The organism is Hyphomonas chukchiensis, from assembly GCF_000682695.1.
Lineage (GTDB): Bacteria > Pseudomonadota > Alphaproteobacteria > Caulobacterales > Hyphomonadaceae > Hyphomonas > Hyphomonas chukchiensis.
This window is the reverse complement of record NZ_AWFG01000015.1, coordinates 1-56,251: the sequence shown is the minus strand read 5'-3', so window position 1 is coordinate 56,251 and position 56,251 is coordinate 1. Positions and strand designations below refer to the sequence as shown.

The window sequence follows — 56,251 nt, the reverse complement described above, 5'->3', positions numbered from 1 at the left end:
GCTCATGCAGGTGATTATAGTTGTCGGCCACGGAACGGACATTAGGGGGCATGCGATCCCCGTAGGTGCCCGGATGCCGGGCAGCGTCAGGATCGATCTGAGCCTTTTGCATCGCCGGAATGCGCGTCGCATACATCCACAGCCACATCACCAGCGTCCAGCAGATCAGGGCCAGAACAGGCAATAGAAGTTCAACAATTACAGACATTTACAGCTCCCTTAGCTTTCGTTTTAAGGGAGACTAGGGGTCAATTCGCGATTTGAACAGCAGTTTCAGGAGGCGCCGCCTTCTCTAAATGCGCTGCCAGAAAGGTCGTGAAGGCGTCGATATCCTTGGGCACGATGCTGTGTCCGCCTGGGCGCAGCCAATAAGCGAGGTCCGATTCGGGATCAAACGCACGCATGCCCGAGTCTGAAAGGCCACCCGCCCCATCCGCATCGTAGACAGCAGACGCCGCCTCAGCGGCGCGATATGTGGAATTTGGGTCCGACCAGACATCCCGTCTGCCATTGCCCAGCAGAACCGGCGTGGGCGCCAGAAGGGCCAGCAACTCGTGTTGATCCACAGGCAGGCTGGCCAGGTCCGTCAGATAGGCTTGCACATTTGGTGACAGCCAGTGGGGATACGATTTCGCCATGCGCACAAGTCCCTCACCCGTTTCAGACCGCGACAGAGCCGCCCCTGCAAAACCGGACTGGTGAGCGATCACGGCCGCGACGCGTCGGTCCCAGACACCCGCAATCAGCGCGGACTTGCCGTGCCGGGAATGGCCCATCACGGCCATGCGTTGGCTATCAATGCGCGGATCTGCCTCCAACGCGTCCAGCGCCGCCGAGAACCCATAGGACCATGCCATCAGCGCACTCGTCGGATTGATGGGACCGCCCATTCTGGCCATCACGGCCTGCGCCTCGCCATTCTTGTCCGGCACGAGTTCACTGGCATAAAAGCTGGCATAGGCCAGTCCCAGATCGAAATAGCGCGAGACCGGCACCTCAGCTATGTAGCGGCCGAAAATCTGGGTCACTACCTTTCCCATGACGCCATCCATTTCCGAGCCGTCACACACAGACATATCAGCAGCAGTGACGGGCTCTCCGGGAAATGAGGCGCAGTTGGTCGAGAATGTCTGGCTGACGACGACAGGCGAGGACCGGTCTGACTTTGGAAAGGCCGCCACAAGATGGAAGAGGCGCGCGCCCTCGCCCGAGCCAATTGTAATTTCCGACTCCTCAAGCGTGCCACGGCCATCCAGATAATCAGGATCGACAACATGCCATTGGCTGAAGGTGACAGGCATGCCTTTGGGCCACGGACCGTAAAGTGTGTCCTCGAAGGCCTGCTTGAGCTCATCGCGGGTCGCTGAACTGCCAGTGATTGCCTGGACATCAAGCGGCGGTTGGGGGAGCGCCTTGTTGCCTGTCTCCAGGCTCGCATAATTCATGCCCAGCATGGTGCAATTGGACATCACCAGAACCGTTATCCCCAACACAATAAGCAGCGGCATCCGTTTCAGGAACCAGATCATGCGGGCAAACCTCTTATGCTGAAGACACGTTGCGCGCACTCATACCGTCATTTGTCGATTTGGGCAGGCCCTTCACGAAAACGTGGCTGTCTCATGATCGTCTTTCAACGAAGTCGCTGTGCTGATCGGCTCGCAATAAATTTCGCGCTTGCAGGGTCAAGCTCGGTCTGTACCATCACCTTATGAAATGGATTGCCCTTGTTATAGGTTGTGTTTTCGGCCTCGCTGCAGGCACGGGGTCTGCGCTCGCTGCGGCAGGCATAGTCGGCCCAGGAATGCGCTTGGGCGGCGTTATCGACGCCGATGGCTGGCTGAGCGACTGGACCGTCGGGTCTCCCAGCGCCAATCCCTGGACACGAGCCTATATTGCCCGCCGCGGCCTCCTCGCCCTTACCAAGGAAGAAGCCGTCTATTTCACCCGCGCAAAGGACGACACCGGCAAACCCCTTGTGGAAGATTGCACCTATCGTGTCAGCGGCGACGCGATGCCCGCTCTCTGGTGGTCCGTCACACTCTATGATGCGACGAACTACCTGCCCAAGAACACCGATCAGGCGCTCTCCTATGATCTGACGAAAGCCAATGATGCCGGTCAGGCCGCGCATTGGTCCTTCATCGTTGCACCGGAGCGCCCTTCCGAAGGCAATTGGGTATCCAGTCGTTCCGCTGGCAGTTTCGACCTGACCTTACGTCTCTACAAACCCGATGCTGCGCTGATAGATAATCCAGAATCCGTGTTGCCGCCGCCATCCATCGAACGCCTTTCGTGCCGGAGCCAATCCTGATGCGCGGCTTTCTTGTTGGCCTCGGCGCTTTTGTCGTCACCTTTGCGCTGGCACACTTTGTCGTGCTGCATGCCGTTCCCGGCAAAATCATGTCCAAGGTACGTGAGCGGATGATGGCGAACGGCCTGCCTATGCAACAATGGCAGATGACTCCGCGTGTCTCGCCGGAAAACCAACGTGTCGTTCGCCCCGCGCCGGACCTCGCCTACGCCATCTGCATGATTGACCTGTCGGGCGGCCCGGTCGAGCTGGAGGCTCCAGCTTGGGATTCCTATGGCTCACTATCCGTATTTTCAGCGCAGACCGACAATGTCTATGCAGGTTCGCTCGACGCGCGTGCGCCAAGAACACCCCATATACGACGCGTCATTGTGGCAACAAGCAACCAGGACGTTTCTACGGCAGGGGACGCTGAAATCGTGCGGGTTGAGCAACCTGAGGCCCTCGCGCTCATTCGGCGGCTCGCTCCAACGCAGGAGGCTTACGACGCAGCCGCCGCCCTCATTCCCGAAAGCCTGTGCAAACCGCTCTAGGGCGCTACTCGGCCGCTACTTCGGCCTGCTCGCGCTCGGCACGCAGGCGTTCGGCTTTCTGCTCAACGAGGCCGACGATGTGCTCGATCATGTCGGCGTTCGACACGTTGTGATCTGCACGGCCCGCAACAAACATCTTGCCGCTTTCCTTGCCGCCGCCCGTAAAGCCGAGATCCGTCATCGCCGCTTCACCAGGGCCGTTGACCACACAGCCGATAATGGAAAGCGAGATTGGCTCTGAAATGTGGGCCAGACGCTTCTCGAGCGTCTCGACAGTGGAGATCACGTCAAAACCCTGCCGTGCGCAGGAAGGGCACGCGATGATGTTGACGCCGCGTGTGCGCAGGCCGAGCGACTTTAGCATCTCGAAGCCGACTTTGACTTCCTCAACAGGGTCTGCCGACAGCGAAACGCGGATCGTGTCGCCGATACCGGCCCAGAGCAGGTTGCCCATGCCGATGGACGACTTCACCGTGCCTGTACGCAGACCGCCAGCTTCGGTGATTCCGAGATGGAGCGGCGCATCGGTTGCTTCCGCCAGCTGGTGGTAGGCGGCAGCGGTCATGAACATGTCCGATGCCTTCACGCTGATCTTGTACTCGTGGAAACCCAGGTCATCGAGAATGCGCGCATGGTCCAGCGCGCTCTCGACCATCGCATCGGGGCAAGGCTCGCCATACTTTTCAAGAAGGTGACGCTCCAGCGAGCCACCATTGACGCCAATCCGGATGGAACAGCCATTGGCGCGCGCCGCGTTGACGACTTCCTTCACACGCGCCTGCGACCCGATATTGCCCGGATTGATACGCAGGCAGGCCGCGCCGGCGTCAGCGGCCTCGATGGCACGCTTGTAGTGAAAATGGATGTCGGCAACGATCGGCACAGGCGAGGCCTTGCAGATCGCCTTCATGGCCGCCGTCGCGTCTTCCGTCGGGCAGGACACGCGCACGATATCGGCGCCAGCCTCGGCCGCGCGTTCGATTTGCGCGATGGTGGCAGCCGCATCTTCAGTCGGCGTATTCGTCATTGTCTGGACAGCAATCGGGGCGTCACCGCCCACTTCGACCGATCCAACGCGGATCTTTCGCGAGACGCGCCGGTCGATATTGCGCCATGGCCGGATCGGATTGTGGCTCATGAGACTTGGGTCTCCCTGCGGCTGATTGCTGGGCCTGATGTGGCGCTTGCAGGCCCTTGCGTAAAGGCCTCACCGCACATTGTTGCGCTAACGGGTCGCTTTGCCGGCGCCATTCGAAGCGACAGTCGGCGCAGCCATTTCAGCGGCTTCAGCCAGTTTCTGATCGACACTGACCGAAAACACAGCCGCTCCCTCAGGACCAAGAGGACCAATGACCACGTCACCGACGCGCCACTGGAAGGCACCGCCATCCTTGGCCGAGACAGTCCAGCCCGCATCAAGGCGCGGGAAATAGTTCTCCCCGGCAGCCATGACGCGGCTGCGGAAAATTGTGCCGTCAGCACCGCGAATTTCGAGCCAGCCCTGACGAACGGCCACGAGTTCAAGCTGAATATTGGTCGGTAATGGCCGTTCGGCCTCGCTCATGTCTTCAAAAAGGCTGTGACGGGCACCGTTGACCGCAACAATGGCTGGGGCGGGGGCCAGTTCTGGGGCTGGCTTCACGATCTGTGTCACACCGATGGCAGCCCCGGCAAAGAGGGTCATCACGGCCGCAGTCGCGACCATCAGCGGCCATTTCGGCTTGGGCGGCGCGATGTCGCCAATCTTGGGTACAGGCGCTGAATGTTTCACTTCCGACACAGCGCCGCATTCAAGCGTGTATTGGGCAATCACTTCACTGTCCGGCAGGCCCAGCTCCACGCAATAGGCGCGCAGATAGGGTGTCAGGTAGCCTTTGGGGATCTGACCGATCTCCATGCGCTCAATCCACATAAGGAAATCCTGACGCAGGAGGGACTTCCGCGAAACGTCTGCGATTTCCAGGCCGAGCGTCTCGCGCACACGGCGCAGAACCTGCCCCATCCGCAGGCTCTCGCCATTGAACTTGCGGCTCTTGAAAATAGCCATGGCCCGCTCGCGCGGAGTCATCTCCGGGATTGGCTCGGAGACTGATTCAGACACAGGCGAATCCTCAATGGAACGGTCCGTTCCGCTGTCAGCGGAGCGCACATCATCCAGAGATTCTGGGCCTTGTGTGTTGAAGGTTTCGTCGTGTCCCATATTCTTCCAATCCAGCCGTCCGTCGGGATGTTCGCCAAAAGACGAGCAAGTTCTGGTCCAGAAACATGGTGATTTTTGGACCAGCGGCTTTAACCCTCGGACAATTCCACCCCATGATCGGCCGCCAAGGCTAATACTTGGTTACGGAACGCATCGTCCGGTAGATCCAGCACCTTCAGAAAGTCCTCCCGGAACGCCTCAAGGTTAACAGACCTTACCATGCGTTTCACCGGGCCGATAGCACCGGCGGGCATGGAAAGGGCGTGGAATCCCAATGATATAAAGCAAAGTGCGGAGAGGGGAGACGCCGTCGCCTCGCCGCAAGCCGACATCCGGATCGAATGATTGGTACAGGTCTCCGACACCTGCCTGAGGAAACGCATGGCTGCCGGGCTCACCAGATCATACCGATCCGATACAGATGGCGTCATGCGGTCAGCCGCAAAGAAGAACTGCATCAGGTCATTCGTGCCGACCGACAGGAAATCGGCCTCACCGGCAAGTTCCGACAGGCTGAAGGCAAGTGCTGGCGTCTCAAGCATCACGCCCACTTCAAGCTTGGACGGCTTCTTGCCCGTTTGCTCTTCACTCCAGACTACTTCCTTCATCAGCAGGTCGCGTGCCTCGAAGAATTCACTGGGGACCGTGACCATAGGAAACATGACCGTCAGGGGATTGGTACCGGCTGCCCGGACAAGCGCCCGCAACTGGCGCCGGAAGAGGCCCTTGTGATCAAGCGCGAAACGGATCGAGCGCCAGCCGAGCGCCGGGTTTTCCTCGCGCTTCAGATTGAGCGCAGGCAACACCTTGTCGCCGCCAAGATCGACCGTGCGGAAAATAACGCGTTTGCCATCGGCCTTTTCCAGAACGCGCTTGTAGAGCGCGACCTGATCATTGAGGCGCGGCAGCGTTTCCGAAACGAGGAACTGGAATTCGGTACGGAACAGCCCGACCCCGTCGGCGCCGGCCTGATCCAGCATATCGAGATCGAGATCCAGACCGGCGTTCAGATAGAGCGATACGTGCGTTCCGTCCTTGGTCTTTGCCGGCAGCCCTCGCAACGCGGCATAGGTCGCCTGACGCTCGGACCGCAGGGCCACGCGCCCCTTATAGGCATCATAGAGCGTATCATCCGGGCGGATGTGGAGAATGCCCTTTTCAGCATCCACGATCACCCAGTCACCCTGGTCGACCCGTGTCGTCAGCCCTTCAATCCCGCCCAGCGTCGGAATGCCCAGCGCCCGCGCCACGATCGCGGCATGCGATGATACAGCGGCCTCTTCCATCAGGATGGCGCGCAGCCCCGCATTCGCATAGTCGAGCAATTCCGCCGGACCCAAGCGCCGCGCAACCAGTACGCTGCGTTCTTCACTGATCTGCGGCTTGCCATCGTCCCCCGCCAGAACGCGCAGCAGGCGGTTATCAAGGTCTTCAAGATCGTTCAGCCGTTCGCGCAGATAGGGGTCACGCGCACTTTGCAGCCGAGCCCTGTGCTCACGGCGCGCGCGGTCAACGGAAGCTTCGGCTGAAAGGCCTGACCGGACACCTTCACGCAGCTTTTCGGCCCAGGACGGATCATGCGCGAGAAGCCGATAGGTCTCCATCACATCGCGCGGGTCATCTCCCAGTGCGGCGCCATCCAGTGCCATCATCTGGTCGATGGATTCCTTCAGGCCCTGAAGGGCATCTTTCAGGCGCTGGGCTTCCATATTCTGGTCTGCCGCGAAGAATTTCGCAGCCGGAACCACGGGATCGTGCAGCACGGCACGGCCATAGCCAAGGCCTTCACAGAGGACGCGGCCGTTGAGCGAAGCAAGGTTGCGCTCGCGCTTGGTGCCATCGCCATTGGTCAAGTGTTCCGGGTCCATCCGGTCGACAATCTCCGCCAGCACCATGGCAATGGTCTGAAGCGTGTCGATCTCGTCATCGCCATAGGCCCGCTCGGTCCGGTTCTGCACCGTCAGCACGCCCAGAACACGGCCGCCACGCAGAATGGGCATGCCGAGGAAGGCGTGGAAGGGATCTTCGCCGGTTTCCGGGCGGTAGGAGAACGAGGGATGGCGTGGCGCATCCTGGATGGCCATGGGCTCAGCCCGACGCGCAACGAGGCCGACAAGGCCCTCATTCGAGCCTAGGCGTGTAGCCGAAACGGCTTCAGGCTTCAGCCCCTCCGTCGCGATCAGCAGCAAGGCCCCGTCTGTCAGGCGCAGATAGATAGAGCAGACGTCCGCCACCATTGTGGACGCAATGATGCGCACCACCTGATCCAGCCGGAAACGCGTATCGCCGTCTTCCGCCATCACCTGGCGGAGGCGGTTCATCAGGAGACGCGTGGCCGGCAGATTATAGGGCATGGTTCTCCTGAGTTTCGCAGTCGGGTTTACACTGCGTCAAGTCCGAACGCCGTGTGGAGGGCACGAACAGCCAATTCGGTATAAGGTGCAGCAATCAGAACCGAAATCTTGATCTCGGAAGTAGAAATGACATCAATGTTGATGCCCTTCTCATAGAGCGCCGTGAACATGGTTTCGGCAACACCGGTGTGGCTTTTCATGCCGACGCCAATGATCGAGATCTTGGATACGTCACGCGTCACTTCAAGCTGCTCATACCCGATATCTGCCGCCATGCTCTCAAGCGTCTGCTTGGCGATAGGGCTGTCGCGGTCGGTACAGGTGAACACCATGTTGGCCCGCTCTGGGCCACGCGCATTGGCCTGGACGATCATGTCGACATTGACGCCCGCGCGCGCCAGTGCCGAGAAGATCTTGGCGGAAACGCCGGGCTTGTCGGCCACCCCATACAATGTGACTTTTGCTTCGTCCCGCGAATAGGCAACGCCGCTAACAACCTGTTTTTCCACGATTTCTTCCTCTGAGCAGACAAGGGTTCCGGGGTTCGGCTCACCTGGTTTCAGGAAGCTGGAGAGCACGCGCACCGGCACATTATGGTTCATCGCGAGTTCCACAGACCGCGTCTGCAGGACTTTCGCGCCGAGGGACGCCATTTCAAGCATCTCCTCATACGAGATCTTGGGTATCCGCCGGGCCTTGGGCACCATGCGCGGATCGGTAGTATAGACGCCATCAACATCCGTGTAGATGTCACAGACGGTAGCATTGAGGGCCGCAGCCACGGCGACGGCGCTTGTGTCGGACCCGCCACGGCCAAGCGTGGCGACCCGGTCATCATCCGTCACGCCCTGAAAACCCGCGACAACGGCAATCTCGCCCCCATCAACGGAATCCGGCAGGCCGCTATTCTCAAAACCAAGGATACGGGCGCGCCCATGGGCCTCATCCGTCTTCAGGCGCAATTGCCAACCGAGCCAGCTGCGGGCCTTGAGCCCGCGCCGTCGCAGCGCCAGTGCCAGAAGGCCGGCGGTCACCTGCTCGCCGGAGGCGACGATCACGTCATACTCGTCATGGAAGAGGTCGCGTCCCAGATCCTGCCCGGCGGCGCCTTCCGCCAGCGCAACCAGCTTGTTGGTTTCGCCCGCCATGGCCGACACAACGACGGCCATCAATTCGCCGCGCGCTGCACGATCCGCAACGATGTCCGCCACATTGGCAATACGATCGAGGTCGCCAACTGACGTCCCGCCGAATTTGAGAACTGTACGCGCCATTTCGCCCCATATCCTGTGAAGTGAAGGGTTTGCCCTTTATATGCGCCCTCATAGGGTTAAGTTCGACGCTGATCAAACGGGAACGCCACAAGATGGTAAAAACAATCGAAGGTTCGCGCGCCGCGCCCCGTACTCCCAGCATTGATGCGGATGAGGTGGCCAAGTTTTCGGCCATGGCCGCAGATTGGTGGAACCCAACCGGCAAGTTCAAACCGCTCCACCGGTTCAACCCGGTTCGCCTGAAATTCATTCGTGAGACGGCGGAACGCCATTTCGGCATAGCGCCGGGCGCTCTGAAGCCCCTCGAAGGTCTGCGCCTGCTCGACATAGGCTGCGGCGGCGGCCTCGTGAGTGAGCCCATGGCCCGACTTGGCGCCAGTGTTACAGGCGTCGACGCGTCAGAAGCCAACATCAAGACGGCGCTGACCCATGCCGCCGAACAGGGCCTCGATATCGATTATCGCGCCGGAACAGCTGAAGGCCTGATCGACGCCAGCGAGACGCCCTTCGACATAGTGCTGAACCTGGAAGTGGTTGAGCATGTCGCGGACGCCCACCAGTTCCTGAAGGATACGGCAAGCCTCGTGCGGCCGGGCGGCCTGATGATCGTCGCCAGCCTCAACCGGACAGCGAAGGCCCTCGCAACGGCCGTTATCGGCGCCGAATACGTGCTCGGCTGGCTACCCCGCGGCACCCATGACTGGTCCAAGTTCGTGACGCCGGATGAGGTTCGTACCGCTTTGCTGGCCGCGGGCATGGCCCCCGAACCTGCAACGGGCGTCGTCTTCAAGCCCCTGTCGGGCGCCTGGGTCCTTTCAGACGATACCGCCGTCAATTTCATGGTCGTTGCCCGGAGACCTGAAGCATGAGCGCACTGCCCACCCCAAAAGACATTCTCGACTTCTGGATCGGCGATGCCAGCCAGTCCGGCGAGGCGGCGGGCCAGAAGAACAAGATGTGGTTTGCCAAGTCGCCAGACCTCGATGCCGAAATTCGCGAGCGCTTCCTGATCCTGCTGGAAACCCTCGCCGCCGGACCAATGGCGCAGGAATGGGCCGAGAAGGGACCGCGCGATCGGCTGGCGGCCATCATCGTGCTGGACCAGTTCAGCCGGAACATTTTCCGGGGCAGCCCGCGATCCTTCTCTCAGGACATGCTGGCCCTGCGCCTCTGCAAGGAAGGCCTCGCCCTGCGCGAAGATCTTTCCCTGAGCGAGGCCGAGCGGATGTTCTTCTACCTGCCACTCGAGCACTCGGAAGACGTGGGCGACCAGTCGCGCTCGGTTGAAATGTTCACCGCCCTGCGCCGTGACGCACGTGAAGACTTCCAGAAGCTGACCGAAAGTGTCCTGGAATACGCCTACGCACACCAGTCGGTGATCGACCGGTTTGGCCATTTCCCACACCGCAATGACGTGGTTGGGCGTCAGTCCACGCCCGAGGAAGAAGCCTATCTGGCCAAGCCTGGTAGCGGCTTCTAGTCGAGCGTTTGCGGCCCTCGCGGATCAAGACTGCGCGCAACATCCTGCTGCATGGCACGCGAAAGAGGATAGGTCCAGGACGCGAATGACGCCCCAAGATACAGCGCGCCCGGAAGCAGGCAGAAGATCATCAGCAGGCCGTTCACCGCCTCTGGCGAATTGACCTCGCCCGGATGGAATCCGGCCAGTTGGCCCACCATCAGGTAGCCCACACCGAATGCGAGGCTTGAGCCGATCTTGTAGGCGCTTGTCAGGAGCGAATAGTAGATGCCAGCGCGGCTCTCGCCCGTCTTGGCAGCATGCCACTCCACGACATCGGCCGTCATCGAACGTGTCAGAACAATAGGCGCGCTGAATGCAGTCCCGTTTATGACCGCGCCAATGAACAGGGGCCAAAAGCCCCCCATCTGCCCGAAAAAATAATAGAGGATGTAGCTGCCGGCCGCCAAAAGCGTGGAGAGGCGGAACGCAATGTTCTTTTCAGTGCGCGCCGCGAGCCATAGCCAGAGGGGCATCGCCGCAGCCGCGACCATGAAGAAGACCATGAGAATGAGGCTGGACTCCGTATCGCTGAGGCCGAAGGCATATTCAGCCACGAAGAGATAATTCGATGCCGTCACCGCGATCGCTGTGCCTGCCAGTAATTCCATGATGAGGATACGGCCAAGCATCTGGTTCTTCACCGCGCCCCAGAGCGGCTTCAACTCGAACTTCATCACCGCGCCCTTGTCGCCGGGAACGGGCCGATCCGGGACAAAGAAGAATGCCAGCGCGCCTGCGAGTGGCAGCGATATCAGAAGCATGCCTCCCATCACCGCCACCTGACCGAACCGGTCGAGATCGAACCCGAACAACGGCAGCAGTGCCGGAAGCGCCAGCAAGGTCAGCATGGACAGGATGCTCACGATTTCCGGCCATAGAAAAAGGCGCGACCGCTCGTCATAACTGTCAGCAATCGCAGGTACCCAGGCAGAACGCGAGGTCTGCAGCAGCGTGAAGCCGACATAGAACAGCAGCATCCAGCCGACAAAATAGGCCGGGCCAACGCCCGTTCGCGGCGGCATGTAGACAAAATAGGTTGCAACCGCGAGGAGCGGCACACTTAGCAGGATCCAGTGCCGGACACGCCCGAGCGGGCTGCGATAGCGGTCGACCAGGTAACCCATGACGGGATCTGTGAAGATGTCCCAGAATCTCAGCAGCATGAAAAGGAGACCGGTCAGCTCAAGCCCCAGCCCCACTTCATGGGCGTAAAGTGGCGACAGGTAGACTGCCAGCGGCAGGCCTACCCCGGCGAGCGGAATGCTGAGCGTCGAGAACGCGAGAACGCGCGGCAGGGAAAGGCGTTTAGCGGGCGTTGATGTCATTTACGCAGACTGCGCATGCAATTCGTGACGGCCAAGTCATTTTTATGCTGCAGTGCGGCTTGACGCTGGGACCTTTAGTCGTGAGTTTCCGGCCAAATTGAAAGTAAGGGCTGACCGATAATGCTGAAAAAACTGATGCTTGGCGTGCTGGGACTCGTCATCCTGGTCGTCGGAATCATACTCGTGCGAACCTTCACTTATGGCGGCTCGCCCGTGGGTGGCCGTGTGGACCTGCCTGCCGCGCCCGATATTTCCGCAGAATCAGCCGCACAGCATCTCGCCGAAGCCATCCGGTTCAAAACGGTCACGCTATCCGGCGGAGACCCGCGCCCCGGCCAGGAAGGCGCATGGCTGGCCCTGCAGGACTGGCTCGTCGAAACCTATCCCGCCGCACACGCCGCTATGACCCGTGAAACCGTGCCCGGCACGCTGACCTTGCTCTACACATGGCAAGGCAGCGACCCGTCCCTGAAGCCGCTCCTCCTGATGGCGCATCAGGACGTTGTCCCGGTAAATATCGGGACCGAGGGCGACTGGACCGGCGCGCCTTTCGCTGGCGAAATCATCGACGGCTATGTCTACGGACGTGGCGCAATTGACGACAAGGGCAACCTGATCGGCCTGATGGAAGCTGCCGAAGGGCTCGCCGCGTCGGGCTTTCAGCCCAAGCGGACCGTGATGTTCATGTTCGGCCATGACGAGGAAGTCCTCGGGTCGGGTGCACAGGCTGGCATCGCCCTGCTGAAGTCGCGCGGCGTTGAACCGGAAATGGCCCTTGACGAAGGCTTCATGGTGATCGATCCGTCGCCGATCACGGGCAAGTCGATGGCCTTTGTCGGCGTCTCCGAGAAAGGCTATATCACGCTCAAGCTGACCGTCGTCGCCGCAGGCGGGCACTCTTCGCAACCGCCACGCAACTCCGCGGACGTGGCTCTTGCGCGCGCCATTGTCGCTCTTGATGAAAACCAGATGCCGGCCGATTTCTCCAGGCCGCCGGTCTCCGAACTCTTCCTCGCCTCTGGCCAGGACATGCCGTTTATGCAGCGCATGGCTCTGGCGAACCTCTGGCTGTTCCAGGGCGCTGTAGAGTCCTCGATGGCCAAAGTGCCGGCAGGCAATGCCATGATCCGCACCACGACCGCGCCGACCATGCTGAGCGGTTCGGCCAAGGAAAACGTCCTGCCACAACGGGCCATGGCCATGGTCAATTTCCGGATCCACCCGAATGATACGCCGGAATCTGTCATGGCGCACGTCAAAGACGTGACGAAGGACATTGAAGGCCTTGAGATCGAAATCGGCGGCGACGGCATCAGCAGCCCGGCCTCGCCGGTCTCGCCAACGGACAACCGCGCCTATGCAGTACTCGCAAGCGTGGCCGCTGAAGTCGGCAATGGCGCACCTGTTGCCCCGGCGCTCGTCATCGGCGCGACGGATTCCCGCTACGCAGCGGCGATCACGCAAAACATCTATCGCTTTGCTCCGGCACTGATGTCACCGGAAGACCTGACAGGCTTTCACGGCACGAACGAGCGCATCTCGGTGGAGAACATGGCGCGTCTCTCAAAAGGCTATGCGCAGGTCATTCTCGGCATGGACGGCCCCGATTCCTGAGGCCTGATTTCCAAAATCATAGCTTTGAAGTCCCGGCCGCTCCCTTAAAGGAGCGGCCGGATTGATTCTGGCCTAGCTGACCGGGTCGGTCACCTGTTCGATCGGGATCGAATAGTGCCGGGCGCAGAACTGGCAATCGATCGCCAGCGTGCCATCGGGCTCGACCATTTCGCGCAGGGCATTGTCGGGCATGCCCTTCAGCGTATCGACGAGACGCTCTTCGTTGCAGGTACAGCTGTCGAGCAGGCCAACCCGGTCTTCCATCCGCACGCCCTGTTCGTGGAACAGGCGGAACAGGAGGTCCGGAACGGCAAGATCGGGATCCACCAGCTCGGCATCGCTCAGCGTTCCAAACAGGGCCTCGGCCTCACGCCAGACTTCCGTCGTGTCACCGCGATTTTCGTCGCCCGCGATCCGCTGCACCATCATGCCACCGGACACCCAGATTGGCTTCTCACCTTTGCGGTCAAGTTCAGCGACGGCCAGCTTGATACGGCTCGGCACCTGCTCGGACTGGGCGAAATACTCCTCCGCACATTCCGACAGCGTGCCCTTCTCGAGCGGCACGATGCCCTGATAAGGCGCAATCGAGGGATCGTCCTGTATAAGGATCAGGGCGAGGCGGCCGGTTGGGCCGAAGAGTTGCGGCATGTGCGGAGCAGCGCCCTTGTTCACCTTCTCGAGATGGGCCCAGCGGTCGGCATCGAACTTGGCATAGCCGCGCACGCCGCCATCGGTGCGGTATTCACCAACGAGCATGGAGACCGGGCCGTCGCCCTCGGCCTGGACCAGGATACGCCCTTCAAACTTGAGCGAGGCACCGACCATGGCAGCAAGCGTCACGGCCTCACCCAGGATACGGGCCAGATGGCGCGGATAGTCATGGCGCTGCAGGATCGGCGACAGGCTGGCGGCGCCCATGCGCACGGCACGGCCGCGCACGGGACGCTGGTCGATCTGGAAATTGACGACAAAGTCGCTGTCTGGACGGGCAATATCGGTCATGGGACACGCTTTCAGGCGGGGCGGATGGATGCCCCCATGTGGCAGCGCGGGCCCCCTGCGGCAAGGGGGCGCCCCGTCAGGCTGAGCAGCTGCCTCCGCCGAGGACGCAGAAACTGGCGCACCAGGCATGATTCAGGCGCACGGGTTCGGCGGTCGCTTCGCCCAGCGTGGTACCCAGTTCAAAGGCCGGATCGTCGACCAGCAAGGTGCACGCCGTAACCGTCGCGCTCCCGGCGCCCTTGCGGCGGATCACCATGCGCTGGTTGGCACACATGATATCGGCGGGATCCTTCGACAGGATCTGCCAGCAGGCCGTGGTGATTTCCGGCGGATCGTCGCGCGCGATCATTTCCGGAAAGAGAACCAGCTGCGATGTGTTGGCAGGGTCAAGCTTCAGCCCGAGCCGGGCGGCCAGTTCGCCATAGGCGGCCCGCGCCGAAGCATCATCCTCATTGAGCGCCTGACGCCCGGCGAGCGCCACCTGAATGCCCTGTTCGGCCAGCCATACGAGCCCCTTGCAGGCCTCGGCAAAAGCGCCTTCGCCGCGCTCGGCGTTATGGGCCGCCTCATCGTGGGAATCGAGCGACACGCGCAAGGTCAGTCGCTCGCCGAAACGCGTATGGAGGTCCTGCAGGCCCGCCTGAACACGGGGACGCATCATCGGGCGCATCGCATTTGTCAGCAGCAGCAGGCGGTGTCCGCGCTGCAGGGCGCTCTCCATGATGGGCAGGATCTCTGGGCACATGAAGGGCTCACCGCCGGTAATGCCGATCTCTTTCGGGCCTTCTCCCAGCGTATCGATCTCGTCCAGGAATGGCGTCACATCCGCCAGCGTCAGGTAGACCAGCCGGTCATTGGTGGGCGAACTCAGGATATAGCAATTGGCGCATTCAATATTGCAGAGCGTGCCTGTGTTCAGCCACAGGGTTTTCAGGCCACGCCAGTCGACGCTCGCCCGGGTCTCGCCCTTGGCTGTGATGTGCGGGTTCGAGAATTTCTCGCGCGGGAAAATAGTATGAGCCATCGCATACCTCTAACAAGATGCACCGGCCGGGCGCCAGCGCCTTCTCGCAGACGTGATGGCGCGTGAAGAAAGCGGCAGGCATTGCCGCTCAGCCTGACTCGTATAGATCGTTCTCTATGGCACGCGAAACACATGACCTGATCTTCCAGATGTTGACATCGGGCGACGATGGCCGCGTCTGCAAGGATATTCCCGAAGACGCCTGCCATATGGAAGCGCGCAGCTTCACGACCCACGTCATGGCCCTGTCGACCAGCAAGATTGCTGACGGGCTGATCGACCCGAAACTGGTGCTGAGCTGGCTGCTGGCGACGCTCGGCGCACCCACACTGTTCATCGGGCTGCTGGTGCCGGTGCGCGAAGCAGGTTCACTGCTGCCCCAACTGTTCACGGCGGGCGCGCTACGACTGCTGCCACAACGCAAATGGGCATGGGCGGGCGGCGCACTTGTGCAGGGCCTTGCGGCGTTGGCGATTGCGGTTTCAGCTTTCACGCTCGAAGGTGAAGCGGCGGGCATCGCCATCATCTGTGCGCTTGCCGTTCTGGCCGTGGCGCGCTCCGTCTGCTCGGTGACGTACAAGGATGTGCTCGGCAAGACCGTGTCAAAGTCACGGCGCGGTTCGGCAACCGGCGCGGCCACAACTGTCGGTGCGGCCGCCGTGCTGGCTTATGGTGCCCTGCTGACGTCCGGCCTCTTGCCGCGCATGGATATTGTCGAGGCAGGCCTGATCGGTGCAGGCGTGTTCTGGATCGCCGGAGCCGCAGTCTTCCTCCAGCTGCGTGAGGTGCCGGGGGCCACCGAAGGCGGAGCCAGCCCGATCAGTGCCGTATTTGAGAATTTCGGTCTGCTGCGCAGCGACGCGCAGCTCCGTCGGTTTATCGCCGTGCGGGGACTGCTCGTATCAACGGCGCTGGCCCCGCCCTTCATGGTGGCATTGGCATCGCGCGAGCATGGCCCGGACGGCAGTGACGGTTTTGGCGGCCTCGGCCTGCTCGTGATCGCTTCGGCTGGCGCGGGCCTCCTTAGCTCCTATGTCTGGGGACGTCTCGCCGACAAATCGAGCCGGAAAGTCCTGATTCTGACATCGGCTTCAGCGACGATCGCCCTCTGCGCCACGCTTGGCCTAAACGCTGCCGGACTGCTCGGCGCTGTCTGGGCGCTGCCGCTCGTCCTGTTCGCATTGATGATTGCCTATCAGGGCGTACGACTTGGCCGTTCAACCCATCTGGTTGACATGGCAACGCAGGAAACACGCGCCGCCTATACGGCTCTGTCGAACACGATCATTGGCGCGCTGCTTTTGCTTGGTGGCGGTTTCAGTCTCGTCGCGCAGTTTGCAGGCGAGGCTGTCGTCATTGGCTTGCTCGCTGTCATGAGCGCGCTGGCCCTGCCCGTCGCGCTTGGCCTCGAAGAAGTTCAGGCGAAAGACTGAACTCTATTTATCGAGGCACCAGCGCAGGATGGCCTTCTGTGCGTGGAGACGATTCTCGGCCTCATCCCAGATCAGCGAATTCGGCCCGTCAATGACTTCCGCGTCCACTTCCTCGCCCCGGTGTGCGGGCAGACAGTGCAGGAATTTCGCGCCGCCCGCCGCCAGTTCCATCAGCTCTTCGGTCACCGCGTAGGGCTCGAGAATTTCGAGACGCCGTTCGGCATCCTTGTCCCCCATCGAAACAAACGTGTCGGCAATCACCACATCGGCGCCGGCGACGGCTTCCTCAGCAGTCTCATAGAGATCGACGCGGCCCTGCAATTCGCGGGCAATCTCGACGTCCTCGTCATCCGGCGCGAACCTGTGCGGCGTGCCAACGGCCAGCGAGAAACCGAACTTGGCGGCCGCGTGCATGAAGCTTGCGCAGACATTATTGCCGTCGCCCACCCAGGCGAGGCGCGCGCCACGGAGCGTCAGGCCGCTCTCTTCCAGCGTCTGCAGGTCGGCCATGATCTGGCAGGGATGCGAACGGTCCGTCAGGCCGTTGATGACCGGCACGCTGGAGAACTCGGCAAATGTCTCAACATCGCTGTGATCGTTCGCGCGGATCATTACCGCATCGACATAGCGGCTTAGCACGCGGGCTGTATCTTCGACCGTCTCGCCGCGTCCGAGCTGCATGTCATTGCTGGTCGCGGTGATCGAGCTGCCGCCGAGCTGGCGCATGCCCATGTCGAAGGAAAAGCGTGTGCGTGTCGACGACTTCTCGAAAATCATCGCGAGCGTGTGGCCTTCCAGAGGCGCGCCCGTGTCGACGCGGCCCTTGGGCCAGCCCTGGCGCGCCTTTTTGGCCCGGTGAGCTTCGTCCAGGATCGCGCGCAGGTCAGCCGACTCAAGGTGCCAGATGTCGAGGAAATGGCGTGGGGCTGAAGGCGTTGTCATGGTCGGGCGCTCCCGTTGAAAAAGGAAGCGCGGGGGATAGCGCGTTTCACGCTGCGGCGCCAGTCGTGCGATAAAAGCAATCCGGCGGGCCTGATCGCGCGTAAACCATGAGATCACCCAAGGATGCTGAACATGAGCCTCAAGACAGTCGCCCTCTGCTGCGCTTCCTCCCTCCTCCTGATGGCCTGCGCCACGACTCCAGCGCCCGCAGGAGACTGGTTATCCTTCGCGACGCTTGAGCCTGGATTGCCGACAAACCGCGCCCTCGCCTGCGATCCGGACATTTGCCTCGCGGCAGACGCCTCGCGCCCCACCGCGACTTATGACGTGTCGGCCAAGGCCGTTGCCGCAGCGCTTTTGAAGCTTGAACCTTCCGCCGACTTCCGCACCGAAGCCAATGGCGACATCCGCGCGCGCTATGTCGATACGACCGCCATACTTCGCTTCCGCGACGATGTGGACGTGCTGATCCGCCCAGTGACTGACACGTCGGCCAAGGTCGCGATCTATTCCCGTTCCCGCGTCGGCCTCTCCGATCTCGGCAAGAATGGCGCGCGCATCGAAGCGCTGGAGAAGGACCTCGTAACCGAATTCGCGGGCTGATCGGACAAATTTCCGATCGTGGCAAAAAAGTAATTGAGAATGACTTGCAAACAGCACGCGGTCGTGGCACGTTTTGAGAATGGTTCGCAATATGGTGGACCACCGAAACGGAGGTCCTTCCCGATGTGCTTACCCATGGATGATGTGGCGATGGTCTGCTGGCTGAAGCAGCAGGTACGCGTGATTGAAGTCTGGCGCGAAGAGCTCGCCTGCCGCCCTGAAATCGAAATCGCAATGGTGACGCGCCTTGAGCGTCACTATGCGTGGCTGACATCGGAGATCATGCGGCTCGAAGCGCCTCGTCGCGCCGCTTGATGTTAGCCCGTGCCGCGGCGCGGGAACGGGACGTGCGTTTCCTCCCAGACGCCTTGTCCCGCGCTGCGGCACCTTTAAGCGATCGCCTCAAGCGCGCTTGAGAACCCGAACGACGAGCAGAAGCAGCACCGCGCCAATCGTGGCGTGAATGATCGCACCAACGATGCCGGCACCCAGGCTCACATTGAGGGCGGGGAAGAGGTATCCGGCAATGAAGGCGCCGACGATGCCGACCACGATATTGCCGACGATGCCGAAGCCGAACCCCTTGACGATGAGTCCGGCAAGCCAGCCGGCGACAGCGCCGATCAGCAGAAAAATGATAAGGCTTTCGAGGGTCATTTTGCGTTTCCTTATTATTATCAGGCCGCACATGCGGCCCTCTTCTTATGGAGCCTGTCACCCTAGGCGCGTTTCGCCCCGGACGCCAACATGACCGCTTCAAGCCCGCCTTGCCGCTCTCCGCGCTGCAACACCCGTCTCATCTCTCCACTGGCGAAGGCCCGCGCTTTGCCCTATGTGACGGGCAAGCCCACCGGCCCCTCTAATCTCAGGAGAGACAGGACTAATGGACACCGTACTCATCATCGGCGCTGGCGCCGCCGGCTCCGTCGTCGCGCAGAAATGCGCCATGGACCGCGACACGTTCAAGCATATCACACTGGCCTCGCGCCGCATCGAAAGCTGCGAGAAAGTCGCCAAGATGTGCAAGACGCCGATCGAGATCGCGCAGGTCGATGCTGACAATGTCGCCGAGGTCGTCGCGCTCATCAACAAGGTGAAGCCGGACCTGCTGATCAACATGGCCCTGCCCTATCAGGACCTGCCGATCATGGACGCCTGCGTCGAGACCGGCACGAACTACATGGACACCGCAAACTACGAACCGCGCGAAATCGCCAAGTTCGAATACAGCTGGCAGTGGGCCTATCAGGATAAGTTCGTCGAGAAAGGCATCACCGCCATTCTCGGCTGCGGCTTTGATCCGGGTGTGTCGAACATCTGGTGCGCCTATGCGCAGGAACACCTGTTCGACGAGATCGAATATATCGACATTGTCGACTGCAATGCTGGCGACCACGGCAAGACATTCGCGACCAACTTCAACCCGGAAATCAACATCCGCGAAGTGACGCAGGACGGCAAATACTGGAAAGACGGTGAGTGGATCGAAATCCCTGCCCTCTCCATCCGCTGCGATATCGACTATCCGGAAGTCGGCCCCAAAGCCTCCTACCTCATCTATCACGAGGAAGAGGAAAGCCTTGTAAAGAACATCAAGGGCCTGAAGCAGATCCGCTTCTGGATGACCTTTGGCGAGCAGTACATCAAGCACCTCGAAGTGTTCAAATCCATCGGCCTGATCGGCCTCGAACCGATCAAGCACAAGGGCATGGACATTATCCCGATGGAATTCCTGAAGGACCTGCTGCCCGTGCCGTCATCCCTTGCGGAAGGCTACACCGGCAAGACGTCGATTGGCGTGATCGTCCGTGGAAAGAAGGATGGCAAGCCGCTCACCAAGATGCTCTACAACGTGTCCGACCATGCCGAAACGAACAGGGAAGTCAGCGCGCAGGCCGTGTCCTACACGACCGGCGTACCGCCCGTTTCCGGCGCGGCCATGTTCTTCAAGGGTATCTGGAGCGGCAAGGGCGTGTTCAACGTCGAGCAGTTCCCGTCAGCCCCCTTCCTCGAAGACGTCGCCAAGCGCGGCCTGCCGACAACCATCGTCGACCTCGCGCCCGGCGCGCAGGATGAATTGTTCGCTGTGGAGACCTGATGCCAGAGCAAAGGGCGCCTGCATCGATTGGAACAATCGTCACACGGTCGTTCCTGTTTTCCTTGTGGCTCGCCGGTGGCTTGCTCTTGGTACCGGCCGCTATCAGCGTACTGACATACGGAATCCCAGAAACATTACGCCACCTGCAGAACGCGATATTCTTTATCGCACTGCTGGTACCCCTACTGACGCTGGCATGCTCGCTTTGGTATGTCGTCTTCCAGCACATCGGCTCCAGACAAGACAATGACTCTCTCTGACCAAATCCAAACCCCCGCCTTCGTCCTCGACGTTGCTCGCCTCCGGACCAACCTGGAGACCGCCAAGCGCGTGCGCGAGGAGGCTGACTGCAAAGTGTTGCTCGCTACAAAAGCGTTCGCCATGCCGGCCGTCTTCCCGATGATGCGCGACTATCTCGATGGCACGACCGCCAGCGGCGAGCATGAGGCCATCATGGGCGCCGAGGAATTCGGCAAGGAAGTGCACGTCTATTCGCCAGCCTACACGGAAGACGAAGTGACGCGCCTCACCAGGATCGCCCAGCACATCTATTTCAATTCGGCCGAACAGCTGGCCCGCTTCGGCGCCATAGCGCGCGATGCCGGCTGCAAGGTCGGCCTGCGGGTGAACCCCGGCTATTCCAACGCCACGCTCGGCGGCGACCTCTATAACCCCACAGCCCCCGGCAGCCGCTTTGGCGAAGTGCCCGGCCTGCTGGACAGCGTCGACTGGTCCGGCGTCGACATCTTCCACGTCCATGCCCTCTGCGAGAGCCTTGCCGAAGGCTCCGTCGGCCTCATCGAATTCGTCGCCGACAATTTCGGAAAATACATCGAACAGGTCTCGGCGGTAAATTTCGGCGGTGGCCACTTCCTCAACAAGCCGGGCTATGATGTCGACGCGCTGATCGCGGCCATCAAGGCCTTCAAGGCGAAGTTCAATGTCGAGGTCTTGCTGGAGCCGGGCGCAGGCCTCGTCGTCAACACGGGCGAACTCTACGCCACCGTGCTGGCGCTGCACAGGAACGAGCTGGACCTCGCCATCCTCGACGCTTCGGCCTCGACCCATATGCCCGACGTGCTCGAAGTGCCCTACCGCCCCGAAATTATCGGCGCGGGCGATCCCGGCGAACTCGCGCACACCTACCGCCTCGGCGGCAAGACGTGCATGACCGGAGATGTGCTCGGTGACTATTCCTTCCCCGAACCGCTCGCGCCCGGCCAGCAGCTGATCTTTACCGACCAGATGCACTACAGCTTCGTCAAGACGAACACGTTCAACGGCACACCACTCGCCAACCTCGCCGTGCGCTGGGAAGACGGCGTGATCGAACCGCTCTCGAATTTCGGCTACGAGGAATTCCGTCGCCGTCTGGGCCGCTAGGCGCCGGGCCTTGGCAGGCACATCAATTGCGACGTGCCACTGACAAGCAATCGACTATCAAGGTCGTGGATTTCACCGTCGGTTGACATCAGGCCGCCCTCTGCGATGCCTGCCCTGATACGCATGTGCAGCCACTCCGCTTTGGTCGTCGGGCGATGGAAGCGATAATGGTAATCCATATTCGGCGCGATCCAGGGCGACGGATCATCTTGGGGGTGCGCCGGGTATTGCGCCATCCAGCCATAGGTATCGAGCAGGATCATTGCCCGCGCCGCATCAACAAACGTATTCTCCGCCCGCGCCCTTGGCCGGAACTTGTAGAGCCCCGTCAACTCCGGGTCGCGCGCGCCATCCCCGGCCTCCGGCATGCCCTTGATCGGGCGCTCCTCGAAACGTTGCAGGAATAGAGGCGCCGGCCTGTCCGGGTGCAGCTCTTCATAACTCTTGAGCGACTCCGGAGTCGGCATGTTCTGAAGGCGTGACGCATCATGCACCAGCCCCGGTGTCTCATCCTGCACAGCCCAGACATGGCACATCAAAAGAACCTTGCCCTCCTGAACCAGCTCCATCCTGACAAGTTCACTGCGACGGCCTGACTTCAGAATTTCCGCACGCAATTCGGCGGGGCCGTACTTGCCCATGCGGAGGAAATGACAGGTCATACTGGCCGGGCGCGGCGACCGCGTCGCTTCACCAGCCGCCCGCAAGGCGAGCGCAGAGATAAACCCGCCCGCCGGGCTCCACAGACCCCAATCCGCGCGAAGGTCTACCGCCCAGCGCTGTTCGTCCAGACGCTCAAGCCGCGTCGCCTCCTCAAAGTCATCAACGCGGTCCATCGCATCCCTCCCCAGTGAACAGTCTGATTTTATGGCTGGACACTAGCAACCCACCCGAGAAACAAAAGCGATGAAGCCGAGCAAATCAGCCGCTCGGCTGGGGCGTTGATTGACACGCCCTATAGGCGACCCTAGATCGGAAAAACGATAGAGGACTTCCAGAGCGATGAACTAGCGGCACCGGACTTTCAGGAAACGATCAAAGCCAACGGGCGCACTGCGCCTGCCGTTCACGACAACTGGAAATACACATCATGCAACGACTAGAGAACAAGACCGCCCTCATCACGGGCGCGGCCAGCGGCATTGGCAAGGCCATAGCCAAGGCCTTTGCCAATGAAGGCGCCAACGTCATCGTCACCGACATTGACGATGCGCAGGGCAAGGACACCGCCGACTCCATCGGCGCCCGCTACGAACACCTCGACGTATCAGACGAGGCAGACTGGCTGCGCATTGCCGCCGCCATCCCTGCTCTCGACGTGCTCGTCAACAATGCCGGCATCACCGGCTTCGAAAGCGGCGAGATGGTCCACGACCCCGAGAACGCTTCGCTGTCTGCCTGGCGCGCGGTCCATGCCGTCAATCTCGACGGCACCTTCTTGGGCTGCCGCTATGCCATCGGCGCGATGAAGCAGAAGGGCGCGGGCAGCATCATCAACATCTCGTCGCGCTCCGGCCTCGTCGGCATTCCAGGCGCTGCGGCCTATGCCTCGTCAAAAGCCGCGATCCGGAATCATTCGAAATCGGTGGCCCTCTATTGCGCCCAGAATGGCTGGAACATTCGGTGCAACTCGGTTCACCCGGCCGCCATCCTGACACCCATCTGGGAACCCATGCTGGGTGACGGGCCGGACCGGGACACGCGCATGGCAGCCCTCGTCGCCGACACGCCGATGAAACGGTTCGGAATGCCGGAAGAAGTGGCCGCTATCTGTGTCATGCTGGCCGGCGATGAGGCCGCCTATATGACGGGCGCCGAACTCACGCTGGATGGCGGACTTCTCGCGGGCTCTGCCGCGTCGCCCGGCAGCTAGACGGTAACCGACCTAAAAGCTCTGGTTGTTACCCAGCGAAGGGATACGAGCGCGCGCCTTGTCGACTTCATCTAGATCAAGATCGGCCCAGATCACGCCCGGCTCATCGCCGTCCGCTTCGGCCAGAATTTCGCCCCAAGGCGAGATGATCAGTGAGTGACCGTAAGTCTCGCGGCCATCTTCGTGCTTGCCGCCTTGCGTCGGCGCGACGACGAAACAGCCCGTCTCAATGGCCCGTGCGCGCAGCAGCACATGCCAGTGCGCCTCGCCCGTCACACGCGTGAAGGCCGCTGGCACCGTGAGTATCTGCGCGCCGGCCTGAGCCAGCGACCGGTAAAGAGCCGGGAAGCGCAGGTCATAGCAGATGGTCATGCCCACCCGCCCGATGCCGGCATTGGCAAGCGCCGTGGACGTACCCGGCCGATAGGTGCGCGACTCCCGATAGGTCTGGCCATCGCCGACCTCGACGTCGAACATGTGGATCTTGTCGTAGTGCGCGACCACGTCGCCATCCGGCGCAATCAGGAAGGATCGGTTAGCGAGCCGGTCCTCGCCTTCCGCCGTGACGGCTATCGAACCAAGCAGGAGCCATACGCCAAGCTCAACCGCCAGCGCCCGGAATGCCACCAATGTCGCATCGTCTTCCTGCGCGACAATCTTCGGCCGCGCCATGCCGGGACGGATGTCGAGCAGGTTCGTCATCTCCGGCGTGGCGATGAAAACCGCCCCTGCCTCCGCCGCCTGCCGCACCAGTGCGCTGGCTGCGGCAATGTTCTCCGCCACTGCCGTGGTAGAGCGCATCTGCACACAGGCGGCGCGGATCACCGTCATGTCTCGCGAGGCCCTGACCAGGCATCACGTGCCCCGGCGGATTTGACCGTCATGGTTTTTCCCTCGGCGGCGCGCACCGGCAGGGACGAGGCATCGAAGCCTGCGAGGCAATTGACATTGATGCCATAATGATCCGGGCTCGTGCGCTTCTTGTGGAACGGATAGATTCCGCATGTGGAGCAAAAAAAGTGACGGGCGACGCCTGTGTTCCAGTTATATTCGCTCAGCCTGTCCTCGCCGCCGAGCAGCGTGAACCTGTCCTCATGAACAGTCGTCATGACGGCATTTTTCATGTGGCACAGCGAACAGTCGCAGCGATAGAGATCGGTGATCTCCGTCGCAATGCTGAACGTCACGGCACCACAATGACAGCTACCCTGATAGTTGGTCATGGCTTCAGGCCGGTTCCCACTCCGTAAGCGCCGCATCCATGATGCCTGTCGCCTCCCGCACATGCTCGTCGCTGATGATCAGCGGCGGCGCAAGACGCAGCACATTTGCACCGGCCACACCGACGAGCAGGTTCTTGTCGCGGCAAAGACCCTGCAGGCTCTTCGGATCGGCCTTCATCTTCAGACCGGTCAGCAGGCCCTTGCCCGTCACGCCTTCCACCTTGTCCGGGTGGCTGTCGGCAAGGCTCTTCAGGCCCTGCGCCAGCGTGCCGGAAACGCGGCGCACTTCGGCAAGGAAGTCATCATTCGCAATCATGTCCCAGATCACATTGCCCACGGCCATGGCCAGCGGGTTGCCGCCATAGGTGGAGCCGTGGCTGCCGGGCTGCATATGCTCGCCGCAGGCCTCGGTCGTCAGGCAGGCGCCGAACGGGAAGCCGCCCCCGATGCCCTTCGCCGCGCAGAGGATGTCAGGCTCGGCGCCCTCCACCCAGTCATGCGCGAACAGCTTGCCGGTCCGGCCCATGCCGCACTGCACTTCGTCAAAGATCAGCACGAGGCCATGCTCGTCGCACAGCTTGCGCAGGCCGATCAGGCACTGGTCCGGCATGGCGCGCACGCCGCCTTCACCCTGCACGGGCTCAACAAGGACAGCCGCCGCCGTCGGGCGGGCTGCCGCTTCCTTCAGCGCCTCATGGTCACCCCATTCAAGATGCACGAAGCCGGGCAGCGCCGGGCCAAAGCCTTCAAGGTATTTCGGATTGCCGCCCGCATTGATCGCGCCCAGCGAGCGGCCGTGGAAGGCCCCGGTGAACGTGATGATGTCGATGCGCTCTTCACGGCCATTCGCCCAGTGATACTTGCGCGCGGATTTGATTGCGCACTCGATCGCCTCGGTGCCGGAGTTCGTGAAGAATACCCGGTCGGCAAACGTGTCACGGCAGATCTTGTCTGCCAGTTCCTCGGCGCCGCGCACGCGGAACATGTTGGACGTGTGCCACAGCTTGCCCGCCTGGTCGCGCAGCGCATCGACCATGGCCGGATGCGCATGGCCAAGCGCATTCACTGCGATGCCGGCGATGAAGTCGAGATAGCGTGTGCCGTCTTCCGTGAAGAGGTACGGGCCCTGGCCTTCGACGAAAACCTCTTCCGGTGGCCGGTAGACGGGCATGATGTGCTGGCGCGGATCGCTCATGATTTCTCCTGCGATTGGCAAGTATGATAAAGTTGCGGGTACGCTTGGCGAGACGCTGACCGTAAGTCAACAGCCTGGCCACTCCCGGCCCGCATGACGGCGTCACACGGTTGCAATGCTGTGGCTTTAGAACATGGGTTTTGTCACATGCGGTGGAGGTCGCGATGATCAGGACATGCCTTGTGGGAGCCATGCTGCTCATCGCCTCGCCGCAGGTCTTCGCCCAAGGGATAGACGGCTCCGGAGAGGTCGTGACGGACACGACCGAGACCGTTTCTGTTACCGCCAACAATCAGCCCGTCATCAACAAACGCATCGTCCGCACAGGACGCGACGGGCGCAAGACGGAGACGGAATCCCTGACATCACCCCTGGATGCTGCAAGCGATTCCGAGGTCCTGCCCGCAGTGTCCACACTTAGAACGATCGTTCACAACCGCGATGCGGAACTCGACCTTCTCGAGATCGTCGCGCGCGCCCACACAATCACGGAAACCGCGACGCCAGATGGCACCACACGGATCATCCGCATTGTTCCGGAAGGCGGCCAGGGCGCCACGCTCATCACGATTACAAAAGATTAATTGAAAAACGATAATTATACTTGACGATTATCGATAATAAGATATTGCTAATCGGGAAGACGAGGCGGATCGGACCGATGTCCAAAACGCCCCCTACCTCACCTGAGCCGTCGTTTCGGTTCGTCTCGGCCTTCTCAAATCTGCGTGTTCCCCTGGCATGCGGAGGACTTCAATACCTCAACACATCTCCAAAACGGAAAGAGGCGCAAGACCTGAAACCGGGTCTCGCGCCTCTCCACCGTTTGCAGCGTTTCCTCCCAGAAACTTGCCTGCTCATACGCCACCAGTTTCACACATGTGTCAAGAATGTGTTCAACAAATTTTTTGCATTCGGGCTTGCATTGGGTTCAAGCCGTTCCAAAAGCCTGAGGCACGAGGCCTGCGCCTCGTCGCTCCAGTCCGCCGCCGGAGACAAGGCCAGCGAGGCTTGGCTTTTCAGGATCACCCCATCGTCAAGGATCTTCAGGCCATTGGCCTTCAGGGTTGCGCCTGTCGACGTGATGTCAACAATCACGTCGGCCGCGCCTGTGGTCGGCGCCGCTTCGGTTGCACCCGCGCTCTCCACCAGCCTGTACTCACCGACTGACTTCGCCGCAAAGAACCGACGCGTCAGGCGCATGTATTTGGTGGCCACGCGCAGACGGCGATGATGCAGCTTGCGGAACGCGGCCCCTGCCGCTTCAAGGTCGGCCATCGTGTCCACGTCGAGCCAGGCCTGCGGCACGGCCACGATCACATCCGCGCCGCCGAACCCGAGCTGGCGCACAATGCGGAATTCGGATGCGCCATCGGGCGCGAAGTCATGCAACAGGTCTTCCCCTGTCACGCCGATATGCAGGCTGCCCTCGATCAGGCCGCGCGCAATCTCGCTGGCCGACAGCAGCCGCATTTCCACGTCGCCCAGCCCTGCAATCTCTGCCTGATAGCCCCGTTCTCCGCCAATCTGGCTGACGGGAAAACCGAGCTCCGCGAGCCATTGCTCGGTCTGCTCCTTGAGGCGCCCCTTGGACGGTATGGCGAAAGACAGCTTGCTCATGCCACATTCTCCCGTGCACGGATTACCCGGTCAGGCCTCACGACGCCGCCAATGCCGGATGCCCGCGCGCGTCCGCCTGAAAGCCCGGCAATCAAGCCGTCATAGCGCCCGCCCGCCGCGATAGGCTGACGCTCGCTGAGTGCACCCGCAAAGATCTCGAAGACAAAGCCATCATAGTAGGTGAAACGCCGGCCGAAGCCCGAACGGAACTTGCCAGCCTCTGCAACACGCGGAACAGCAGCGATGATCGCCTCCACCCGTCGCGCCACGCGTTGGATCACACTGTCCAGGCCAGTCAGGCCATGCCCGCGCGCAATGCCCAACAGAGCCTCTGCCGTTTCAGCAGCACTGCAATTCACGGCGGCGAGGGCGGCAAGCACCTTTCGGGCATCCTCTGGCACGCCGCCCGCATCAGCCGCTGCGGCCTTCGCCTTCAGGCCCGCAATGATCTCGGCAACGGAGCGCGTCCCGATCATTGGAATTGACCGCTCGCGCAGGGCGTCGAGGAATGCAGGTGCAGCCGCTTCCGGCGCAGACGCCGACAATTGATGCGCTAGCTCCACCTCAGGCGCAGATGGCGCTCCGGCGAGCAATTCAGCCACACCGCCCTCCTGACGAAAGGCACGCTTCAGCAGGCTGGCAGTGACGCCATGCAGGCCAAGCGCATCCACAAAAGCCGGAAACACGGAAAGGTCGCCCATCACCATGCGCCAATCATTAATCCCGCAGGCCGCGACAGCCTCCTGAACAAGGGCAAACGCATCCGCATCCTCGTCCGGGCTGGACTCGCGGCCGAACCGCTCAAACCCGACTTGCGTGAATTCCATAGGATCGTTCGGCGAGGCCGGCAGGCGGAAGGCACGCGCCGCATAGGTGTAGGCCTCAGGTCCATTGCGACCGGACGCCAAGCGATCCGCCTCCATGCCTGCGACAGGCAGCGTCAGGTCGGGCCGCATGACCATCTCGTTCCCGCGATGATCGGTGAAAACGCAGAGGCGCGCCCGCACGGCTTCGCCCGACAATTCCAAGGGAATGTCAGACGCCAGCACATAAGCCGGGTCCACCGGCCGCGCGCCTGTCTGCGCGAAGACCGCGCTCGCCGCTTCGACAATCTGTTCCGGCGTCATCCCTGCGCCTCGACAATCCGCCGTACCGCTTCCACCATTTGATCGCGCGGCACTTCAATCTGTCCCGGGCGCGCTTCGCGGTATTCCTCGTTGGACTGGATCGCCTTGGCTTTCATGGCGCCCATTTCGAGATCCTTGATTGTCACGGTTCCCGCTTCGATTTCATTGCTGCCCACCATGACCACGGCCGGTGCGCCGCGACGGTCGGCATATTTCATCTGCCCCTTCATGCCGGAGCCGCCCATATAGGCCTCCGCGCGCAGGCCTGCCCGGCGCAGCATGGTCGCGATTTCCAGCGCCACGGCCGGGCTGTCCTTGTCGAGGTTCAGCACGACAACCGGACCATCCAGTTTCACCGTCTCGCCCATGATCGCCAGCGCAGAGGCCAGCCGCGAAATGCCAACCGAGAAACCCGTCGCCGGCACCGTCTCACCGGTAAACCGCGCGACGAGATCATCATAACGTCCGCCGCCGCCGATCGAACCGATGCGATAGGTCTTGCCATCCTCGCCCGTCACTTCGCGCAGCAGTTCGGCCTCATAGACAGGCCCGGTATAATATTCGAGACCGCGCACGACCGACGGGTCAATCACGACATCGCCTTCCGGCGCGCCGAGCGCTTCCAGCGCCACGGCTATGGCCTCCAGCTCGGCAAGCCCCGCCTTGCCTTCCTCGCTATTACCTGCGGCCTTGGACAGGTTCGCCAGCGTCTCGGCCCGCGTTTTGGCGCCCGCTTCAGCAAACGCCAGAACGGCCTTCACCTCGGCATCGCCAAGGCCTGCGCCCTTGGTAAAGTCGCCGCTATCATCCAGCCGGCCCTTGCCGAGCAGATCGGCCACACCGGAGGCTCCGAGCCGGTCCAGCTTGTCCAGCGCACGCAGGATAGCGAGGCGCGTGTCCGCCGACGCAGCGCCCACACTCTCAAGTACGCCATTCAACAAGCGCCGCGTGTTCACGCGGATCACGAACTCGCCCGTCTCCATGCCAACCGCGCGCAGCGCTTCGGCGCCCATGGCGATCATCTCGGCATCGGCATGGAAGCCGGGTGCGCCAACCGTATCGGCGTCGCACTGCCAGAATTCACGGAAGCGGCCGGGGCCGGGCTTCTCGTTGCGCCACACAGGCCCCGCAGCATACCTGCGGAACGGTCTGCCAACGGTCTGGCCGGCCTCAGCGATGAACCGCGCAAGCGGCGCTGTCAGGTCATAGCGCAGCGACATCCACTGCTCATCATCGTCCTGGATGGCGAACACGCCGGCATTCGGCCGGTCATCATCCGGCAGGAACTTGCCGAGCGCATCGGCATATTCGAACGCGCCCGTTTCCAGCGCCTCAAAGCCCCATTTGCGATAGATTCCGGTGACCGTTTCCACCAGTTTCGCCTGCGCATGGATGAGGCCCTCGCGCTTGTCGGGAAAGCCGCGTGGCTTGCGGGCAAGATCCTTGCCGGTGAGAGGCTGGGTGTCCTTGTCGCTCATATCTATCAGGTCCTGTTTGCCGCCGCGCTCCGCATAGACGGAGACGGTCTGGATGGGAAGGCAACACGTTGCAGAAGCGTGGGCCTGTCGCAGCTCGCCTCATCTGATCTGGTTCTGGGAGATGAACACTTGCAGGAGGCGCAGCCGGACCGGTTCGCGCCTCATTGGCGCGTCACACGTGATGGTGATGGTGGTGCAGTGCAGTGTTCATTGGGGAGGCGGATACTGACGGCCCGGCTGAAAGTCAACCTGTTAGCCACGCCCCGGTGCGCCATCCCGACGGGGGATCAGCTTGAAAATGCCGGTGCCCCGCATCAACAGCTTGTCGCCGGTCCAGATACGGCCCTCGACCGTGATAATGTCATCTGCCACGCCGACAACCTCGCCCCTGCCCTCAATAAAGCTGCCAAGGTTTGCGCCAGACAGGAAGTCACACATCAGGCGGATGGTGACCCACCACGTGTCCTCATCCTTCTCGACAGCCCCGCCCCAGGCCATGTCGGCAAAGGTCATGAGCATACCGCCATGGGCATTCATCATGCCATTCGTATGATGTTCCTCGACACGGAAAGCCCGCGTCAGGCCACTCGCATCCCGCTTCTCGAACAGCGGCCCCACCTGGCGGCCAAAGCCGCGGTGCCAAGGCAGCTCATTATAGTCGGCCGGAATGTCGAATGTCTGGCTTCTGGTAAAATCGTCGGTCATGAATGCGGGATAGCGCCGTAAGGTCCTCAGCGCTAGCCCGTTTAAAGGCCAACCGCCTTAAGCGCCGCCGCCTGCCGATCCGCCACCGCTTTGACGTCAAAGCCTTCAAGGCTCTCCTCGAACAGGCGGTGATAGTTCACTTCCGCCTTGAGGCGCAGGTACGCCGCCCCAAGCCCGATGGCCGCCCGGTCCATGAAAACGAACTCCCGCGGGATCTTCACGGGGCCTTTTTCCTTCAGCAGCTTGCGCACCTGGAAGGCTTCCTTGCGGCCATACTCGCCTGCTGTCACGCCGTCGGCCACGGTGCGCACCCGGTCGTCGAGCAGCGGCCCATAGATGAAGCGCGCCCAGATATTCAGCACCTCGACCAGTTCTCGCGAGAGGTTCTGGAAGCCCCATTTCTCATAGGCCGCATAGGCAGCGTCGAAATCGTCGCGCAGCATGGCGCGGTAGAGGTCAACCACACCTTCCACAAAATTGGGCGGGAACACACGGATGCAGCCAAAATCCAGCAGGTTGATGCCCGTGCCCCCGCCGGTCACCTGATAATTGCCAAGATGCGGGTCCCCATGGATCACGGCATGGCTGTTGAATGGTCCCCACCAGGTCCAGAACAACATCTCTGCGATATGATTGCGGGTCTCCTGCGGCGCGTCTTCGAAGGCGCCAAGGCGCTCGCCATCCAGCCATGTCATCGTGAGCAGGCGGTCCGTCGACAGATCCGGCACAGGCTCCGGCACCTGAACGAAATCCTTGTCCGCCAGCATGCGCGCATAGAGCGACATGTGTTTGGCCTCGCGCCCATAATCGAGTTCCTCGCGCAGTCGGTCGGTCACTTCGCCCACCATCTCGGTCAGGTCGATCGAGCCATCCATCCGCTTGAACAGGCCCAGCATGGCCTTCAGCTGGCCCACATCGGATTCCACCGCGCTCGACATGTCCGGATATTGCAGCTTGCACGCTACCTTGCGGCCATCATGCAGCGTCGCTTGGTGCACCTGCCCCAGCGAGGCCGCATGCGAGGCCTCCTTCTCGAACGCCGCAAACCGATCGTCCCAGCCGGGCCCGAGTTCGCCTCGCATCCGGCGCTTCACGAAAGGCCAGCCCATGGCGGGTGCCTCGGCCTGCAGCTGGCTGAGTTCGGCGGCATATTCGGCGGGCAGGAAATCCGGAATGGTCGACACCATCTGGGCGACCTTCATAAGGGGCCCCTTGGACTTGCCCAGCGCGGCAGCAAGCGCCTTGGCGATGCGCTCGTCGCTCTGGTCCCCGCCAAACAGGGAATTGGCGGCAAAGCTGATGCCCGCGCCGGAGAGATTTGCGCCAACGCGCGCGGTGCGGGCAAGGCGCCCGCTCAATCGGTTGCGTTCCGGATCGGGCGCGTCAGGCGTATCGGTCATGTGAGTGATATAGGCAGTTTTGCCGGCATTGGCAGAGGTATTGATGCCGCGCCTCAGCCCGTCTTCTGCTGGTGCTCCATATAAGAGCGCAGAATCTGGTTGATTCGCGTCTGGTATCCCTTGCCGGCATCCTTGAAGAAATCGATCACATCACTGTCGAGGCGAATGGATACAGGTTTCTTCACAACCGGTTCGACAAGCTGGACATCGGCTTCAGCCCAGTCGATCTCTGGAAAGTGCTGATCGTCGCCGCGACGCGCGCGAATCTCGGCATCCGTCATGGCGCCAAGCTTCTTGAAATCCGTCTTGCCCGCAGAAGTGCGGTCTTTAATCGGATTGAGATAGAGTTTTGTAGAATGTGATTTTGGCATCATGTGTTGCAACGTCCACAGCGAAAATGATGAGGTGAAGATCAAACCTGCACCGGGCTTCAAAGACAATTCCCTGAACTTCTATGAGTGACATGAAATCTTCAGGTCCATTCAGCTCGAGCCGGACATGCGGCTTGGCAAAGCCCGACTGTATATCCTCAAATGCTATCCCGTATTTTCGTCTGTTTCGCTCGTTGTCCTTTTCATCCCAGTCTATGTTTCCGTGATGGGGTTCCGCAGGGAATGGAACTTTCATTTTTTAAACTTTCATAGGTAGCGCGGCGCCACGGCCTCATTGGGTTCGTTCTGCTCAGCCATCTAAGTAAGTTTCTTTTTATGCATACACATGTATATACAAATGCCCGATTTGTCAACTAACCCTGTTAATCTCGTCTCGATCCGATAGACCATAAGAAACAGGAAGCTGGAGGCCGCCCCATGAACCCATCCGCAGAGTTCGATGTCGTCATTTATGGCGCCACTGGTTTCACCGGTCGCCTTGTGGCCGAATACATGAATGAGACCTATGGCGTGGGAAATGAGGTCGCTTGGGCCATGGCCGGGCGCTCGCTTGAGAAGCTGAAGGATGTACGTGACGAAATGGGCATTCCGAAGTCGGTTGACCTGATCGTCGCGGACGCTTCCGACCCGAAATCCCTTGAGGACATGGTGAAATCCACCAAATGCGTCCTCACCACTGTTGGCCCCTATCAGCTCTATGGCACGCCCCTCGTCGAGGCCTGTGCCGCCAATGGCACCGATTATGTCGATCTCTCCGGCGAAGTCGCCTGGATGCACGACATGATCAAGGCGTATCAGGACAAGGCGAAGAAGAGTGGCGCGCGCATTGTCTTCTCCTGCGGCTTTGACTCCATCCCCTTCGACCTCGGCGTCCTGTTCCTGCAGAACGAGTCCATGCGCAAGTTCGGCAAACCGGCCGTTCGCGTGAAGGGCCGCATGCGCAAGATGAAGGGCACCTTCTCGGGCGGCACGGCAGCGTCAGGTCGCGAGACCATGGCCCGCGCCATGCGCGACCCCGAAGTCATGGCCGTGCTGCGCAATCCCTTCTCGCTGACAGGCGGCTTTGTCGGCCCCGACCAGCCGCATGGCATGAAAGTGATGGAAGACGAGGATTTCGGCGCCTGGGCCGCTCCCTTCATCATGGCGCCGATCAATACGAAGAACATCCACCGCTCGAACGCGCTGATGGGGCACCCTTACGGCGAGGACTTCGTCTATGACGAGATGATGCTCACCGGCCCCGGCGAAGGCGGCAAGGCTGCAGCCGAAGCCGTCGCCAGCGACAATTCCATGGGCGGCGAAGACGGTCCCAAGCCCGGCGAAGGCCCCTCAAAGGAAGAACGCGAGGCCGGACTCTATGATTTCGCCCTCCTCGGCATCACCAAGGACGGGGATCGCCTGCGGGCGACTGTCACTGGCGACAAGGACCCCGGCTATGGCTCGACCTCCAAGATCATCTCCGAAGCCGCGCTCTGCCTCGTGAAGGACTGCGCAGACCTTTCTGGCGGTATTTACACGCCCGCCGCCGCCATGGGCCTCAGCCTCGTCGGCCGCCTGCAGTCCCACGCCGGAATGACCTTCGACATCGACAATTGAGGCAAAAGGGTGACAAGCCCCCTTTTTTCAGGCTATAGCGCCCGCGTCCGCCCCTGATCGCGGTCGCAACACGAGAGTCGTTAGTCGCCTCAACCCCAGCCGGACATGATGATCCGGGCATGTTATGTACCCCCAAATAAACCAATCCGGCCGCTGCGAGCAAAACGCCAGCGCCGATGGCCGGATCATCCGGCCGCAAGAAGGACCTGTCGCCCTATGTCGTACAAGACCCTGCTGACCGAGTTTGACGCCGAAACCGGCGTCGCCGTCATTACGCTTAACCGCCCGGACCATCTGAACGCGCTGAATGACGAGATGATGACCGAGCTGACCCACGCGATTAACCGCGTCGAGGCTGACAAGGATATTGGCTGCATCGTGCTGACCGGATCGCGCAAGGCCTTTTCCGGTGGCGCCGACGTCCGTGAAATCATGGAACAGGACTATCCGGCCGCTTATTATGAAGACCTGATCACCCGCAACTGGGAACGCACCTCCAGCGCCCGCAAGCCGATCATTGCGGCCGTCAGCGGCTATGCCGTCGGCGGCGGCTGCGAACTGGCCATGATGTGCGACATTGTGATTGCGGCCGATACGGCCCGCTTTGGGCAGCCCGAGATTCGCCTTGGCGTCATGCCCGGCGCCGGCGGTACGCAGCGACTTGCACGTTTTATAGGCAAGTCCAAAGCCATGGAACTCTGCCTGACAGGCCGGATGATGGAAGCCGCAGAAGCTGAACGCTGCGGCCTGGTCGCGCGCGTGGTCCCGGCTGACGACCTTATGGACACCGTCAAGGAGATGGCCCGCACGATTGCCGCCATGCCGCGTGCTGCAGCAATGATGACGAAAGAGGCCATCAACGCCGCCTACGAAACACCCATGTCGCAGGGCATCCGTTTCGAACGCCGCCTGTTCCAGTCCCTCTTCGCAACCGAGGACCAGAAGGAAGGCATGGCCGCTTATGTCGAAAAGCGCTCTGCCCACTTCAAGGACCGGTAAACGGGCTTACTGATCCCAACTATTCTCTATTCGGACAGGATTGTGTTACCGTGCAGGTGCCCAGGGGACGGGGCGGCTCTGCAGCAGGGGACAAGCCTATGGCTGAGGTAGATGCAGTATCAACAGGATTGATCATCAGTGTACTGGTGGCCTTGCTGGTCGTCGCTCTGGCCGTTGCCGCCTTCCTGTACAGGACGCGTGTGCCCAGCCTGGTGCCGGGCGATGACGAGACCTATCTGATCAGAAGCCCTGAAGGGCGCATCCAGGCCCTGACAGCCGACATGAAGGTCCAGCCCGAAGATCCCCGCATTGTGCAGTTCCAGAACCGCAAGCAGCTGCGCTTCCCCGTCTATGACCCACGGTTCAATGCGCTCTCACACGACAGGCTGGTCACTGACAGCGGCGCCATTTCCCTGCGCATCCACACAACCACGCCCTTCCCCTTCACGGCCGTCACCAATGACGGCCACACGGTGACAGTCACTCCCTCCGTCAGCTTCGCCGTCGATCCCGCCCGTGTGACCGATCTCGCCCGGCTCGGCGATTTCGGCGACCAGTTCGAGCGGCGCATCCGGTCTGCCTTTTCCGGCGCCATCGGGCGGCGCAAGGATGAGCAGCTGCGCGAAAGCCATCATCAGATTGAAAGCGAGGTGACGGAAGAACTGGCAGGCGTCGAAACAGGCACGGACGCTTTGGGCGTTCCGCTAGGCATCACGGTGTTTGAAGCGCGCTTCAGCTATCGCGATGGCGCGGCGTTGCCCAGCGAAGTCGTCATCGCGCCTGATACGGGGGCGACCGCCGCCATGCCCGTCACGTCCGCAGACGGTGCTGACACCGCCCCCGACTCTCCCCAGCGCGTCGCCCTCGCCCCCGCCGCCTCTCGGGGCGAAAGCCCCGCCCACACCAGTGAAACACCGGGCGCCATGCAATTCCTTGGCACTGACCTCGATAAATTGCTCGACCAGTTTCGCGACCGCAGTCCCGAGCAGATCGCCACGCTGCTCAGCCTCATGGAAATGCAGACGCGGCAAAACATTGTCTCGATGCTCAGTAAATCCGGAGGACTTGTGGTGTTTTCAGCCCGGGAACTGGGCCTGAAAGGCAACCCTGTGCTACAGGAACGGCTAAGCGCAGCCAGCAACGCGGCGGATGAACAGCCGGAAACTGAATAGGGCTGGCCCTCTGGCTCAGTTTTCTGTCAGCATCCCAGTTGACGCCTTCGCACCGTTTATGTATGCCCCCGCCTTCAGCTTGAGGGAGGTTTCCCCCCGGCTTCAGGAGTTAGATATGGCAAATACCCGTTCCGCCAAGAAGATGGTCCGCAAGATTGCGGCTCGTACCGAAGTCAACAAGGCGCGCCGCTCGCGTGTGCGCACCTATGTTCGCAAGGTCGAGGAAGCCATCGCTGCAGGCGACAAGACAGCTGCACAGGAAGCCCTGCGCGTTGCACAACCCGAGCTGATGCGCGCCGTCACCAAGGGCGTGATGCACAAGAATACATCTTCCCGCAAAGTCTCGCGCCTCTCGGCTCGCGTCGGCGCAATGGGCTGAGGCCCTTCCCGGACGAAAGTCCAGGACCAGAATTCCAAACCCGCCCGGTTCGCGCTTGGCGGGTTTTTTATTGCCTCGAATTCAGGAAAATCGCCTCGCCATGAGGGGCCTGATATGGTCTGCTTGGCGCATGCTTTTCCGGGAGCCATTCCTGCATTTTCAGGCAGCCGGAGGCATAAGCTCTGCGTGTTTGATGCCTTTGCAAAATGTGCAAAAATTTACTTCAGAAAATGCCCGAATTTCACAGCCAATATCGTGTAGGTGGTGTTGACAGAACATTCGCGAACAATTGCACCGAACGACTCACTCACAAAAAAAATGCACAGGATAAACGGCTGATTTTGATGGCCTTTTGATTACATGCCGAAAGAGTCAACTGGCCATTTCCCGTGATCGCAGAAAAGTAACACTTGTCAGTAAAACCGCTGGAAGTTACCTTGTGGATACCAGCTGAAAACTCTCCCTGCACGGAGTACTTACGGGGCCCAGATCTAATCTGGAGGGAGAGTTGCGTGCCTGCTGGTCAGGACGAAACATAACAAGAAAATGGGGCTCGGCGATGGACCGAAATACACTTTTTGATTCTGAGCAAAGCGTAGAGTTTTCGGGCGCGGAAAAAGGCAGCAATATCCCCGGCCAGTCGATCTGGAAGCAGGTCCGGGCGAAGCTCGCGACCGTCTTGAATGCAACCGACTATGATCGTTGGATCGAAGACCTGCGCCTTATCGCGGAAGTTGACGGCGAGATCGTGATCGCGGCACGCGACCCGCTTGCCTATGATCGTGTTCTGGCTGAGCACAAGCGGCTGATCCAGCGCACCTGGCGCGACTTTGACCCGGCACGCCGTGGCATCCGTCTGGAATGCTGGCGCAATGCCCGCGCAGAAGTGCGCGAACTGGTATCGGACCCTTGGGCCGATGTCGTGCCAGAACCCGCGCCACAGCCTGCACCGGCTGCCGCATCCGGCGGCAATGGCAGCGACGGCGGCAAGACGACGGTTGCGCCAACGGCCACTGGCGCGCCTGACATGACCTTCAGCACGCTCGTCACCGGCGAGTCCAACGAGATCGCCGTACAGCTCGCGCAGCGCATCGCCCTTGGCCAGACCGTCGGCACATCCACAGCCCTCATTTATGGGCGTCAGGGAACCGGCAAGACACACCTCCTCTATGCCCTCAAGCATGAAGTCGAAGCGCATGATCCCGAGCGCGTCGTCGTCTACCTGACGGCCGAGGAATTCATGTCGGCCTATCATGACGGCGTGAAGGTGAAGGACACGAGCGCACTGAAGAAGCGCCTGCGGTCTGCGACCCTCCTCCTCATCGACGACCTCCACCGGATTGCCGGCAAGCCCGGCACGGAAACCGAGCTCTACCAGAACATCCGTGAAGTCACCGGCAATGGCGGCCTCGTGGTTCTGGCTGGCGATGAAGCGCCCGGTGATGTCACCGGCTTCGGCCCCCGCATGCGGGCTGAACTCAAGGGCTCGATTGCTGTCGAGGTCGGCCTGCCCGATGCCGGCATGCGCCGCGAGATCCTGGTGAGACTGGCCGCCCATATCGAAGCCGGTCACCCGAGCTTTGTCCTGTCGGACGAAATGATCGCCCGCATCAATGCAGGCATCCGTGGTCCGGGCCGTGAACTGACCGGCGCCATCTGGAGCCTCTACACCGAAGCCGGGTTCGGCGAGCGTGCACCAACCATGGACATGCTCGACCGCGTCATCCGCCGCCATCAGGGAGAAGTGAAAGTGCCGACAATCGAATTGGTGAAACGTGCCACGATGAAAGTCTTCGGGATCTCCAAGAGCGACCTCGAAAGCCCCTGCAAGGCCCGCGCAGTTGTCTATCCGCGTCAGGTGGCGATGTATCTCTGCCGCGAGAAAACCGGCAAGTCCCTGCCCCAGATCGGTCACAGCTTCGGCAAGCGGGATCACACGACGATCCTTTACGCCCACCGCAAGGTGACCAAGAACATCGCGTCGGACCCGGAGCTCGCCGGTGATATTGCCCGTGTGACGGAGACGATCTTCGAACTCCAGGCGGCAGGCATCAACTAGAACCGCCAGGTTGCCCTTGGGCAATTCCGGATCGGCGCTTGGCTTTTCCGCCCGATTGTTTAAGGGTTCTTAGCCCGCTCTCCACCAGAGGGCGGGCTGATTCTACCGCGGGCTCCCTGCCCGGTCGGAACGAACCAGCCCAATAGAAACAACAAGGCAGACAGGCGCGATCCGGCGCCCGTGATGGACGGACCAACAGATGAAGCTAACGATTGAACGCAGCGATCTCCTCAATGCCCTTTCGCATGTGCAGAACGTTGTCGAACGCCGCAACACCATTCCGATCCTTTCCAACGTGCTGCTTCAGGCCGCCAAGGGCGAGCTGAAGCTCACCGCGACCGATCTCGACATCGAAGCCGTCGACAGCGCCGATGCCAAGGTCTCCCACGAAGGCGCTGTCACTGCGCCCGCCGGCACATTGTTTGACGTGATCCGCAAGCTGCCTGCTGGCGCCGAGGTCGAGCTTGAAACGCAAGCCGATAACCAGCGTCTCACGATCCGTGCAGGCCGCTCGCACTTCGAGCTGCCGACCCTGCCCGCCTCCGACTTCCAGACCATGAGCGGCGATGACGGCGCGACGGCCTTTTCCGTCGACGCCAAGGATTTCGCCCGCTTGATCGACAAGACCCGTTTTGCCATCTCGACGGAAGAGACCCGCTATTACCTGAACGGTGTCTACCTCCACGGCGCCAAGAATGACGATGGCGACGCCGTCCTGCGCACCGTCGCCACCGACGGGCACCGCCTGGCCCTCGCCGAGATCCCCGCGCCTAAAGGCGCAGAAACGCTCGAAGGCGTCATCGTGCCCCGCAAGGCCGTAGCCGAAGCCCGCCGCCTGATCGATGCCACCGATGGCGATATCGACATTGAAGTGTCCGACACCAAGATCGTCGTGCGCGCCGGCCGCGCCGTGCTCACCTCGAAACTCATCGACGGCTCCTTCCCGGACTATGCCCGCGTCATTCCGAAGGGCAATGACAAGAAGCTGATCGTCGACAACAAGGCCTTCGAAGCTGCCGTTGATCGCGTCTCGACCGTCTCGGCAGAGCGCTCGCGCTCGGTGAAACTGTCGCTGTCGGAAGGCAAGCTGACCCTCGCGGTCAACCATGCTGAAACCGGTGCCGGTACCGAGGAAATCGAAGCCGAGTACAGCTCCGACGCCATGGAGATCGGCTTCAACGCGAAATACCTGCTCGACATCGCTGGCCAGATCGAGGCCGACACGGCCGAGTTCATGTTCAACGACCCGGCATCGCCTGCGCTCGTGCTCGATCCGTCAGACGATTCCGCGCGCTATGTGCTGATGCCGTTGAGAGTGTAACTGCGTCACGTTTGGTCACGCGGCGCCATTGGAGAAGATCGGGTTCCGGCTTTTGACGTGTAGCCGCCAACTATCTTGCATGCAGGCATGACAGCTCTCACACGTCTTTCGCTAACGGACTTCCGCAATTACGCGTCTCTCGCCTTGCCGCTTGACGGACGTCATGTCTGCCTGTTCGGCGCCAATGGTGCGGGCAAGACCAACCTGCTCGAAGCCGTCAGCCAGCTCGGCCCGGGGCGCGGGCTGCGCTCCGCCACCCTGCCGGAAATGATGCGCAAGGATGCCCCCGGCGGCTGGACCGTCGCCGCCACACTCGACAATGACCAGAAGATCGGTGTCGCCCTCGAGACAGGTTCGGGCGCCAAGCGGAACGTGCGCATCGATGGCGCCTCCGCGACCGCCTCAGACCTCGCTGACCTTATCCGCATCGTCTGGCTCACACCCTCCATGGACGGTGTCTTCCGCGGTGGCGCATCCGACCGGCGCCGCTTCCTCGACCGTCAGGTCATGGCGCATGTGCCCTCGCATGGCCGCGCCGCCAGTCGCTATGAACAGGCCATGCGCGAGCGTAACGCGCTGCTCGAACGCGGTCATGTCGATCCGGCCTGGGCCGATGCCATCGAAGCCCGCATGGCCGAAGCCGGCGCAGAGATGGCCATCAACCGGGCGCATGTGCTTGAGGCGCTCCAGGTCGCCATCGAACTGCGCCCGGACGGCCACTTTCCCAAGGCCGACCTCGCCCTCGAAGGCGAGGCCGAACAGGCGGCCCTCCAAGGCGATGATTTCAAATCCATCTTCGAAACGCTCGCCGAAACCTTCCGCACGACCCGCCGCCGCGACATTGCCGCCGGCCGCACGATTGATGGTCCCCACCGCTCCGACCTCGTCGTCATTCACCGCCCCACGGGCGCGCCGGCCCGGGATGCCTCAACCGGCCAGCAGAAAGCGCTCCTTATCGGTCTCATCCTCGCCTCTGCAGGCGCCCTGCGTGCGGATGGCGATGGCCCCGCGCCGCTTCTCCTGCTTGATGAAGCCGCCGCGCATCTCGATCCCGACCGGCGCGCCGCACTCTACGAAGAACTCGGTGCCCTTGGCGGCCAGGCCTGGCTCACCGGCACGGAACGTTTCCTCTTCGAGGCTTTCGGCGACAGGGCCCAGCGTGTCCGTGTGGACGACGGCGCCGCACGCGTGGAAGACTAGTCAGCCACGGCCTGCGAGAACCATTCCACAAGCATCGGATTGACCTCCTCGTGCCGCTGGTAGTTCAGACCGTGCGTGCCGCCTTCAATGATCCGCACCTCTGCGCGCGGGATCAGCGCAACCAGTTCCGCCGCGCTCGCTATGGCGACGGTTTGGTCCTCATCCCCGAACACGGCCGTCACCGGCGTTTCGGTTTTCTGCGCAACCGCACTGAACAGGATTTCCCTTTTCGACATCGGAAAGTTGCGCAGCGTCGACAGCAGCGCCTTGCCATAGCCGCGATAATCCATCTGCTGCGTGACATCGCCCTGCAGGCGGTTGTCCGGTTCCAGCGCGCTCTCGTCATATTGCGGATCGCCCAGCAGGATGCCGCGCCCGAACACGTGCCAGATCCAGTCGCCGACGACCGGCAGCTTGACCAGCGCCGCCGCCACGCCGCTATCGCCTTCCACATCCAGTCCCGCCGGCACGAACAGGAAGACGCGCGACACGCGCTCCGGGTGACGTCCCGCAAAGGCCATCACGATCGGCCCGCCCATCGACAGGCCGACCAGGCCAACCGGCTCGACCAGCCCAAGGCCATCGAGCACGTCCATCAGCTCCCGGTCGTAGAAGTCTTCGTCATAAGGCCCGTCCGGCCGGTCAGACCAGCCGCGTCCGAAATGATCAAACTGGACGACGCGGAACCCCGCCCCGACCAGCGCCTCGGCATTCTGCTCGAAGATGAAACCCGGCGTCGAAAAGCCATGCACCATGACGATCACGTTGCCCTCTTCGGGCCCGCGCGTCTGATAATGCAGCTGTCCGTCTGTTACCTGCAAAAATTCGCCGGGCGCCTCGGCGCGCGCAGCCGCATCCATGACTTTCAGGTCCTTGCCAGCCCACCAGTACGTGCCGGCCATGAACGCGCCGACAAGGCCCACCGTCCAAAGCATTACCTTGATCATGCGCTCATCCCGCTTCAGCCTGAACCGGCACCCACCGGCATTATACCATCAGCGATGTTTATCGAGCCAAATTCGTAATTTTTGCAAGGATGGAATGAGCGCATCAATCTCGGCAGGCGATAATGCAGCGTTCAGTTCGCCAAGTGATGGCCCCGCAGCTGCCAGTGCAGCTTCGCGCGCGACGCCGCCCGCTTCGGTCAGTTTCACGTGCTTCGCACGCCCATCTGAAGGATCGGGCTCAAGCGAGATCAATCCCTTCGCCACCAACCGCTGCAGTGTGCTGGTCATCGTGCCCTTGGTCACCTGGAAGGCTGCCGCCAACCGCGCCGGCGACCAGTCGCCCTCAAGGCGTACGAGATGATTGAGCACGCTGAACTGCGCAACCGTCAACCCGTGCGGCAACATGCGCTCGAACCTGGCACTGGATAGCTGGCTGATAATGCCAATCTCGTTGAGCAGGGTGAACAGCGCCTGTTGCTTGGGCGTCAGTGTCTTCATGCAAGGCTCCCTCAGGCGATCAAGTGTGTTTCCATCGGCCAGCGCGGTGCAGCGATGACTGGTTTCGCATAGCCTAACCGCACCAACATCTGAAGCCTCTGGCCGTTTCCGATCAGGTCATGCACCTCCCTGTAGAGACCAGCCATCTCCGGATATTCCTGCAACGACTGGCTCCACGGATGCACTTTCAGCCCTTCACGTTCGGCCGCCAGCACCAGCCGCATATAGGCGCGGCCCGCTGCAATCTGCGACGCCCGCGTTGTGCCGGAATTGCCGAGCCACGCAAATGCCCGCGCCGACATGGCCGCGTCGTGAAACATCGTCATGCCCTGTTGTGACATGCTGGAATTCGGGTCGGCCATCTGCTCACGGCTGATGACGCCTGCCAGCTTGCCCAGTGCGAAGACAGGCCCCTCCAGGAACAGGCCATCAGGATTGGCCGCCACTTCCTTCGCGCCGATCCGCATCAGGTCGACGCTTTCCTGATTGGTGTAATCGGTGGTCATCTCCACGCTGTGCGCCCGCCATGTCAGGTTCCGCAAATGTGCCGCCAGCGCATCATTGCCACAGCCACCCGCCGTTACGCCCTGCACGCTGCTACTCGACAGCACAGCAGCCAGCGCATCGGCCTCGACATCGCGTGCCTCGAAAGCTTGCCGATTGGTGTGACGCGCCAGCGTGTGGGCGAACAGCGGGTTCGGCTCGCCCGCCCCGGCAATGAATTTCACCCGCGCCACGGGCCGTTTATCCAGTGTCGTCATGTCCTCGCCGTCCGGAAAGGGTGTGATCTCGGTGCCGTAGCCATCCTCGGCCGCCGCCAGCGCCAGCAGCTCCAGGAACGTCCCGTGGCCAATAACAATCTGCCGGTCATAGGGGTCTGTCGCCGGCAGGCGGCGATCAAGGTCGCAATAGAGCGTCAGCGCGTCATCCCCATCAAGACGCACGAGCCAAGGCTGGCGATTATGCGGATTGGGCGCGAGAATCGCATAGGAAAGCGCACGCCTGCGAAACTCTGTCTCCTTCCCCGCCTCTCGCCACGGAGCACGCGCTGAGCGTGACGGCCCATTCGCCGCCACGAATCCGCCAGCTCCCCCAGCCGCAAGGACGCACCCGCCGCCTACCAGCTTCAATACCCCTCGCCGTGTCGCCATCGTCCTGCTCCTTTGGTTTGATACCGAACTATATAGTTGGACGCCAAACCAAAGTCAATCAGGTTGGGGAGTGGATCATCGGGCCGAGCCGGTCTACGTAAGGGCAACACAATATCCGGAGACTGCCCCATGAAGACCCGCGCCGCCGTTGCCTTTGAAGCCAAGAAGCCCCTCGAAATCGTCGAACTGGACCTGGAAGGCCCGAAGGCTGGCGAAGTCCTCGTCGAAATCATGGCGACCGGCATCTGCCACACGGACGCCTACACGCTCGACGGCCTCGACAGCGAAGGCCTCTTCCCCAGCGTGCTCGGCCATGAAGGCGCCGGCATCGTCCGCGAGGTTGGCGCAGGCGTCACCAGCGTGAAGCCGGGCGACCACGTTATCCCGCTCTACACGCCCGAATGCCGCCAGTGCAAAAGCTGCCTCTCCGGCAAGACAAACCTCTGCACCGCCATCCGCGCCACGCAGGGCAAGGGCCTGATGCCGGACGGCACCAGCCGCTTCTCCTACAAGGGCCAGACCATCTACCATTACATGGGCTGCTCCACCTTCTCGAACTTCACCGTCCTGCCGGAAATCGCCGTCGCGAAAATCCGCACCGACGCGCCATTCGACAAGGCCTGCTATGTCGGCTGCGGCGTCACCACCGGCGTTGGCGCGGTGACCAATACGGCAAAGGTTCAGGTCGGCGACAATGTCGTCGTCTTCGGCCTCGGCGGCATCGGCCTCAACGTCCTGCAGGGCGCCCGCATGGCCGGCGCCGACAAGATCATCGGGGTCGATATCAACGACTCCAAGAAGGAGTGGGGCGAGAAATTCGGCATGACGCATTTCGTCAATCCGAAGAACACCAAGGACGTGGTCGCCCATATCGTCGAGCTGACCGATGGCGGCGCCGACTATTCCTTTGACTGTACCGGCAACACGGATGTGATGCGTCAGGCCCTCGAATGCTGCCATCGCGGCTGGGGCACCTCGATCATCATCGGCGTGGCAGAGGCCGGCAAGGAAATCTCGACCCGCCCGTTCCAGCTCGTCACCGGACGCAACTGGCGCGGCACGGCCTTCGGCGGCGCCAAGGGCCGCACCGACGTGCCGAAAATCGTCGACTGGTACATGAACGGCAAAATCCAGATCGACCCAATGATCACCCACGTCATGAAACTCGACAAGATCAACGACGCGTTTGACCTTATGCATTCCGGCGAGAGCATCCGGAGTGTTGTCGTCTACTAAATTCAGCTCCAGCAAGAGAAAGAACGAACATGTACAGCCATATGATGGTCGGCACCAACGACATCGAAAAATCCAAGACCTTCTACGACGCCCTGTTCACATCGGTTGGCGGCAAGCCCGCGATCACCGACCCGAAGGGCCGCCTTGTCTACCTGCACAATGGCAGCGTCTTCCTCGTGACACCGCCCATCGACGGCAAGCCCGCCACGCACGCCAATGGCGGCACGATCGGCTTCGCGATGTCTTCTCCTGAAGAAGCGGACACATGGCACAAGGCCGGCGCCGCTGCTGGCGGCACGCCCATCGAGGATGCGCCCGGCTGGCGCGGTGAAGGTGCAGGCCGCCTCTACCTCGCCTACCTGCGCGACCCTGACGGCAACAAGCTCTGCGCGCTGCATCGGGGCTAGGCCAAGCATGACGGACTGGAAACTTCCCTGGAAGGCCAGCTGCCTGTGCGGCGGCGTGCAGATGAAAATCTCTGCGCCGCCCATGGTCACCATGGTCTGCCATTGCCGCGGCTGCCAGAAACTGACGAGCGGGCCCTACTCCCTCTCCATGTTCCTGCCGGACGCAGGGTTCGAAGTGACCAGCGGCGAGCCCGTGATCGGCGCGCTGAAGGGCGAGCACAAGCACTTCTACTGCCCGGACTGCCTGTCCTGGCTGTTCACGCGCCCCGCCGGCATGGACATGGTCAATCTGAGGTCGACCATGCTCGATAATGCCGCCTGGGCGGCGCCGATCATGGAAACGGGCACGGCCACCCGTTTGCCTTTCGCGCAAACCGGGGCAGAGTTCTCATACGAGGGGTTCCCCGAAATGTCTGACTTCCCGATGATCATGCAGGCCTTTGCAGATCACGGCGCCAGACCGGACAACAGCTGATGGAAAGAGAGACGAACATGATGAAATGGGCATTGATGGGCGCGGCGCTTGCTGCCCTCACGGGCTGCGTTGCAGTCGAAGCAAATGAATTTGGGGCGAAACCCACTGTCAGCCATTTCGGCAGCCAGGCGATGGGTGGCACGCAGCTGCCTTTCTCCAAGTCAGTCACCGCAGGCGACACGATCTACATTTCCGGCGAACTCGGCACGGACCCTGCCACTGGCAAGCTCGTCACCGGCGGCACCGGCCCGGAAACGACGCAGATCTTCCTCAACATGGAGCGCACGCTCGCAAGCCAGGGCGCTGATCTTTCAAACATCGTGAAATGCACCGTCTACCTCAACAATATCGACAATTTCGGCGAGATGAATGAGGCCTACAAGGCCGCCCTGCCCGATCCCAAGCCCGCCCGCGCAACCGTGGCCGTGACAGCCCTTGCCATGGGCGCAAGCCTCGAGATCGACTGCATCGCCGTGAAGTCATGAGCGACGGGGCAGACAAGGACTGGAAACTGAAGCTCCGCTACGGACAGACAGAAACCAATTTCGATCATTTCGCCATGGTTGCCGATGGCGCTGTGGTCGAGGCCAATGCCGACTTCAAGACAGAGGTCGGCCCCTGCGTCCTCTCGATGAAGGCCTGGGCGAAGGACACCGAGGAGGCCGCCGAAATGATGATCGCGATCAGCAATCATCTCGGCTTCAAGATGGCCGGCAAGGTCGAAATCTATGCCACCGAGCCTGATGCTCCGCCAAAGGAAAAACCCTACGGCTACGACCTGAAGTTCACGCCCTACGAGGGCACAAGCCCAACGGCGCAATAGCCGCTGGTCGAAAGGCGCCGCGTCCCCTGCGAAGGCAGGGGCGCGTCCGCCTAGGCCAGCTTCAGCCGATAATCCTTGCGTACCAGTCGCGCCGGCAGACGGAACTCCATGAGCGGTGTCCCGCCCACACGGTCCAGTAGCTCCGCCAGCCGCGTCTTCGCCTCAGCCGGCATCGCATCAATCTCGTCCGTCACAGCCTGCAGCCGCCAGAGCGGGAAGCTCCGCGCCGCGCAGTCGCCGTCGAAGCCGCCGGTCATGAACTCAACCATGCCAAACCCGCGCGGTACGTCCGCCCCGGCCTTCACCGTCTTGGCCCACTCGCCAAACAGCGCCGCTGTCTTCACCAGCATCGGCATCTGCTCACTCATCTGACGACTGAGTATCGGCTCAAGCGTCTTTGGAATGCCATTATCAGCCAACAAGTCGCCATTGCCCGGCTCCCCCGCCTGCACGCGGCGCACATAGGCCGCCACCTTGGGCGCCAGCCGCTCCATGATCCGCCCGCTTTCCGGGTCGCGCAGCAGGTGCGCGTAGAGTGGTCCGTTGAACGCAAAGTCACCCAGCGAGGGCCGATCGCCCAGCAGGTAGGCGTGGTGGCGCAAGTGTTCCGTCATGTCCTTCAGGAAAGCCTCATAAGCCGCTTCGACGCCCGGGATATTCTCCTCGCTCACGCCCAGCATGGCCACGGCGCCCTTGAACCGCTCGCCATTCTTCCGGCCGATCGCATATTGCTCGGGTGGCGGGGCGTCCGGCGCCGAGATGCGCCCGAACTCGCCATAGGCCCAGTCCTCGTTGTAGTTCCACCGATAGTGCATGGCCGGCAATACCAGCCACTCGTCGGCATAGAGTTCCATAAGAAGCGACACGACGCGCTGCACCGGCCCCTCCGGCATTGCGCGCGGCCCATCCGGTGTCGCGGCCTCCACGGCGGCGATAATGTCCGCCGTGTCCTGCACCACCTCGCCGTCCGGCATCTCCATTACGGGAATCACCGGCCAGCCGACCTTGGGCAGAATCACATCGCGGTAAACCTCACGCGTGGCGATGCGCTCCTCGAAATCTGCCCCGCGCCAGCGCAGGTAGGCGCGGGCCTTGCCCGAAAAATAACTGACCTCCGCGCCATAGAGAACATAACCGCTCATGCCTTGATCCTTCTGCCCGGTTCGGGCCATGCTTGGCGCCAACCCGAAGGAGCGCTTTTTCATGACCCTAACCCCCGTATCCTCATGGGCAAGCTTTGGCGGCACACTCTCTGTGCATGACCATGAAAGCACAGTCACCGGCACCACGATGCGCTTTGCCGTCTACACTCCTCCGCAGGCGAAGAAGGGCCCCGTCCCGGTCCTCTGGTACCTGTCGGGCCTCACCTGCACCTGGGCCAATGTCATGGAAAAGTCCGGCCTCCAGCGCGCCGCCTCCGAGCATGGCATCATGATCATCGCGCCCGACACCAGCCCGCGTGGCCCGGACGTGCCGGATGACGAATCCTATGATCTCGGCCAGGGCGCCGGCTTCTATCTCACCGCCACCGAGGCGCCATGGGACAAGCATTATCGCATGGACCAGTACATCACTCGCGAGCTGCACGCCGTCATCGCCGCGAACTTCCCGGCCGACATGGAACGCCAGGGCATTTTCGGCCATTCCATGGGCGGCCACGGCGCGCTCACGCTCCACTTCAAATATCCTGACACCTACCGCTCCTGCTCGGCCTTCTCGCCGATCACAAGCCCGTCACGCGTGCCATGGGGCGAGAAAGCCTTCACCGCCTATATCGGCCCGCCCTCGATTGCCTGGGAACAGTATGACGCGACCGAACTCGTCAAGAACCGCCAGACGGATGCCCACATCCTGATCGACACAGGCAAGGCCGACCAGTTCCTCGAAACCCAGCTGAAGCCAGACATCTTCATCGAGGCCTGCGAGACGTCAGGACAGGCGCTGACCTACCGCCTGCACGAAGGCTACGGCCACGACTATTATTTCATCGCGACCTTCATGAGCGATCATATCGCCCACCACGCCAAGGCCTTGAAAGCCTAGACTGCTTTGGCGTGGCGGCGCGGCGCTGGCTTGAACCGTCCGTCAAAGCTCTGCGCAACGGTGCGCAGCATCACCCGCGCCGATAGCGGCACGGTCACGACGCCGTCATTCACCGTGCACAAGCCCGCCGGCACAAGGAAACGCGCCGTCTCCAGCGCATCGTCCAGCGCGTCCGGCGCTGCGCCCATCTCGGCGCACACCTCCGCCACGTCGACCCGCAGGTCACACATCAACCGCTCGATGGCACGGGCGCGAAGACGGTCATCCTCCGTCAGCGCAATGCCGCGCTCACTCGGCAGCTGACCGGCCTGAACCGCATCACGCCAGGCATTGCGATCCTTCAGGTTCTGCACATAGCCCTCTTTGAACTGCGAGATGGACGATGTGCCGAGCCCGACAAGCGTGTCGCACGGGTCGTCGGTATAGCCCTGGAAATTGCGCCGCAGATGCCCCGTCTGTGCCGCCACCGCGAGACTGTCATCCTCCCGCGCGAAATGATCGAGCCCGACGGGCACATAGCCAGCGTCCAGCAGGATGGCCGTTGCCGCCTCGGCCTGCGCGAACCGGGCCTCGATATCCGGCAGCATGTCCTCGCGGATCGCCGCCTGATGCTTGGCAAACCATGGCACATGCGCATAGCCGAACACCGAGATGCGCGACGTGCCCTGCAGCACGGCAAAGGCGGCTGCCTCTTCCACATCGGCCACCGTCTGGCCCGGCAGGCCATACATCAGGTCCATATTGTGCTTGGTGATGCCAGCGGCATTGAGGCGGGCAATCACCCGCTCCACCTGCGCACGCGGCTGCACCCGGTTGATGGCTTTCTGCACATCCAGGTTCAGCGTCTGCACGCCAAGGCTCACACGGTTGACGCCCGCCCCCGCCATGGCCTCGACCTGCGCTTCGGAAAGCACACGCGGGTCCAGCTCCATCGCAATCTCGGCATCGGGCCGCATGGCAAACCGCCGGCCGATATGGCCGATCAGCGAGGTCATGTCCTCCGGCCGCAGCGAGTTGGGAGACCCGCCACCGAAGTGCAAATGCGCCAGTCCGCCATGCGGCCCCATGGCATCGGCCCAGAGGTCGATCTCGGCATGCAGCGTTTCAACATAGGCCGCGATCCGGTCATAGCCGTTCGGCACCGTCGTCGCGCAGCCGCAATACCAGCAAAGCTTGTCGCAAAACGGGATATGCGCATAGACGGAGATCGCGGACCCGGGCTTGACGCTCCCCGCCCAGGCCCGCGCCTCCCCCGCTCCCACGGCTGGCGCAAAGTCTGCAGCCGTCGGGTAGCTTGTGTAACGCGGTACGGGCCGCTGCGCGAAGGTCATCCAGCTCTGTTTCATGTAGGAAGAGCTAGCAAATCAGGCACACGGCGGAACTCCGGAAAACCCCCTAGTCCCGCGCTCGACCCGTCAGGATACGGGTGCTAGCGTCCCCGCAAAGGAGCCTTTCATGATCAAATCCCTCGCTACTCTCGCTCTCACGCTTTGCCTGGCCACGGCCGCCCATGCCGGCGAGGACGATTTCGTCGCCGGAACACTGGTGCCGGACTATGGAAAATATGCGCCGCGCGAGAGCGCCCGCCTGCCCGAAGGCACGGTCATGAAAGTCGCCTTCGACATGTCGAAGGCCGCTCCGGACGGCGAGATCAACAGCGATCTGGTCAAAGTCGCGCGCTTCCTCAACATGCATGCGGGCTCGGGCGTCGCGCCTGAAAACCTCTCAGCTGCCATTGTTGTCCATGGCGCCGCCTCGGCTGACCTCCTGACCGCTGAAAAACTCGGCCACCCGAACCCGAATGCGGAACTGATCGCCGAACTCCTCGCCGCCGGCGCCACGATCGACCTCTGCGGAACCACCTCGGCCGCGCGCGACATTGCGCAGGAAGATCTGCTCCCCGGAATCACGATTTCCCTGTCCGCGATGACGTCCCATGCCCTGCTGCAGCAACAGGGCTACACCCTCAACCCCTTCTGAGGGGAATGTCAGCCGCAGTAGCAATGCGGCCTGAAACGTGCAATGAGCGGCAAAACCTCGCTCCGTTCCACGCAAGAACGGTGCGCTGCGCATGGATTCCCCGCGCACGCCCTTGAAAGACATATGCTAAATGACTGATACCCCCCTCGTTCCTCCGGCCCTTGCCGAGGCGCTCGCCGCACGTGGCTATGAGAGCCTCACCCAAGTGCAATCCGCTGTGATTGCAACAGAGCTGGCCGGACAAGACCTCCTCGTTTCCGCGCAAACCGGCTCCGGCAAGACCGTCGCCTTCGGCCTTGCCATGGCGGGCGACCTGCTCGATGGCGCCGAAAAGTTCGGAAATGCCGATGCCCCTCTCGCCCTGATCGTCGCGCCAACCCGCGAACTCGCCCAGCAGGTCGCCCGCGAACTGCAATGGCTGTACGCCTCCACCGGTGCCCGCATGGCCACCTGCGTCGGCGGCATGGACATGCGCGACGAGAAGAAAGCCCTCGCCCGCGGCGCCCATATCGTCGTCGGCACGCCCGGCCGCCTGTCGGACCACATCAAGCGCGGTTCGCTCGTCACCTCCGACATGCGCGTCGTCGTCCTTGATGAGGCCGATGAAATGCTCGACATGGGCTTCCGCGACGAGCTTGAGCACATCCTGCAGGACACGCCTGCCGAGCGCCGCACGCTGCTCTTCTCCGCAACTGTGCCAAAAGGCATCGCTGCCCTCGCCGGCCGCTACCAGCGCAACGCCGTGCGCGTCACGACCGAAGCTGAGAAATCCCAGCACGTCGACATCGAATACAAGGCCCTGCTCGTTGCCCCCGGCGACGAAGAGAATGCCATCGTCAATATCGTCCGCCATTCCGACAGTGAAAGCGCGCTCGTCTTCTGCACGACCCGCGCCGCCGTCAACAAGCTGATGAGCCGCATGGGCAACCGGGGCTTCCCCGTCGTCGCCCTCTCCGGCGAGCTCAGCCAGAAGGAACGCTCCAACGCGCTCCAGTCGCTGCGTGACGGCCGCGCCCGCGTCTGTATCGCAACCGACGTTGCCGCGCGCGGTCTCGACCTGCAGAACCTCGGCCTGGTCATCCACGCCGACCTGCCGCGTGACCCGCAAACCCTGCTCCACCGTTCTGGCCGTACAGGCCGCGCGGGCCGCAAGGGCGTCAGCGCGCTTCTCGTGGCGCCAAAAGGCCGCCGCCGCGTCGAACGCCTGCTCAACGATGCCAAGATCGATGCGACCTGGGGCAAGCCGCCCACGGCCGAAGTAATCAACGCCCTTGATGACGCGCGCCTGCTCGCCGATCCGGCCCTCAGCCGCCCGATCCACGAGAGCGAAGCCGAGATGATCGCCAAGCTGATCGAAACGCACGGCGCCGAACAGGTCGTCGCAGCCTTCCTGCGCAAGAGCCGCGAAGGCCGCTCGGCACCGGAAGACCTGCGCGATGTCGACGACCGCGCCCCGCCGGCCCGCAAGGAACGCGGCGACCGTTCCGACTGGACCGACCGTGAGCCCCGCGAGAAACGCCCGCGCGCCGAGCGAAAGGGCTTCGACAACGCCGCCTGGGTCTCGCTCAACATCGGCCGCAAGAAGAACGCTGAAGCCCGCTGGCTGCTCCCCATGCTCTGCAAGGCAGGCGGCCTCTCCCGCGAGGATATCGGCGCCATCCGCATCAACCCGGCCAACACGCATGTCGAGCTGACCCGCGAAGCCGCTGACCGCTTCTTCGCGTCCCTCGGCGAAGGTGCCTCGCTCGAGAAGGGCATCCGTGCCTTCCCGCTCGACGGCCCGCCTGCCAAGGAGTTCGACGACGAGCGCCCGGCGCGCCCGGTCCGTCCGCCGCACGTCAAACCGCCCTTCAAGAAGGCCTCAGCCAAGGGCGAAGGCAACTGGAACACCGACGCCAAACCGGCCTACAAGTCGAAAAAGCCGAAATGGGAAGAGGGCGCCCCCGCCAGGGAGCCCAAGGAGCCATCGCTCGCTGACTACATCCAGCACGACGGCCCGAAGGACAAGAAACCCTACAAGGGCAAGCCAAAACCCGGCGGCGCAGCCTCCGGCGGCAAGCCCCCTTTCAAGGGCAAACCGGCCTTCGCAAAAGGCGCCAAACCGGCAAAAACCTTCAAGAAAAAGCCCCCTCAGGGCTGAGGGTAGGCGAAGCGCCTGAAATACCCAAAATGACACATCACAAGCCTCTGTTTTCATTGCGGAAAATGGGAGCTTTTTTGCACTGCTAAATAGGGCCCGATTCATTTCCCTTATGGGCCGAAACCCCCTATATTTATGGGGTTATCTGACGAATCGACGAGGATGCCGGAATGGCCGACGAAATCATGGGCGAAACCCCCGAATATGGCGCAGACAGCATCAAGGTCCTGAAGGGCCTGGAAGCGGTCCGCAAACGCCCGGGCATGTACATTGGCGACACCGACGATGGCTCCGGCCTGCACCACATGATCTACGAAGTCGTCGACAACGCGATCGACGAGGCCCTGGCCGGCCATGCCGACCGCGTCACCGTCACGCTCCTGCCCGACGGCAGCGCCGAGATCACCGATAATGGCCGTGGCATCCCCGTCGGCAAGCACACGGGCGAAGGCGTCTCCGCCGCCGAAGTCATCATGACCCAGCTCCACGCGGGCGGTAAGTTCGACCAGAACTCCTACAAGGTTTCCGGCGGCCTGCACGGCGTCGGCGTCTCGGTCGTCAATGCCCTGTCCGACTGGCTCGAGCTGACCATCCACCGCGAAGGCCATGAACACTGGGTCCGCTTTGTGGACGGCGGCCGCGTCGAAGCCCCGCTGATCACGCGCGGCCCCTCGCCGATGACCGACAAGGGCAAGCCCTATACCGGCACGGCCGTCCGTTTCATGGTCTCCGCCTCCACGTTCACGATGACCGACTATGACCGCAAGACGCTGGAACACCGCCTGCGCGAGCTGGCCTTCCTGAACTCGGGCGTCCGCATCATCTTCCGCGACGAGCGCGAAGCCGAGCCATTCGAGATCATCCTCGAATACGAAGGCGGCGTGAAAGCCTTCGTCCAGCACATGGACCGCCAGAAAACGCCCATCGTGCCAGACCCGATCTTCGTCACCGGCGAGAAGGACGGCATCACGGTCGAGGCAGCGCTCGAATGGAATGACAGCTACCACGAGAACGTGCTCTGCTTCACCAACAACATCCCCCAGCGCGACGGCGGCACCCACCTGGCCGGCTTCCGTGGCGCGTTGACGCGGATCATCAACAAATATGCCAACGAGACCGGCATCGCGAAGAAGTCCAAGGTCGAGATCTCGGGCGACGATGCCCGCGAAGGCCTCACCTGCGTCCTCAGCGTCAAGGTGCCTGATCCGAAATTCAGCTCACAGACGAAAGACAAGCTTGTCTCGTCCGAAGTGCGCCCCGTGGTCGAATCCCTGATGGGCGAGAAACTGTCGGAATGGTTCGAGGAGCATCCGAAGGAAGCTCACGAGATCATGATGAAGATCGTCGAGGCTGCCGCCGCCCGCGAAGCCGCCCGCAAGGCGCGCGAGCTGACGCGCCGCAAGTCCGCGCTCGACATCACAAGCCTGCCCGGCAAGCTTGCCGACTGTCAGGAAAAAGACCCGGCCAAGTCCGAAATCTTCATCGTCGAGGGTGACTCCGCTGGCGGCTCCGCCAAGCAGGGCCGGTCGCGCGACAATCAGGCCATCCTGCCCCTGCGCGGCAAGATCCTGAACGTCGAACGCGCCCGCTTCGACAAGATGCTCTCCTCCGATCAGGTCGGCACGCTGATCATGGCGCTCGGCGCCGGCATCGGCCGCGACGAGTTCAACATCGAAAAGCTGCGCTACCACAAGATCATCATCATGACCGATGCTGACGTTGACGGCGCGCACATCCGCACACTGCTGCTCACCTTCTTCTATCGTCAGATGCCGGAGATTATCGAGCGCGGCTATCTCTACATCGCCCAGCCGCCGCTCTACAAGGTGACGCGCGGGCGCTCCGAGCGCTACGTCAAGGATGATGCCGAGCTCGAAGCCTACCTCATCGGCGAAGGCACGACCGGCGAAACGCTGATCCTCGACGATGGCACGCAGATCGGCAGCGAAGACCTGCGCGACCGCGTGCGTCAGGCCGCCAATTTCCGCTCTGCCCTGCGCCGCCTCGCCCTGCGCGCCCCGGCCGACCTCATCGAACACGCGGCCCTTGCCGGCGCGATGAGCGCCAATGCCGCGCCCGAAACGGCCGATGCCACGGCGGCCCGCCTCAACCTCCTCGCCGAGGAAGGCGAGGACACATGGGAAGGCAAGTTCGAAGACGGTAACCTCATCCTCCACCGCACGGTTCGCGGCGTGGACGAGGACGCTGTCCTGCCGGCGGCCCTGCTCGCCAGCCAGGACGCGATCCGCCTCGCCGAGCGCGCGGCCGGTCTCGCTGATCTGTACACGAAGCCTGCCATCCTGCGTCAGGAAAAGGGCGGCGACGTCGCCGTTTACGGCCCCGCCTCCCTGCTCGACGCGGTGCTGAGCTCCGGCCGCAAGGGCCTCAAGGTCCAGCGCTACAAGGGCCTCGGCGAAATGAACGCCGACCAGCTCTGGGAAACCACCCTCGACGCCAACGCCCGCACCCTCCTGCAGGTCAAGGTCGACCACGCCGACGAAGCCGACGAAATGTTCACCAAACTCATGGGCGACGTCGTCGAACCAAGGCGCGAGTTCATCGAGGAATTCGCGCTGGAAGCCGAGGTGGATGTCTGATTTTCCGTCAACCGACGAAGTGCCTGAATTGCGGCGAGGAATTCTCGCAGCACGTAATAATTACCGCATCGCTCAGGTAGCTTTGAACCGATATGTTTCATCGGAAGATCGCGATCTCGAAAGCCTCGCACTTTATGGCGGAGCTTTTTTTGTGTTTGCCCGAGCTGCAATAGAAGCATTACGGTCCAGTGACTCACGAGACGATCCTTCGCTAACGCCTATCAATCGCGAGTATTTTGAAACTCATATCAAGAACTCCGACGTATTCCGGGTCGTGAAGACTGAACGGAACTTGATCGCTCATGGTGATGACTCGTGGGCGATTCACCCCTTTAAGCCAATGGGCTTGATACTGCGGGCTATCGAAGAGAATAAGGGCGATTGGTATGAAGCCGTATTTAATGATGGTTGGCTGTTTGATCCATTCAAAGGGCAACCGATAGACGAGGTAATGGCAGAATGCATTCGTCAAATTGGGCAATGGTTGGACGAGATAGACATTGCACACGGCCAAGCATGGAAACCCAGCGAGCTTCCGAGTTAATTTTGAGAATATCGGAGGAAAGAAAGCGTAGCAACTGTTATCCTGGC

Annotated in this window: 55 protein-coding genes (1 of these 55 cut by a window edge); 29 read left to right on the top strand and 26 right to left on the bottom strand. The window is 61.8% G+C overall.

Going from position 1 to position 56,251, the window contains the following annotated elements; genetic code table 11:
- Positions 1-208, bottom strand: the 5' portion of a protein-coding gene (locus HY30_RS06230) for an MAPEG family protein (protein ID WP_034738218.1). It extends 221 nt beyond the left edge of the window; 208 of the gene's 429 nt are visible here — the first part of the coding sequence; the start codon lies at positions 206-208; the stop codon falls past the left edge of the window.
- Between the two features lie 40 nt (positions 209-248).
- Positions 249-1,529 carry an alpha/beta hydrolase family protein gene (locus HY30_RS19115; RefSeq protein ID WP_051614960.1) on the bottom strand — a complete coding sequence of 427 codons (1,281 nt, stop codon included), beginning with the start codon at positions 1,527-1,529 and terminating at the stop codon, positions 249-251.
- A 275-nt stretch (positions 1,530-1,804) separates the two neighbouring features.
- Between HY30_RS19115 and HY30_RS06220 the strand changes: the two genes are divergently transcribed.
- Together HY30_RS06220 and HY30_RS06215 are read left to right on the top strand one after the other, a co-directional pair.
- The gene (locus HY30_RS06220) at positions 1,805-2,314 is read left to right on the top strand and encodes a DUF1214 domain-containing protein (RefSeq protein WP_241765664.1); all 510 of its coding nucleotides are present in this window, start codon (positions 1,805-1,807) and stop codon (positions 2,312-2,314) included.
- The gene (locus HY30_RS06215; protein ID WP_034738215.1) at positions 2,314-2,847 is read left to right on the top strand and encodes a DUF1254 domain-containing protein; all 534 of its coding nucleotides are present in this window, start codon (positions 2,314-2,316) and stop codon (positions 2,845-2,847) included. Before HY30_RS06220 ends, HY30_RS06215 begins: the two co-directional genes overlap by 1 nt.
- A gap of 4 nt (positions 2,848-2,851) precedes the next feature.
- Here HY30_RS06215 and ispG read toward each other — a convergent pair whose 3' ends face one another.
- From ispG to HY30_RS06195, 4 genes are all read right to left on the bottom strand, one after another.
- Positions 2,852-3,985, bottom strand: a complete 1,134-nt coding sequence (ispG, locus tag HY30_RS06210) for a flavodoxin-dependent (E)-4-hydroxy-3-methylbut-2-enyl-diphosphate synthase (RefSeq protein ID WP_034738214.1) — start codon at positions 3,983-3,985, stop codon at positions 2,852-2,854.
- Between the two features lie 87 nt (positions 3,986-4,072).
- Positions 4,073-5,047, bottom strand: coding sequence for a helix-turn-helix domain-containing protein (locus tag HY30_RS06205; protein WP_034738212.1), 975 nt, complete (start codon positions 5,045-5,047; stop codon positions 4,073-4,075).
- 89 nt (positions 5,048-5,136) lie between these two features.
- On the bottom strand, positions 5,137-7,401 hold the full coding sequence (gene ptsP, locus HY30_RS06200) for a phosphoenolpyruvate--protein phosphotransferase (protein WP_034738211.1): 2,265 nt from the start codon (positions 7,399-7,401) through the stop codon (positions 5,137-5,139).
- Between the two features lie 26 nt (positions 7,402-7,427).
- Positions 7,428-8,675: an aspartate kinase gene (locus HY30_RS06195; protein ID WP_034738210.1), complete on the bottom strand. Its 1,248-nt coding sequence runs from the start codon at positions 8,673-8,675 to the stop codon at positions 7,428-7,430.
- 92 nt (positions 8,676-8,767) lie between these two features.
- Between HY30_RS06195 and ubiG the strand changes: the two genes are divergently transcribed.
- Positions 8,768-9,544 (top strand): bifunctional 2-polyprenyl-6-hydroxyphenol methylase/3-demethylubiquinol 3-O-methyltransferase UbiG, encoded by a 777-nt coding sequence (gene ubiG, locus HY30_RS06190; protein ID WP_034738209.1) that lies wholly within the window; start codon positions 8,768-8,770, stop codon positions 9,542-9,544.
- Positions 9,541-10,155, top strand: a complete 615-nt coding sequence (locus tag HY30_RS06185; RefSeq protein ID WP_034738208.1) for a DUF924 family protein — start codon at positions 9,541-9,543, stop codon at positions 10,153-10,155. Before ubiG ends, HY30_RS06185 begins: the two co-directional genes overlap by 4 nt.
- Here HY30_RS06185 and HY30_RS06180 read toward each other — a convergent pair.
- Positions 10,152-11,522, bottom strand: coding sequence for an MFS transporter (locus HY30_RS06180; RefSeq protein ID WP_034738207.1), 1,371 nt, complete (start codon positions 11,520-11,522; stop codon positions 10,152-10,154). The genes HY30_RS06185 and HY30_RS06180 overlap by 4 nt on opposite strands.
- A gap of 120 nt (positions 11,523-11,642) precedes the next feature.
- Between HY30_RS06180 and HY30_RS06175 the strand changes: the two genes are divergently transcribed.
- The gene (locus HY30_RS06175) at positions 11,643-13,136 is read left to right on the top strand and encodes a M20 family peptidase (protein WP_034738206.1); all 1,494 of its coding nucleotides are present in this window, start codon (positions 11,643-11,645) and stop codon (positions 13,134-13,136) included.
- 72 nt (positions 13,137-13,208) lie between these two features.
- Here the strand turns inward: HY30_RS06175 and HY30_RS06170 are convergent, their stop codons facing one another.
- Together HY30_RS06170 and HY30_RS06165 are read right to left on the bottom strand one after the other, a co-directional pair.
- Entirely contained in the window at positions 13,209-14,141 is a 933-nt protein-coding gene (locus HY30_RS06170) for an Hsp33 family molecular chaperone HslO (protein WP_034738205.1), read from the bottom strand.
- 76 nt (positions 14,142-14,217) lie between these two features.
- A complete protein-coding gene (locus HY30_RS06165) occupies positions 14,218-15,165 on the bottom strand; it encodes a radical SAM protein (protein WP_034738204.1) in 948 nt (315 codons plus the stop codon).
- Between the two features lie 116 nt (positions 15,166-15,281).
- Between HY30_RS06165 and HY30_RS06160 the strand changes: the two genes are divergently transcribed.
- Entirely contained in the window at positions 15,282-16,598 is a 1,317-nt protein-coding gene (locus tag HY30_RS06160; protein WP_034738203.1) for an MFS transporter, read from the top strand.
- Positions 16,599-16,601: 3 nt separating this feature from the next.
- Here the strand turns inward: HY30_RS06160 and argF are convergent, their stop codons facing one another.
- Positions 16,602-17,540: an ornithine carbamoyltransferase gene (gene argF, locus HY30_RS06155; protein WP_034738247.1), complete on the bottom strand. Its 939-nt coding sequence runs from the start codon at positions 17,538-17,540 to the stop codon at positions 16,602-16,604.
- A gap of 132 nt (positions 17,541-17,672) precedes the next feature.
- On the opposite strand from argF, the gene HY30_RS06150 reads away from it, so the two are divergent.
- Together HY30_RS06150 and HY30_RS06145 are read left to right on the top strand one after the other, a co-directional pair.
- On the top strand, positions 17,673-18,143 hold the full coding sequence (locus tag HY30_RS06150; protein ID WP_162176902.1) for a DUF1499 domain-containing protein: 471 nt from the start codon (positions 17,673-17,675) through the stop codon (positions 18,141-18,143).
- A gap of 123 nt (positions 18,144-18,266) precedes the next feature.
- Positions 18,267-18,458, top strand: a complete 192-nt coding sequence (locus HY30_RS06145) for a hypothetical protein (RefSeq protein ID WP_206741422.1) — start codon at positions 18,267-18,269, stop codon at positions 18,456-18,458.
- An 87-nt stretch (positions 18,459-18,545) separates the two neighbouring features.
- Here HY30_RS06145 and HY30_RS06140 read toward each other — a convergent pair whose 3' ends face one another.
- A complete protein-coding gene (locus tag HY30_RS06140; RefSeq protein WP_034738200.1) occupies positions 18,546-18,800 on the bottom strand; it encodes a GlsB/YeaQ/YmgE family stress response membrane protein in 255 nt (84 codons plus the stop codon).
- A gap of 226 nt (positions 18,801-19,026) precedes the next feature.
- Here HY30_RS06140 and HY30_RS06135 point away from each other — a divergent pair, with 226 nt between their 5' ends.
- Together HY30_RS06135 and nspC are read left to right on the top strand one after the other, a co-directional pair.
- Entirely contained in the window at positions 19,027-20,241 is a 1,215-nt protein-coding gene (locus tag HY30_RS06135) for a saccharopine dehydrogenase family protein (RefSeq protein ID WP_034738199.1), read from the top strand.
- A gap of 246 nt (positions 20,242-20,487) precedes the next feature.
- Complete coding sequence (gene nspC, locus HY30_RS06125; RefSeq protein WP_034738195.1) at positions 20,488-21,624, top strand: carboxynorspermidine decarboxylase; 1,137 nt, start codon at positions 20,488-20,490, stop codon at positions 21,622-21,624.
- Here the strand turns inward: nspC and HY30_RS06120 are convergent.
- Positions 21,621-22,460 (bottom strand): thioesterase family protein, encoded by an 840-nt coding sequence (locus tag HY30_RS06120; RefSeq protein ID WP_034738193.1) that lies wholly within the window; start codon positions 22,458-22,460, stop codon positions 21,621-21,623. The genes nspC and HY30_RS06120 overlap by 4 nt on opposite strands.
- Positions 22,461-22,714: 254 nt before the next feature.
- Between HY30_RS06120 and HY30_RS06115 the strand changes: the two genes are divergently transcribed.
- Positions 22,715-23,497 (top strand): SDR family oxidoreductase, encoded by a 783-nt coding sequence (locus HY30_RS06115; RefSeq protein ID WP_034738191.1) that lies wholly within the window; start codon positions 22,715-22,717, stop codon positions 23,495-23,497.
- A 12-nt stretch (positions 23,498-23,509) separates the two neighbouring features.
- Here the strand turns inward: HY30_RS06115 and HY30_RS06110 are convergent, their stop codons facing one another.
- The 3 genes from HY30_RS06110 to HY30_RS06100 are packed head-to-tail and all read right to left on the bottom strand — an operon-like array spanning position 23,510 to position 25,915.
- Positions 23,510-24,328, bottom strand: a complete 819-nt coding sequence (locus HY30_RS06110; protein WP_034738189.1) for a carbon-nitrogen hydrolase family protein — start codon at positions 24,326-24,328, stop codon at positions 23,510-23,512.
- Positions 24,325-24,720 (bottom strand): GFA family protein, encoded by a 396-nt coding sequence (locus HY30_RS06105; RefSeq protein ID WP_034738187.1) that lies wholly within the window; start codon positions 24,718-24,720, stop codon positions 24,325-24,327. The genes HY30_RS06110 and HY30_RS06105 overlap by 4 nt, the downstream gene beginning before the upstream one ends.
- 4 nt (positions 24,721-24,724) lie before the next feature.
- The gene (locus HY30_RS06100; protein ID WP_034738186.1) at positions 24,725-25,915 is read right to left on the bottom strand and encodes an aspartate aminotransferase family protein; all 1,191 of its coding nucleotides are present in this window, start codon (positions 25,913-25,915) and stop codon (positions 24,725-24,727) included.
- Positions 25,916-26,079: 164 nt separating this feature from the next.
- On the opposite strand from HY30_RS06100, the gene HY30_RS06095 reads away from it, so the two are divergent.
- Positions 26,080-26,499, top strand: coding sequence for a hypothetical protein (locus HY30_RS06095; protein ID WP_034738185.1), 420 nt, complete (start codon positions 26,080-26,082; stop codon positions 26,497-26,499).
- Positions 26,500-26,788: 289 nt separating this feature from the next.
- On the opposite strand, the gene hisG is transcribed toward HY30_RS06095, so the two are convergent.
- The 6 genes from hisG to HY30_RS20455 form a co-directional block, all read right to left on the bottom strand.
- On the bottom strand, positions 26,789-27,535 hold the full coding sequence (gene hisG, locus HY30_RS06090) for an ATP phosphoribosyltransferase (protein WP_051614958.1): 747 nt from the start codon (positions 27,533-27,535) through the stop codon (positions 26,789-26,791).
- Positions 27,532-28,662, bottom strand: coding sequence for an ATP phosphoribosyltransferase regulatory subunit (locus tag HY30_RS06085; protein ID WP_034738183.1), 1,131 nt, complete (start codon positions 28,660-28,662; stop codon positions 27,532-27,534). Before HY30_RS06085 ends, hisG begins: the two co-directional genes overlap by 4 nt.
- Positions 28,659-30,140, bottom strand: a complete 1,482-nt coding sequence (hisS, locus tag HY30_RS06080) for a histidine--tRNA ligase (protein WP_034738182.1) — start codon at positions 30,138-30,140, stop codon at positions 28,659-28,661. The genes HY30_RS06085 and hisS overlap by 4 nt, the downstream gene beginning before the upstream one ends.
- Positions 30,141-30,392: 252 nt before the next feature.
- Entirely contained in the window at positions 30,393-30,845 is a 453-nt protein-coding gene (locus tag HY30_RS06075; protein WP_034738181.1) for a PaaI family thioesterase, read from the bottom strand.
- 41 nt (positions 30,846-30,886) lie between these two features.
- Positions 30,887-32,245: an ABC1 kinase family protein gene (locus HY30_RS06070; RefSeq protein WP_034738180.1), complete on the bottom strand. Its 1,359-nt coding sequence runs from the start codon at positions 32,243-32,245 to the stop codon at positions 30,887-30,889.
- A 53-nt stretch (positions 32,246-32,298) separates the two neighbouring features.
- Positions 32,299-32,679, bottom strand: a complete 381-nt coding sequence (locus HY30_RS20455; protein ID WP_241765662.1) for a BrnA antitoxin family protein — start codon at positions 32,677-32,679, stop codon at positions 32,299-32,301.
- A 375-nt stretch (positions 32,680-33,054) separates the two neighbouring features.
- On the opposite strand from HY30_RS20455, the gene HY30_RS06060 reads away from it, so the two are divergent.
- The 7 genes from HY30_RS06060 to recF all read left to right on the top strand — a co-directional run bounded on the left by HY30_RS06060 (position 33,055) and on the right by recF (position 41,363).
- Entirely contained in the window at positions 33,055-34,233 is a 1,179-nt protein-coding gene (locus HY30_RS06060; RefSeq protein ID WP_034738178.1) for a saccharopine dehydrogenase family protein, read from the top strand.
- A 216-nt stretch (positions 34,234-34,449) separates the two neighbouring features.
- Entirely contained in the window at positions 34,450-35,232 is a 783-nt protein-coding gene (locus HY30_RS06055; protein WP_034738177.1) for an enoyl-CoA hydratase, read from the top strand.
- A 98-nt stretch (positions 35,233-35,330) separates the two neighbouring features.
- Positions 35,331-36,404, top strand: coding sequence for an SPFH domain-containing protein (locus HY30_RS06050; protein ID WP_155839266.1), 1,074 nt, complete (start codon positions 35,331-35,333; stop codon positions 36,402-36,404).
- Between the two features lie 115 nt (positions 36,405-36,519).
- A complete protein-coding gene (gene rpsT, locus HY30_RS06045) occupies positions 36,520-36,783 on the top strand; it encodes a 30S ribosomal protein S20 (RefSeq protein WP_034738174.1) in 264 nt (87 codons plus the stop codon).
- Positions 36,784-37,342: 559 nt separating this feature from the next.
- Positions 37,343-38,842, top strand: a complete 1,500-nt coding sequence (locus HY30_RS06040) for a DnaA ATPase domain-containing protein (RefSeq protein WP_034738173.1) — start codon at positions 37,343-37,345, stop codon at positions 38,840-38,842.
- Between the two features lie 199 nt (positions 38,843-39,041).
- The gene (gene dnaN / locus HY30_RS06035; protein ID WP_034738171.1) at positions 39,042-40,163 is read left to right on the top strand and encodes a DNA polymerase III subunit beta; all 1,122 of its coding nucleotides are present in this window, start codon (positions 39,042-39,044) and stop codon (positions 40,161-40,163) included.
- An 87-nt stretch (positions 40,164-40,250) separates the two neighbouring features.
- Positions 40,251-41,363: a DNA replication/repair protein RecF gene (gene recF / locus HY30_RS06030; RefSeq protein WP_051614956.1), complete on the top strand. Its 1,113-nt coding sequence runs from the start codon at positions 40,251-40,253 to the stop codon at positions 41,361-41,363.
- On the opposite strand, the gene HY30_RS06025 is transcribed toward recF, so the two are convergent.
- Genes HY30_RS06025 through HY30_RS06015 form a run of 3 tightly spaced genes read right to left on the bottom strand, consistent with a single transcriptional unit; the run spans position 41,360 to position 43,959 of the window.
- Positions 41,360-42,310: an alpha/beta fold hydrolase gene (locus HY30_RS06025; protein ID WP_051614954.1), complete on the bottom strand. Its 951-nt coding sequence runs from the start codon at positions 42,308-42,310 to the stop codon at positions 41,360-41,362. The genes recF and HY30_RS06025 overlap by 4 nt on opposite strands.
- A gap of 48 nt (positions 42,311-42,358) precedes the next feature.
- On the bottom strand, positions 42,359-42,808 hold the full coding sequence (locus HY30_RS06020) for a MarR family winged helix-turn-helix transcriptional regulator (protein ID WP_051614952.1): 450 nt from the start codon (positions 42,806-42,808) through the stop codon (positions 42,359-42,361).
- Positions 42,809-42,819: 11 nt separating this feature from the next.
- Complete coding sequence (locus HY30_RS06015; protein ID WP_034738168.1) at positions 42,820-43,959, bottom strand: Acg family FMN-binding oxidoreductase; 1,140 nt, start codon at positions 43,957-43,959, stop codon at positions 42,820-42,822.
- 129 nt (positions 43,960-44,088) lie between these two features.
- On the opposite strand from HY30_RS06015, the gene HY30_RS06010 reads away from it, so the two are divergent.
- From HY30_RS06010 to HY30_RS05990, 5 genes are read left to right on the top strand one after another with little or no spacing between them, the layout of a single operon-like run.
- On the top strand, positions 44,089-45,195 hold the full coding sequence (locus HY30_RS06010) for an S-(hydroxymethyl)glutathione dehydrogenase/class III alcohol dehydrogenase (protein ID WP_034738167.1): 1,107 nt from the start codon (positions 44,089-44,091) through the stop codon (positions 45,193-45,195).
- Positions 45,196-45,224: 29 nt separating this feature from the next.
- Entirely contained in the window at positions 45,225-45,602 is a 378-nt protein-coding gene (locus tag HY30_RS06005; protein WP_034738165.1) for a VOC family protein, read from the top strand.
- Between the two features lie 7 nt (positions 45,603-45,609).
- On the top strand, positions 45,610-46,077 hold the full coding sequence (locus HY30_RS06000; protein ID WP_034738163.1) for a GFA family protein: 468 nt from the start codon (positions 45,610-45,612) through the stop codon (positions 46,075-46,077).
- 17 nt (positions 46,078-46,094) lie between these two features.
- Entirely contained in the window at positions 46,095-46,562 is a 468-nt protein-coding gene (locus HY30_RS05995; RefSeq protein WP_162176901.1) for a RidA family protein, read from the top strand.
- Positions 46,559-46,900: a hypothetical protein gene (locus HY30_RS05990; RefSeq protein ID WP_034738162.1), complete on the top strand. Its 342-nt coding sequence runs from the start codon at positions 46,559-46,561 to the stop codon at positions 46,898-46,900. Before HY30_RS05995 ends, HY30_RS05990 begins: the two co-directional genes overlap by 4 nt.
- Before the next feature lie 50 nt (positions 46,901-46,950).
- Here the strand turns inward: HY30_RS05990 and HY30_RS05985 are convergent, their stop codons facing one another.
- Positions 46,951-48,042 carry a glutathione S-transferase family protein gene (locus HY30_RS05985; protein WP_034738242.1) on the bottom strand — a complete coding sequence of 364 codons (1,092 nt, stop codon included), beginning with the start codon at positions 48,040-48,042 and terminating at the stop codon, positions 46,951-46,953.
- Positions 48,043-48,103: 61 nt separating this feature from the next.
- Between HY30_RS05985 and fghA the strand changes: the two genes are divergently transcribed.
- A complete protein-coding gene (gene fghA, locus HY30_RS05980) occupies positions 48,104-48,943 on the top strand; it encodes an S-formylglutathione hydrolase (protein WP_034738240.1) in 840 nt (279 codons plus the stop codon).
- On the opposite strand, the gene hemN is transcribed toward fghA, so the two are convergent.
- Complete coding sequence (gene hemN / locus HY30_RS05975) at positions 48,940-50,289, bottom strand: oxygen-independent coproporphyrinogen III oxidase (RefSeq protein ID WP_034738161.1); 1,350 nt, start codon at positions 50,287-50,289, stop codon at positions 48,940-48,942. The two genes, fghA and hemN, sit on opposite strands and share 4 nt — an antisense overlap.
- A 109-nt stretch (positions 50,290-50,398) precedes the next feature.
- Here hemN and HY30_RS05970 point away from each other — a divergent pair, with 109 nt between their 5' ends.
- From HY30_RS05970 to HY30_RS05955, 4 genes are all read left to right on the top strand, one after another.
- Positions 50,399-50,923, top strand: a complete 525-nt coding sequence (locus tag HY30_RS05970) for a DsrE family protein (RefSeq protein ID WP_034738160.1) — start codon at positions 50,399-50,401, stop codon at positions 50,921-50,923.
- Positions 50,924-51,053: 130 nt separating this feature from the next.
- Positions 51,054-53,063 carry a DEAD/DEAH box helicase gene (locus tag HY30_RS05965; protein WP_034738158.1) on the top strand — a complete coding sequence of 670 codons (2,010 nt, stop codon included), beginning with the start codon at positions 51,054-51,056 and terminating at the stop codon, positions 53,061-53,063.
- A 170-nt stretch (positions 53,064-53,233) separates the two neighbouring features.
- Positions 53,234-55,660: a DNA topoisomerase (ATP-hydrolyzing) subunit B gene (gene gyrB, locus HY30_RS05960; protein WP_051614946.1), complete on the top strand. Its 2,427-nt coding sequence runs from the start codon at positions 53,234-53,236 to the stop codon at positions 55,658-55,660.
- Positions 55,653-56,204, top strand: coding sequence for a hypothetical protein (locus tag HY30_RS05955; RefSeq protein ID WP_034738157.1), 552 nt, complete (start codon positions 55,653-55,655; stop codon positions 56,202-56,204). Before gyrB ends, HY30_RS05955 begins: the two co-directional genes overlap by 8 nt.
- Positions 56,205-56,251: the final 47 nt, after the last annotated feature.

Bases quoted from the DNA above. Each gene is read 5' to 3' on its own strand.
- HY30_RS19115 (WP_051614960.1), bottom strand. From the start codon at position 1,529: ATGATCTGGTTCCTGAAACGGATGCCGCTGCTTATTGTGTTGGGGATA.
- HY30_RS06220 (WP_241765664.1), top strand. From the start codon at position 1,805: ATGCGCTTGGGCGGCGTTATCGACGCCGATGGCTGGCTGAGCGACTGG.
- HY30_RS06215 (WP_034738215.1), top strand. From the start codon at position 2,314: ATGCGCGGCTTTCTTGTTGGCCTCGGCGCTTTTGTCGTCACCTTTGCG.
- ispG (WP_034738214.1), bottom strand. From the start codon at position 3,985: ATGAGCCACAATCCGATCCGGCCATGGCGCAATATCGACCGGCGCGTC.
- HY30_RS06205 (WP_034738212.1), bottom strand. From the start codon at position 5,047: ATGGGACACGACGAAACCTTCAACACACAAGGCCCAGAATCTCTGGAT.
- ptsP (WP_034738211.1), bottom strand. From the start codon at position 7,401: ATGCCCTATAATCTGCCGGCCACGCGTCTCCTGATGAACCGCCTCCGC.
- HY30_RS06195 (WP_034738210.1), bottom strand. From the start codon at position 8,675: ATGGCGCGTACAGTTCTCAAATTCGGCGGGACGTCAGTTGGCGACCTC.
- ubiG (WP_034738209.1), top strand. From the start codon at position 8,768: ATGGTAAAAACAATCGAAGGTTCGCGCGCCGCGCCCCGTACTCCCAGC.
- HY30_RS06185 (WP_034738208.1), top strand. From the start codon at position 9,541: ATGAGCGCACTGCCCACCCCAAAAGACATTCTCGACTTCTGGATCGGC.
- HY30_RS06180 (WP_034738207.1), bottom strand. From the start codon at position 11,522: ATGACATCAACGCCCGCTAAACGCCTTTCCCTGCCGCGCGTTCTCGCG.
- HY30_RS06175 (WP_034738206.1), top strand. From the start codon at position 11,643: ATGCTGAAAAAACTGATGCTTGGCGTGCTGGGACTCGTCATCCTGGTC.
- HY30_RS06170 (WP_034738205.1), bottom strand. From the start codon at position 14,141: ATGACCGATATTGCCCGTCCAGACAGCGACTTTGTCGTCAATTTCCAG.
- HY30_RS06165 (WP_034738204.1), bottom strand. From the start codon at position 15,165: ATGGCTCATACTATTTTCCCGCGCGAGAAATTCTCGAACCCGCACATC.
- HY30_RS06160 (WP_034738203.1), top strand. From the start codon at position 15,282: ATGGCACGCGAAACACATGACCTGATCTTCCAGATGTTGACATCGGGC.
- argF (WP_034738247.1), bottom strand. From the start codon at position 17,540: ATGACAACGCCTTCAGCCCCACGCCATTTCCTCGACATCTGGCACCTT.
- HY30_RS06150 (WP_162176902.1), top strand. From the start codon at position 17,673: ATGAGCCTCAAGACAGTCGCCCTCTGCTGCGCTTCCTCCCTCCTCCTG.
- HY30_RS06145 (WP_206741422.1), top strand. From the start codon at position 18,267: ATGTGCTTACCCATGGATGATGTGGCGATGGTCTGCTGGCTGAAGCAG.
- HY30_RS06140 (WP_034738200.1), bottom strand. From the start codon at position 18,800: ATGACCCTCGAAAGCCTTATCATTTTTCTGCTGATCGGCGCTGTCGCC.
- HY30_RS06135 (WP_034738199.1), top strand. From the start codon at position 19,027: ATGGACACCGTACTCATCATCGGCGCTGGCGCCGCCGGCTCCGTCGTC.
- nspC (WP_034738195.1), top strand. From the start codon at position 20,488: ATGACTCTCTCTGACCAAATCCAAACCCCCGCCTTCGTCCTCGACGTT.
- HY30_RS06120 (WP_034738193.1), bottom strand. From the start codon at position 22,460: ATGGACCGCGTTGATGACTTTGAGGAGGCGACGCGGCTTGAGCGTCTG.
- HY30_RS06115 (WP_034738191.1), top strand. From the start codon at position 22,715: ATGCAACGACTAGAGAACAAGACCGCCCTCATCACGGGCGCGGCCAGC.
- HY30_RS06110 (WP_034738189.1), bottom strand. From the start codon at position 24,328: ATGACGGTGATCCGCGCCGCCTGTGTGCAGATGCGCTCTACCACGGCA.
- HY30_RS06105 (WP_034738187.1), bottom strand. From the start codon at position 24,720: ATGACCAACTATCAGGGTAGCTGTCATTGTGGTGCCGTGACGTTCAGC.
- HY30_RS06100 (WP_034738186.1), bottom strand. From the start codon at position 25,915: ATGAGCGATCCGCGCCAGCACATCATGCCCGTCTACCGGCCACCGGAA.
- HY30_RS06095 (WP_034738185.1), top strand. From the start codon at position 26,080: ATGATCAGGACATGCCTTGTGGGAGCCATGCTGCTCATCGCCTCGCCG.
- hisG (WP_051614958.1), bottom strand. From the start codon at position 27,535: ATGAGCAAGCTGTCTTTCGCCATACCGTCCAAGGGGCGCCTCAAGGAG.
- HY30_RS06085 (WP_034738183.1), bottom strand. From the start codon at position 28,662: ATGACGCCGGAACAGATTGTCGAAGCGGCGAGCGCGGTCTTCGCGCAG.
- hisS (WP_034738182.1), bottom strand. From the start codon at position 30,140: ATGAGCGACAAGGACACCCAGCCTCTCACCGGCAAGGATCTTGCCCGC.
- HY30_RS06075 (WP_034738181.1), bottom strand. From the start codon at position 30,845: ATGACCGACGATTTTACCAGAAGCCAGACATTCGACATTCCGGCCGAC.
- HY30_RS06070 (WP_034738180.1), bottom strand. From the start codon at position 32,245: ATGACCGATACGCCTGACGCGCCCGATCCGGAACGCAACCGATTGAGC.
- HY30_RS06060 (WP_034738178.1), top strand. From the start codon at position 33,055: ATGAACCCATCCGCAGAGTTCGATGTCGTCATTTATGGCGCCACTGGT.
- HY30_RS06055 (WP_034738177.1), top strand. From the start codon at position 34,450: ATGTCGTACAAGACCCTGCTGACCGAGTTTGACGCCGAAACCGGCGTC.
- HY30_RS06050 (WP_155839266.1), top strand. From the start codon at position 35,331: ATGGCTGAGGTAGATGCAGTATCAACAGGATTGATCATCAGTGTACTG.
- rpsT (WP_034738174.1), top strand. From the start codon at position 36,520: ATGGCAAATACCCGTTCCGCCAAGAAGATGGTCCGCAAGATTGCGGCT.
- HY30_RS06040 (WP_034738173.1), top strand. From the start codon at position 37,343: ATGGACCGAAATACACTTTTTGATTCTGAGCAAAGCGTAGAGTTTTCG.
- dnaN (WP_034738171.1), top strand. From the start codon at position 39,042: ATGAAGCTAACGATTGAACGCAGCGATCTCCTCAATGCCCTTTCGCAT.
- recF (WP_051614956.1), top strand. From the start codon at position 40,251: ATGACAGCTCTCACACGTCTTTCGCTAACGGACTTCCGCAATTACGCG.
- HY30_RS06025 (WP_051614954.1), bottom strand. From the start codon at position 42,310: ATGATCAAGGTAATGCTTTGGACGGTGGGCCTTGTCGGCGCGTTCATG.
- HY30_RS06020 (WP_051614952.1), bottom strand. From the start codon at position 42,808: ATGAAGACACTGACGCCCAAGCAACAGGCGCTGTTCACCCTGCTCAAC.
- HY30_RS06015 (WP_034738168.1), bottom strand. From the start codon at position 43,959: ATGGCGACACGGCGAGGGGTATTGAAGCTGGTAGGCGGCGGGTGCGTC.
- HY30_RS06010 (WP_034738167.1), top strand. From the start codon at position 44,089: ATGAAGACCCGCGCCGCCGTTGCCTTTGAAGCCAAGAAGCCCCTCGAA.
- HY30_RS06005 (WP_034738165.1), top strand. From the start codon at position 45,225: ATGTACAGCCATATGATGGTCGGCACCAACGACATCGAAAAATCCAAG.
- HY30_RS06000 (WP_034738163.1), top strand. From the start codon at position 45,610: ATGACGGACTGGAAACTTCCCTGGAAGGCCAGCTGCCTGTGCGGCGGC.
- HY30_RS05995 (WP_162176901.1), top strand. From the start codon at position 46,095: ATGATGAAATGGGCATTGATGGGCGCGGCGCTTGCTGCCCTCACGGGC.
- HY30_RS05990 (WP_034738162.1), top strand. From the start codon at position 46,559: ATGAGCGACGGGGCAGACAAGGACTGGAAACTGAAGCTCCGCTACGGA.
- HY30_RS05985 (WP_034738242.1), bottom strand. From the start codon at position 48,042: ATGAGCGGTTATGTTCTCTATGGCGCGGAGGTCAGTTATTTTTCGGGC.
- fghA (WP_034738240.1), top strand. From the start codon at position 48,104: ATGACCCTAACCCCCGTATCCTCATGGGCAAGCTTTGGCGGCACACTC.
- hemN (WP_034738161.1), bottom strand. From the start codon at position 50,289: ATGAAACAGAGCTGGATGACCTTCGCGCAGCGGCCCGTACCGCGTTAC.
- HY30_RS05970 (WP_034738160.1), top strand. From the start codon at position 50,399: ATGATCAAATCCCTCGCTACTCTCGCTCTCACGCTTTGCCTGGCCACG.
- HY30_RS05965 (WP_034738158.1), top strand. From the start codon at position 51,054: ATGACTGATACCCCCCTCGTTCCTCCGGCCCTTGCCGAGGCGCTCGCC.
- gyrB (WP_051614946.1), top strand. From the start codon at position 53,234: ATGGCCGACGAAATCATGGGCGAAACCCCCGAATATGGCGCAGACAGC.
- HY30_RS05955 (WP_034738157.1), top strand. From the start codon at position 55,653: ATGTCTGATTTTCCGTCAACCGACGAAGTGCCTGAATTGCGGCGAGGA.